Annotated in this window: 53 protein-coding genes (1 of these 53 cut by a window edge); 23 read left to right on the top strand and 30 right to left on the bottom strand. The window is 69.2% G+C overall.

The genetic code is table 11. The features are described 5' to 3' along the window. Positions 1 to 528: the start of an aspartate kinase gene (locus BMW35_RS09060; protein ID WP_089669048.1), read on the bottom strand. Its footprint begins 657 nt before the window's first position; only the first 528 of its 1,185 coding nucleotides appear in the window; the start codon lies at positions 526 to 528; its stop codon lies beyond the left edge, outside the window. Between the two features lie 198 nt (positions 529 to 726). Here BMW35_RS09060 and BMW35_RS09055 point away from each other — a divergent pair, with 198 nt between their 5' ends. Next, on the top strand, positions 727 to 1,107 hold the full coding sequence (locus BMW35_RS09055; RefSeq protein WP_089669046.1) for a GNAT family N-acetyltransferase: 381 nt from the start codon (positions 727 to 729) through the stop codon (positions 1,105 to 1,107). 21 nt (positions 1,108 to 1,128) lie between these two features. Here the strand turns inward: BMW35_RS09055 and BMW35_RS09050 are convergent, their stop codons facing one another. The 5 genes from BMW35_RS09050 to BMW35_RS09030 all read right to left on the bottom strand — a co-directional run bounded on the left by BMW35_RS09050 (position 1,129) and on the right by BMW35_RS09030 (position 4,912). After that, positions 1,129 to 1,965: an ABC transporter permease gene (locus tag BMW35_RS09050; protein ID WP_089669044.1), complete on the bottom strand. Its 837-nt coding sequence runs from the start codon at positions 1,963 to 1,965 to the stop codon at positions 1,129 to 1,131. After that, positions 1,962 to 2,873 (bottom strand): ABC transporter ATP-binding protein, encoded by a 912-nt coding sequence (locus BMW35_RS09045; RefSeq protein WP_089669042.1) that lies wholly within the window; start codon positions 2,871 to 2,873, stop codon positions 1,962 to 1,964. The genes BMW35_RS09050 and BMW35_RS09045 overlap by 4 nt, the downstream gene beginning before the upstream one ends. A gap of 74 nt (positions 2,874 to 2,947) precedes the next feature. Next, positions 2,948 to 3,721: a hypothetical protein gene (locus BMW35_RS09040; protein ID WP_089669039.1), complete on the bottom strand. Its 774-nt coding sequence runs from the start codon at positions 3,719 to 3,721 to the stop codon at positions 2,948 to 2,950. Positions 3,722 to 3,818: 97 nt separating this feature from the next. After that, on the bottom strand, positions 3,819 to 4,073 hold the full coding sequence (locus tag BMW35_RS09035; protein ID WP_089670394.1) for a DUF7967 family protein: 255 nt from the start codon (positions 4,071 to 4,073) through the stop codon (positions 3,819 to 3,821). A gap of 149 nt (positions 4,074 to 4,222) precedes the next feature. Next, the gene (locus tag BMW35_RS09030) at positions 4,223 to 4,912 is read right to left on the bottom strand and encodes a DUF5518 domain-containing protein (RefSeq protein ID WP_089669037.1); all 690 of its coding nucleotides are present in this window, start codon (positions 4,910 to 4,912) and stop codon (positions 4,223 to 4,225) included. A gap of 109 nt (positions 4,913 to 5,021) precedes the next feature. On the opposite strand from BMW35_RS09030, the gene BMW35_RS09025 reads away from it, so the two are divergent. Further along, on the top strand, positions 5,022 to 6,887 hold the full coding sequence (locus tag BMW35_RS09025) for an excinuclease ABC subunit C (RefSeq protein WP_089669035.1): 1,866 nt from the start codon (positions 5,022 to 5,024) through the stop codon (positions 6,885 to 6,887). A 70-nt stretch (positions 6,888 to 6,957) separates the two neighbouring features. Further along, positions 6,958 to 7,134 carry a hypothetical protein gene (locus BMW35_RS15610; RefSeq protein WP_177170809.1) on the top strand — a complete coding sequence of 59 codons (177 nt, stop codon included), beginning with the start codon at positions 6,958 to 6,960 and terminating at the stop codon, positions 7,132 to 7,134. Positions 7,135 to 7,147: 13 nt separating this feature from the next. On the opposite strand, the gene BMW35_RS09020 is transcribed toward BMW35_RS15610, so the two are convergent. The 6 genes from BMW35_RS09020 to uvrB form a co-directional block, all read right to left on the bottom strand. After that, a complete protein-coding gene (locus BMW35_RS09020; RefSeq protein ID WP_089669033.1) occupies positions 7,148 to 7,582 on the bottom strand; it encodes a universal stress protein in 435 nt (144 codons plus the stop codon). Between the two features lies 1 nt (position 7,583). After that, positions 7,584 to 8,666, bottom strand: coding sequence for a sulfite exporter TauE/SafE family protein (locus tag BMW35_RS09015; protein ID WP_089669029.1), 1,083 nt, complete (start codon positions 8,664 to 8,666; stop codon positions 7,584 to 7,586). Positions 8,667 to 8,848: 182 nt separating this feature from the next. Beyond that, positions 8,849 to 9,697 (bottom strand): ABC transporter permease subunit, encoded by an 849-nt coding sequence (locus BMW35_RS09010; protein ID WP_089669027.1) that lies wholly within the window; start codon positions 9,695 to 9,697, stop codon positions 8,849 to 8,851. Further along, positions 9,694 to 10,662 carry an ABC transporter ATP-binding protein gene (locus BMW35_RS09005; RefSeq protein WP_089669025.1) on the bottom strand — a complete coding sequence of 323 codons (969 nt, stop codon included), beginning with the start codon at positions 10,660 to 10,662 and terminating at the stop codon, positions 9,694 to 9,696. The genes BMW35_RS09010 and BMW35_RS09005 overlap by 4 nt, the downstream gene beginning before the upstream one ends. A 128-nt stretch (positions 10,663 to 10,790) precedes the next feature. Then, the gene (locus BMW35_RS09000; protein WP_089669023.1) at positions 10,791 to 11,303 is read right to left on the bottom strand and encodes a hypothetical protein; all 513 of its coding nucleotides are present in this window, start codon (positions 11,301 to 11,303) and stop codon (positions 10,791 to 10,793) included. A 66-nt stretch (positions 11,304 to 11,369) separates the two neighbouring features. Beyond that, a complete protein-coding gene (uvrB, locus tag BMW35_RS08995; RefSeq protein ID WP_089669021.1) occupies positions 11,370 to 13,436 on the bottom strand; it encodes an excinuclease ABC subunit UvrB in 2,067 nt (688 codons plus the stop codon). A 102-nt stretch (positions 13,437 to 13,538) separates the two neighbouring features. On the opposite strand from uvrB, the gene BMW35_RS08990 reads away from it, so the two are divergent. Further along, positions 13,539 to 14,732: an outer membrane protein assembly factor BamB family protein gene (locus BMW35_RS08990; RefSeq protein ID WP_089669020.1), complete on the top strand. Its 1,194-nt coding sequence runs from the start codon at positions 13,539 to 13,541 to the stop codon at positions 14,730 to 14,732. A 33-nt stretch (positions 14,733 to 14,765) separates the two neighbouring features. Continuing rightward, on the top strand, positions 14,766 to 15,041 hold the full coding sequence (locus tag BMW35_RS08985; RefSeq protein ID WP_089669018.1) for a DUF7553 family protein: 276 nt from the start codon (positions 14,766 to 14,768) through the stop codon (positions 15,039 to 15,041). A gap of 233 nt (positions 15,042 to 15,274) precedes the next feature. On the opposite strand, the gene BMW35_RS08980 is transcribed toward BMW35_RS08985, so the two are convergent. The 3 genes from BMW35_RS08980 to BMW35_RS08970 form a co-directional block, all read right to left on the bottom strand. Continuing rightward, positions 15,275 to 16,072 carry a CAP domain-containing protein gene (locus tag BMW35_RS08980; RefSeq protein WP_089669015.1) on the bottom strand — a complete coding sequence of 266 codons (798 nt, stop codon included), beginning with the start codon at positions 16,070 to 16,072 and terminating at the stop codon, positions 15,275 to 15,277. A 155-nt stretch (positions 16,073 to 16,227) separates the two neighbouring features. Next, positions 16,228 to 16,860 carry a rubrerythrin family protein gene (locus tag BMW35_RS08975; RefSeq protein ID WP_089669013.1) on the bottom strand — a complete coding sequence of 211 codons (633 nt, stop codon included), beginning with the start codon at positions 16,858 to 16,860 and terminating at the stop codon, positions 16,228 to 16,230. A gap of 73 nt (positions 16,861 to 16,933) precedes the next feature. Next, positions 16,934 to 17,797 carry a sulfurtransferase gene (locus tag BMW35_RS08970; RefSeq protein WP_089669011.1) on the bottom strand — a complete coding sequence of 288 codons (864 nt, stop codon included), beginning with the start codon at positions 17,795 to 17,797 and terminating at the stop codon, positions 16,934 to 16,936. Positions 17,798 to 18,028: 231 nt separating this feature from the next. Between BMW35_RS08970 and BMW35_RS08965 the strand changes: the two genes are divergently transcribed. Beyond that, positions 18,029 to 18,805, top strand: coding sequence for a sulfurtransferase (locus BMW35_RS08965; RefSeq protein WP_089669009.1), 777 nt, complete (start codon positions 18,029 to 18,031; stop codon positions 18,803 to 18,805). 14 nt (positions 18,806 to 18,819) lie between these two features. Here BMW35_RS08965 and BMW35_RS08960 read toward each other — a convergent pair whose 3' ends face one another. Then, a complete protein-coding gene (locus BMW35_RS08960; RefSeq protein WP_177170808.1) occupies positions 18,820 to 19,959 on the bottom strand; it encodes an AI-2E family transporter in 1,140 nt (379 codons plus the stop codon). A gap of 87 nt (positions 19,960 to 20,046) precedes the next feature. Here BMW35_RS08960 and BMW35_RS08955 point away from each other — a divergent pair, with 87 nt between their 5' ends. From BMW35_RS08955 to BMW35_RS08945, 3 genes are read left to right on the top strand one after another with little or no spacing between them, the layout of a single operon-like run. Further along, a complete protein-coding gene (locus tag BMW35_RS08955) occupies positions 20,047 to 21,180 on the top strand; it encodes a thiamine ABC transporter substrate-binding protein (RefSeq protein ID WP_089669005.1) in 1,134 nt (377 codons plus the stop codon). Between the two features lie 23 nt (positions 21,181 to 21,203). Beyond that, complete coding sequence (locus BMW35_RS08950) at positions 21,204 to 23,018, top strand: ABC transporter permease (RefSeq protein ID WP_089670393.1); 1,815 nt, start codon at positions 21,204 to 21,206, stop codon at positions 23,016 to 23,018. After that, on the top strand, positions 23,015 to 24,043 hold the full coding sequence (locus BMW35_RS08945) for an ABC transporter ATP-binding protein (RefSeq protein WP_089669003.1): 1,029 nt from the start codon (positions 23,015 to 23,017) through the stop codon (positions 24,041 to 24,043). Before BMW35_RS08950 ends, BMW35_RS08945 begins: the two co-directional genes overlap by 4 nt. A gap of 7 nt (positions 24,044 to 24,050) precedes the next feature. Here the strand turns inward: BMW35_RS08945 and BMW35_RS08940 are convergent, their stop codons facing one another. Continuing rightward, the gene (locus BMW35_RS08940; protein WP_089669002.1) at positions 24,051 to 24,728 is read right to left on the bottom strand and encodes a class I SAM-dependent methyltransferase; all 678 of its coding nucleotides are present in this window, start codon (positions 24,726 to 24,728) and stop codon (positions 24,051 to 24,053) included. Positions 24,729 to 24,846: 118 nt separating this feature from the next. Between BMW35_RS08940 and BMW35_RS08935 the strand changes: the two genes are divergently transcribed. Together BMW35_RS08935 and BMW35_RS08930 are read left to right on the top strand one after the other, a co-directional pair. Beyond that, the gene (locus BMW35_RS08935) at positions 24,847 to 25,284 is read left to right on the top strand and encodes a DUF2391 family protein (RefSeq protein ID WP_089669001.1); all 438 of its coding nucleotides are present in this window, start codon (positions 24,847 to 24,849) and stop codon (positions 25,282 to 25,284) included. A gap of 84 nt (positions 25,285 to 25,368) precedes the next feature. Then, positions 25,369 to 25,950: a DUF7090 family protein gene (locus BMW35_RS08930; RefSeq protein ID WP_089669000.1), complete on the top strand. Its 582-nt coding sequence runs from the start codon at positions 25,369 to 25,371 to the stop codon at positions 25,948 to 25,950. Positions 25,951 to 25,973: 23 nt separating this feature from the next. Here the strand turns inward: BMW35_RS08930 and BMW35_RS08925 are convergent, their stop codons facing one another. The 5 genes from BMW35_RS08925 to BMW35_RS08905 all read right to left on the bottom strand — a co-directional run bounded on the left by BMW35_RS08925 (position 25,974) and on the right by BMW35_RS08905 (position 30,494). Next, positions 25,974 to 26,750 carry a DUF7089 family protein gene (locus BMW35_RS08925; protein WP_089668999.1) on the bottom strand — a complete coding sequence of 259 codons (777 nt, stop codon included), beginning with the start codon at positions 26,748 to 26,750 and terminating at the stop codon, positions 25,974 to 25,976. Positions 26,751 to 26,915: 165 nt separating this feature from the next. Then, positions 26,916 to 28,490: an MATE family efflux transporter gene (locus tag BMW35_RS08920; protein WP_089668998.1), complete on the bottom strand. Its 1,575-nt coding sequence runs from the start codon at positions 28,488 to 28,490 to the stop codon at positions 26,916 to 26,918. A 154-nt stretch (positions 28,491 to 28,644) separates the two neighbouring features. Next, complete coding sequence (locus BMW35_RS08915; RefSeq protein ID WP_089668997.1) at positions 28,645 to 29,451, bottom strand: OapC/ArvC family zinc-ribbon domain-containing protein; 807 nt, start codon at positions 29,449 to 29,451, stop codon at positions 28,645 to 28,647. Continuing rightward, positions 29,452 to 29,844 carry a DUF2073 domain-containing protein gene (locus BMW35_RS08910; protein WP_089670392.1) on the bottom strand — a complete coding sequence of 131 codons (393 nt, stop codon included), beginning with the start codon at positions 29,842 to 29,844 and terminating at the stop codon, positions 29,452 to 29,454. 5 nt (positions 29,845 to 29,849) lie between these two features. Next, positions 29,850 to 30,494 (bottom strand): Era-like GTP-binding protein, encoded by a 645-nt coding sequence (locus BMW35_RS08905; protein ID WP_089668996.1) that lies wholly within the window; start codon positions 30,492 to 30,494, stop codon positions 29,850 to 29,852. Positions 30,495 to 31,674: 1,180 nt separating this feature from the next. Between BMW35_RS08905 and BMW35_RS08900 the strand changes: the two genes are divergently transcribed. Next, entirely contained in the window at positions 31,675 to 33,228 is a 1,554-nt protein-coding gene (locus BMW35_RS08900; protein WP_089668995.1) for an AAA family ATPase, read from the top strand. Between the two features lie 366 nt (positions 33,229 to 33,594). Here BMW35_RS08900 and BMW35_RS08895 read toward each other — a convergent pair whose 3' ends face one another. Continuing rightward, on the bottom strand, positions 33,595 to 33,873 hold the full coding sequence (locus BMW35_RS08895; RefSeq protein WP_089668994.1) for a hypothetical protein: 279 nt from the start codon (positions 33,871 to 33,873) through the stop codon (positions 33,595 to 33,597). 13 nt (positions 33,874 to 33,886) lie between these two features. Beyond that, on the bottom strand, positions 33,887 to 34,405 hold the full coding sequence (locus BMW35_RS08890) for a DoxX family membrane protein (RefSeq protein ID WP_089668993.1): 519 nt from the start codon (positions 34,403 to 34,405) through the stop codon (positions 33,887 to 33,889). Between the two features lie 169 nt (positions 34,406 to 34,574). On the opposite strand from BMW35_RS08890, the gene BMW35_RS08885 reads away from it, so the two are divergent. Next, entirely contained in the window at positions 34,575 to 34,949 is a 375-nt protein-coding gene (locus tag BMW35_RS08885) for a helix-turn-helix domain-containing protein (RefSeq protein WP_089668992.1), read from the top strand. Further along, a complete protein-coding gene (locus BMW35_RS08880) occupies positions 34,946 to 35,215 on the top strand; it encodes a DUF7521 family protein (protein WP_089668991.1) in 270 nt (89 codons plus the stop codon). Before BMW35_RS08885 ends, BMW35_RS08880 begins: the two co-directional genes overlap by 4 nt. 52 nt (positions 35,216 to 35,267) lie before the next feature. Here BMW35_RS08880 and BMW35_RS08875 read toward each other — a convergent pair whose 3' ends face one another. Beyond that, positions 35,268 to 36,029, bottom strand: a complete 762-nt coding sequence (locus tag BMW35_RS08875; protein WP_089668990.1) for a S24/S26 family peptidase — start codon at positions 36,027 to 36,029, stop codon at positions 35,268 to 35,270. Between the two features lie 111 nt (positions 36,030 to 36,140). Here BMW35_RS08875 and BMW35_RS08870 point away from each other — a divergent pair, with 111 nt between their 5' ends. Together BMW35_RS08870 and BMW35_RS08865 are read left to right on the top strand one after the other, a co-directional pair. After that, the gene (locus tag BMW35_RS08870; RefSeq protein WP_089668989.1) at positions 36,141 to 37,778 is read left to right on the top strand and encodes a DNA-directed DNA polymerase II small subunit; all 1,638 of its coding nucleotides are present in this window, start codon (positions 36,141 to 36,143) and stop codon (positions 37,776 to 37,778) included. A 386-nt stretch (positions 37,779 to 38,164) separates the two neighbouring features. Next, the gene (locus BMW35_RS08865; RefSeq protein WP_089668988.1) at positions 38,165 to 38,359 is read left to right on the top strand and encodes a cold-shock protein; all 195 of its coding nucleotides are present in this window, start codon (positions 38,165 to 38,167) and stop codon (positions 38,357 to 38,359) included. Positions 38,360 to 38,458: 99 nt separating this feature from the next. Here the strand turns inward: BMW35_RS08865 and ligA are convergent, their stop codons facing one another. After that, positions 38,459 to 40,645, bottom strand: a complete 2,187-nt coding sequence (gene ligA / locus BMW35_RS08860) for an NAD-dependent DNA ligase LigA (RefSeq protein WP_089668987.1) — start codon at positions 40,643 to 40,645, stop codon at positions 38,459 to 38,461. A gap of 114 nt (positions 40,646 to 40,759) precedes the next feature. Here ligA and BMW35_RS08855 point away from each other — a divergent pair, with 114 nt between their 5' ends. Continuing rightward, complete coding sequence (locus tag BMW35_RS08855) at positions 40,760 to 41,932, top strand: pyridoxal-phosphate-dependent aminotransferase family protein (RefSeq protein WP_089668986.1); 1,173 nt, start codon at positions 40,760 to 40,762, stop codon at positions 41,930 to 41,932. 18 nt (positions 41,933 to 41,950) lie between these two features. On the opposite strand, the gene BMW35_RS08850 is transcribed toward BMW35_RS08855, so the two are convergent. Next, positions 41,951 to 43,102, bottom strand: a complete 1,152-nt coding sequence (locus BMW35_RS08850) for an MFS transporter (RefSeq protein ID WP_089668985.1) — start codon at positions 43,100 to 43,102, stop codon at positions 41,951 to 41,953. A 153-nt stretch (positions 43,103 to 43,255) separates the two neighbouring features. On the opposite strand from BMW35_RS08850, the gene BMW35_RS08845 reads away from it, so the two are divergent. From BMW35_RS08845 to BMW35_RS08825, 5 genes are all read left to right on the top strand, one after another. Next, the gene (locus BMW35_RS08845; protein ID WP_089668984.1) at positions 43,256 to 44,539 is read left to right on the top strand and encodes an O-acetylhomoserine aminocarboxypropyltransferase/cysteine synthase family protein; all 1,284 of its coding nucleotides are present in this window, start codon (positions 43,256 to 43,258) and stop codon (positions 44,537 to 44,539) included. Then, positions 44,539 to 45,720 (top strand): homoserine O-acetyltransferase MetX, encoded by a 1,182-nt coding sequence (gene metX, locus BMW35_RS08840; protein ID WP_089668983.1) that lies wholly within the window; start codon positions 44,539 to 44,541, stop codon positions 45,718 to 45,720. The genes BMW35_RS08845 and metX overlap by 1 nt, the downstream gene beginning before the upstream one ends. Positions 45,721 to 45,830: 110 nt before the next feature. Beyond that, positions 45,831 to 47,132, top strand: a complete 1,302-nt coding sequence (locus BMW35_RS08835; protein WP_089668982.1) for an O-acetylhomoserine aminocarboxypropyltransferase/cysteine synthase family protein — start codon at positions 45,831 to 45,833, stop codon at positions 47,130 to 47,132. Between the two features lie 110 nt (positions 47,133 to 47,242). After that, positions 47,243 to 48,952: an L-lactate permease gene (locus BMW35_RS08830; protein WP_089668981.1), complete on the top strand. Its 1,710-nt coding sequence runs from the start codon at positions 47,243 to 47,245 to the stop codon at positions 48,950 to 48,952. A 60-nt stretch (positions 48,953 to 49,012) separates the two neighbouring features. Further along, a complete protein-coding gene (locus BMW35_RS08825) occupies positions 49,013 to 52,075 on the top strand; it encodes an FAD-binding and (Fe-S)-binding domain-containing protein (protein WP_089668980.1) in 3,063 nt (1,020 codons plus the stop codon). A gap of 12 nt (positions 52,076 to 52,087) precedes the next feature. On the opposite strand, the gene BMW35_RS08820 is transcribed toward BMW35_RS08825, so the two are convergent. After that, the gene (locus tag BMW35_RS08820; RefSeq protein ID WP_089668979.1) at positions 52,088 to 54,298 is read right to left on the bottom strand and encodes an LUD domain-containing protein; all 2,211 of its coding nucleotides are present in this window, start codon (positions 54,296 to 54,298) and stop codon (positions 52,088 to 52,090) included. After that, positions 54,295 to 54,810, bottom strand: coding sequence for an LUD domain-containing protein (locus BMW35_RS08815; protein WP_089668978.1), 516 nt, complete (start codon positions 54,808 to 54,810; stop codon positions 54,295 to 54,297). Before BMW35_RS08815 ends, BMW35_RS08820 begins: the two co-directional genes overlap by 4 nt. Positions 54,811 to 54,912: 102 nt before the next feature. Between BMW35_RS08815 and BMW35_RS08810 the strand changes: the two genes are divergently transcribed. Continuing rightward, a complete protein-coding gene (locus BMW35_RS08810) occupies positions 54,913 to 55,752 on the top strand; it encodes a hypothetical protein (protein ID WP_089668977.1) in 840 nt (279 codons plus the stop codon). Here the strand turns inward: BMW35_RS08810 and BMW35_RS08805 are convergent, their stop codons facing one another. Beyond that, complete coding sequence (locus tag BMW35_RS08805) at positions 55,753 to 56,304, bottom strand: DUF7344 domain-containing protein (protein WP_177170807.1); 552 nt, start codon at positions 56,302 to 56,304, stop codon at positions 55,753 to 55,755. Positions 56,305 to 56,366: the final 62 nt, after the last annotated feature.

Here is a 56,366-nt window from a genome sequence, read left to right as displayed (position 1 = left end):
GATGCCCTCGACGTCGGTGACGATGACGACCTCGTCGGCGTCGAGGTAGCGCCCGAGCATCACGGCCGTCGTGTCGCTGCCGCCGCGACCCAGCGTGGTGACGTTGCCTTCGTCGTCCTCGGCGAGGAACCCCGTGACGACGGGGACGGTGTCGTCGAGGTGGCCGGCGAGGGACTCGACGCGGTCGGCCGTGACGTCGGCGTCGACCTCCCCGCGGTCGTTCGTGACGACCGGCCAGTCCTCGTGGCCGGGTTCGAGGAAGTCGGCGTCGACGCCGCGGGCGGCCAGCGCCGCCTTCAGCATCCGCACCGACGTGCGTTCGCCCATCGAGACGATTTCGGCGCGGTCGGTCTCGTCGGCGTCGAACGTGATGTCTTCGAGCAGGTCGTCTGTCGTGTTCCCCATCGCCGACGCGACCACGACGATTTCGTGGCCGGCGTCGACGGCGGCGGCGATCGAGTCGGCGGCTCGCTCGACGCGGTCGCCGCTGCCGAGACTCGTGCCCCCGAACTTCGCGACTACGCGCACCGGCGCTCACCGGTACGGCGTACCGTGTTCATTGCCGGCGGCTAGGGTGGCCAGCCTAGATAACTGCTTGCATGGGTGAGAAGGTTGCCGCGCGGGCCGGAGACATTCCGCAGACGCCCAGCGAGCCCGGACTGGGCACCCCGAGTCGGGGTTGCGGGCCGCGCGGGCTTCAAGGGGTTCGGTAGCGTACGTGGTGGTATGCACGTCCGGGACGCGACAGCCGAGGACGCCGACGCGGTGACGCGCCTTGCGTCCACAGACGTCGACGCAGACCGCCTCGTCCGGGACCGCAGCGTCCGGGTGGCGTGTGTCGACGAGGAAGTGGTGGGCTTTCTCGCCTACGACACGTGGCGGGGTGCGGTCCACGTCACGCGGTTCGGCGGCGACGAGGACACCGTCGACGACTTGCTGGGAGCACCCCGGCAGTTCGCCAACCGGGAGTCGCTGCCGCTGGAGATAGTGGTGCCGGAGAGCGAGGACGGGGTCGCGGAACTGCTCGAAGCGGAGGGCTTCGAGGAGACGGGCGACGGTCCGCTGTTCGACGGCGAGCACACACGGCGGTTCCGGTGGACGCCGTAACAGAGCGGGAGGCGGAGCGGCCTACAGGTCGGCCGCCTGGAAGCGCCAGTAGCCGATAGCGGGGACGGCGACGAGCCACGCGAGGAGGATAACGAGCGCCGCCCACTCGGAGAGGAAGAACGGGGCGGAGTCCGGGAAGTAGCTCGCCATGACGCCGTAGTCACCGGGCAGCAGCCGATAGACAGCGGTGGTGAACGCCGACGACGGTGGGATGCGGTTCAGGAGGAGGTACCAGTCCGGGGGCGTTCCCATCGGGAAGAACGAGCCGTTCAGGAGGTAGTGGATGCCCATGGAGACGACGCCCCAGATGACCTCGAAGACGATGTAGAACCCGGCGGCGAGAATCGTCGCTCGGCCGGTGTCTTTGGTCATCGCGGAGAGCCCGACACCGATAGCGGTGAACACGGCCGCGAGCAGCAGCGACAGCACCGAGAAGCCGAGGTACGCCATCGCGTCGAAGGCGTCGTAGAGCCCGAGCACGACGATGGCCGCGACGACGAGGCCGACGAGTACCGCGACACCCATGACGGCGCTGCGGCCGACGACCTTCCCGACGACGGTGTCCCGCCGAGTGTGGGGCAGCGACAGCAGGAACTTCGCGGAGCCGGACTCGACCTCGCTGGCGACGGCTTTGTGCGCCATGACGAGGGCAGTGAGGGGAATGAGCAGCGTCACCGGACCGATGAGGAATGACAGCAGCCTGACGGTGTCCAGTTCGCCGGCCCCAGCGTCGCCGACGAGCGTGAACACGTAGGCCATCCCGGCCATGAACAGGACGAACAGCGCAGTGAGCGCCCAGAGGGCCTTCGACCGGCTGGCGTCCTGGAAGTCCTTGCGCGCGATTGCGGTCCAACTCATGCCGACACCCCCTCGGTGTAGGCGGCGAAGACATCGTCCAGCGACGCCTGCTCGGTGGAGAAGTCGCGGACATCTGCGCCGGTCGCTTCGACGGCGTCAAGCACGTCGGTCTTCGAGCCGCTGTCGGCGCGCACGACGAGGCTGTCGCCGTCGACGGACACCTCGGCGACACCGGGGACGTCGCGGGCGGCGTCGACGGCGGCGTCTGTGGCGGCGTCGAGCGTGACGGTCAGCGTAGTCGAGGTGTCGGCGGCGGCCCGCAGCGCCTCGATGGAGTCCTCGGCGACCAGTTCGCCGGCCTTCAGGATGCCGACGCGGTCACAGACGGCTTCGACCTGTTCGAGGATGTGACTGGAGAAGAACACGGTCGCGCCGCGGTCGGCCTCCTCCGTGATGATGGCGCGCATCTCGCGAGCGCCGTTCGGGTCGAGGCCCGTCGACGGCTCGTCGAGGATGAGCAGGTCGGGTTCGCCGACGAGCGCGATGGCGAGCGCGAGTCGCTGCTGCATCCCCTTCGAGAAGCCGCCGGCCTTGCGGTCGATGGCGTCCGGGATGCCGACGCGCTCCAGGAGCGCCTCCGGTTCGTTGTCGGCGTTCTTCGACTGGATAGCGAACTCGAGGTGCTGGCGGGCGGTCAGGCGCTTGTAGACCTGGAAGCCTTCTGGCAGTACGCCGATGCGCTGACGGATGGCCTGCGAGTCGGCCTGTGCGTCCATGCCGAGGACGCCGGCCCGGCCGCTGGTCGGCCGGACGAAGTCCAAGAGGATGTCGATAGTCGTGGACTTCCCCGCGCCGTTCGGGCCGAGGAAGCCGTATATCTCCCCGTCCTTGACTTCGAGGTCGAGGTCGCGGAGGGCGGTGACGTCACCGTACCGCTTGGTGACGCCGTTCAGTTCGATGGCTGGCATACGTCGGAACGTCTGTATCCGTTTATAAATTGGTTGTGGTGGTTCTCATCGCTAGCGACCCCCGAATCGACGGTTCAGAGTTCGAGGCCGTCGAATCTCTCGGCGGCGACCGCCGTGCCACCGACCGTCCACGCCGCGAGCACGGCGGCACCGACCCACCACGGGAGCGTGCCCGCCAGCGGCGTGACGCTCACGCCACCGGCCGAGAGCGTGAGCGCCGCCGCCTGCACCGGGCTGAGCGCGACGGCCGCGGTCGTGGCAGCGGACGGAGACGACACCCCCGCGACGCTGGCTGCGACGGCGACGACGGCCGGCCAGACGAGCGCGCCGCCGTAGAGTGCGGCGGTGACGCCCGCGGCGAGCGTCGACGACCGGAGGGTCGCGGTGGCGGCGAGCGGCCCGCCGACGAACGCGCCCGCGAGTCCGACACCGGTCAGTGTGACGAGTGCGACCAGTCCCGCGTCGGTGACAGCGCCGGCGAGAACGGCGACGCCGGTCGCCGCGGCGACGGCGACCGCGAGCGAGCCGACAGCGACACCGAACACGCCCGCGGCGGTACCGAGGACGTACGCGCGTCGGGTGTAGGGCAGCGACAGCGTCAGGCGAGCGCGGCCGGTCGTCCGCCGCGTCGGCAGGCTGTCGTGGGCGAGCAGGGCGGCCGTCAGCGGTGCCGCGCCGAGCGAGAGGACGGCGACGGCGGCCGCGAGCACAGTGCTGCCGGAGGCGTCTCCGGCGGCAGCGAAGCCGGCTGCGAGGCCGCCGATGGCGAAGAGCGCGCCGAAGTTCCGGAGCGTGCCGTCGGCGAGGTAGGCTCGGAGGTCGCGGGCGGCGACGGTCCGCCACGTCACGCCACCGCCACCTCCGTGGCTGGACGAGCGAGAGACATGCGTGTTCCTGCGTGAACGGCGCAGAAAAGTCAAGGGTGGCGTTCGCGCGCCCTGCGAGTCAGACCGTGTCGTCGGGGTCGTGTTCCTCGCGCATCCGGGAGGCCTCGTCGCCGTACCGCTCGACGTCCTCGGGGTCGTCGACCGGGTCGAGGTCGTCGGGTTCGACGTTGACGGCGGCCGTCGGGTCGCCGGCGTTCAGCGAGCGCTGCTTGTGGTGGACGTGTTCGCCGTCCGGCGTCGCGTACGTCAGGCTCAGCAGGCCTTTGTCGGTGTACTCGCGGAAGACCAGCCAGACGCGCTCGGTGTCGCTCATGCGTAGGCGTTCGCCGAGCGCGTCCTTCAAGCGTTCGTCGTGTCGGCCGTGTGTGAGGTCCACCCGTGCTCGCGAGGACGGGTCGGCAAGCGCGAGCGACGCGCAAAAGCACGGCAGCGGTGGTTTGCGGTTCGGACGAGACGGCCGGGCTACGAGAGGAAGCCGCCGACCAGTCCGCCGACGGTCGCTAGAAACACGTGGGTGGCGAGGTAGATGAGGACCGAGAAGACGACCAGGAGGCCGATGGAACCGAAGCCGGCGCTAATGCCACCGACGAACACGGCCGCCCAGAGGAGGTACGCGGGCGCGCCGAACACCACGCCGGCGAGCGCGCCGTCGGCGATGGCGCTGCGGTCGGAGAGGTAGCCGGCGACGCCGCCGCCGAGCACCTGCGCGAACGGCACGAACACCAGCGCGGTCGCGAGCAGGCCACCGAACAGCGGCGCGTGCCAGCGCGGGGCCTGGCGGCCGTCGGCCAGTCGCTCGCGGACGCTGCCGCGGTACCGGTAGAACAGGACGGCGACGGCGACGGTGGCGACGCCGGTGAGCACGAATCCCCAGCCCGCCCACGTGAAAGCCGCGTAGACGGCGTCGGCGAATTCGGCCTCCGTGAACGGGAACTCGGCCGTCGACACCTCGGGGTCCGAGAAGAACTCCGCGGCGAAGTCGTCGGCGACCGTCTGGTCGACGCCGTTGGTCAGCGCCCAGCCGAGCCAGGCCCCCAACAGCCCCTCTATCGTGAGCAGGGCGACCACGAGGTAGTCCAGCCAGGTGTCGTAGAACACCGACGAGGGGTCCACACCGCCGGTGTCGTCGGGTGCGTCTGCGGTTGCAGCCATGTGGCGGAACGTGTCGTGACGGACTCGTAAGGGTGTCGACGGTTCGCAGCGCCAGCGACGGCAGCGGCGACCGCGTGGTTGAAAGCCGCGAATCCCCTACTCGGGAGCGATGGACGCCGACGAGGTCAGAGAACGCGCGAGCGACCTGCCGGCGGAGCCCGGCGTCTACCAGTTCGTGGAACGGCCGGCGACTGGCGTCGACGAGCGCGCGAGCGATGCGCGCAGCGCCGACGAACACGAGGGCGACTCTGACGGCGAACGGGACCTTCGGGGCGGCGACGGCACCGTCCTCTACGTCGGGAAGGCGGTAGACGTGCGGGACCGCGTGCGGTCGTACGCGGACCCGAGGAGCGGGCGCATCGCGCGGATGGTCGAGCGCGCGGACGACCTGGCGTTCGCGGTGACGGACACGGAGACGCAGGCGCTGTTGCTGGAGGCGAACCTCGTGAAGCGCCACCAGCCGCGGTACAACGTCCGACTGAAAGACGACAAGTCCTACCCGCTCGTGCAGTTCACGGCCCACGACGCGCCCCGCATCGAGGTCACTCGCGACCCGGACCCGGGCGCTGCGGCGTTCGGACCGTACACGGACAAGGGCCGCGTTGAGACGGTCGTGAAGGCGATTCGGGAGGTGTACGGCCTCCGCGGGTGTTCCGAGCACAAGTACCGGAACCGCGAGCGCCCCTGTCTCGACTACGAGATGGGGCTGTGTACCGCTCCCTGCACGGGCGAAATCAGCGAGGCCGACTACCGGGCGGACGTGGAGTCGGCCCGCCGGTTCTTCGAGGGGGAGACGGGCGCGCTCGCCGACCCGATTCGCCGCGAGATGGAGCGAGCCGCCCAGGACCAGCAGTTCGAGCGCGCGGCGAACCTCCGGGACCGCCTCGACGTCGTCGAGGGGTTCCACGACGGCGCGGGCGCGGCGGTCGCGGCTGGCGGCGACGACAGCGCCGCGACGACGGACGTGCTCGGCGTCGCAGTCGAGGGCGACGCGGCGACGGTGGCGCGGCTGCACGCGGAACACGGCCAGCTCGTGGAGCGCGACCAGCACAGACTGGACGCGCCCGAAGACACCGAGCACAGAGTGGGTGCCGTGCTCGCGGCGTTCCTCGCGCAGTACTACGCCGAGCGCGAGCTCCCGGACCGCATCCTGCTGCCGGAGCCCCACGGCGACGACGAGGTAGCGGCGTGGCTGGCGGCCGCGGGCGTCGAGGTGACGGTGCCGGGAGCGGGCCGCGACGCGACGCTGGTGGACCTCGCGCTGAAGAACGCCCACCGGCGGTCTGGGAGCGGCGACGAACTCGGCGCGCTCGCGGACGCGCTGGGCGTCTCGCGACCCGAGCGCATCGAGGGATTCGACGTGAGCCACGCCCAGGGGAAAGCAGTCGTCGGCAGCGACGTCTGTTTCGTCGGCGGGAGCGCGGAGACGGCCGACTACCGCCGGAAGAAACTCGACGACGAGAACGACGACTACGCGAACATGCGGCGGCTACTGCGGTGGCGCGCCGAGCGCGCCGTCGAGGCCGAACGTGCCAGCGGGCACGCGGGCGACGACCGGCCGGACCCCGACCTCCTCCTGATAGACGGCGGCCGCGGCCAGTTAGACGCCGCGCTGGACGCCGTCGACGACGTTGGCTGGGACGGGCCGGAGGCGGTGGTCGCGCTCGCGAAGGACGAGGAGGTCGTGGTGACGGCGAACCGCACCTACGACTGGGACAGCGACGCGCCCCAGTTGCACGTCCTCCAGCGGGTTCGCGACGAAGCCCACCGGTTCGCGGTCGCGTACCACCAGTCGCTGCGGGACGAGGTGTCGACGGCGCTGGACGGCGTCGAGGGCGTCGGGCCGGCGCTCCGGAAGCGGCTGCTGCGGCGGTTCGGGAGCGTCGAGGGCGTCCGGCAGGCGTCGGTCGACGACCTCCGGACGGTGGAGGGCGTCGGGGAGGCGACGGCGGAGACCATCGCCAGCCGACTCTGAGGAGGGTCCCGCCCGCGGCGTGGGAACGACCATGATATTTATTGGCAGGGGTGGCGTATGCTCCGGCGTAATGAGCTTCGGCGACGGGTCTCGCGGCCGCATCAACGGCGACGGCGGACGGGCCGACGAGAGCCTCGGCTGGCGTCTCGCGCGCCCGCTCTCCCGTGTCGTCGCTCGCCTGCAGCGCCACACCCGCGAGTGGCCGGGCCGCTACGTCGACCAGCAGGCGGAACTGTACGAGAAGTAGCGCCGACGGCTCCTCAGTCGTCCAGTCCCACCGTCAACACCGGGACGGGCGACGTCCGGACGACCTTCTCCGCGACGCTGCCGACCAGATAGTGGTCCAGCCCGGTGCGGCCGTGGGTCCCCATCACGACCACGTCGACGCCCGCCGATTCGGCGTACTCGACGATGGCCTCGTGCGGAATGCCGTCGACGACGGCGGTCTCGACGGACACCTCGTCGGGGAGCGCAGCCGCCGTCTCGCGGGTCGTCGCCTCGGCGCGCTCGCGCTCCCGTTCGTCCCACGCCTCGCCGGCGAGCCCGGCGCTCGGCGACTCGAAGCGGTTGCGTTCGTCGGCCACCGAGACGACGTGGACGGTCGCGTCGAACTGCGCTGCAATCGTGCCGGCGTGTTCGGCCGCCGCGGCCGTCCCTTCGCTGCCGTCGGTCGGGAGCAGAATCGTCTCGTACACGTCAGACACCCCCCGAAGCCATCAGGAACAGCGCCACGGAGATGACGGCGAACAGCGCGCCGACGCCCTGTTTGATTGTCTCCGTGTCCAGCGCGGCGGAGACGTACGGCGCAATCTGGCCGCCGGTGACCGTCGCCGGCACCGTCCAGACGACCATGTTCCACGGCGTCGTCGCGAGGTCCATCGAGTGCCCGCCGACCAGCCCGCCGCCGAAGACGTGGACGAGCGACGCGATGATGGCGGTGCTCGCGACGACGATGTGGTTCGTGCCGATGGCGACCCGGACGGGAATCTTCGAGGACAGCATCGAGATGATACCGAGTTCGCCGATGCCGAACCCGGCCAGCCCCTGGAAGGTGCCGCCGACGCTGTAGTTCGCGAACCGCTTGAGGTAGCCGCTGCGGTCGTACTCGTAGGTGTCGCCGTCGCGAGCGACTCGGGTGACGACGCCGTCGTCGACCCGCACGCCGGCCGGCCCGAGCTTCCCGGGGTCGTCGGGGAGGTTCGAGCCGCCGTCGGCCGCCGCCGGCCGGTCGTCGTCGCTGTCGGCCGTGTCGCCGTGCCCGAGGTCGGCCTTGAACAGGAGGTAGGAGGCCGCGAGCAGGGCGAGCCCGAGCAGCGCGTGGAACACGGGCTCGGGAATGACGAAGGACAGCAGCGCGCCGCCGACGACGAACGGCAGCCCGCCGGCCACCAGCGACAGCGCGAGCCTGCGGTCGACGAGCCCGTACTGGACGAACGCGATGGCGGAACTGGACAGGCCGAAGGACTCGCTGATGAGCCCGATTTTCACGAGCGTCTCGGCCTCCAGCGGCTCCGCGAACAGCGGGAACACGAAGATGAGGAACGGCACGAACAGCGCCGACCCGCTGATGCCGACGGTGTTGACGATGGTCGCGCCCGTGATGAAGACGGGGAACAGCCACCAGTAGTTCGTCCAGTAGCCGGGTGCCGGGTCGCTGGGTGCCAGCGGCCCGAAGAAGACGAACGCCACGAACAGCACGGGTGCGAGGAAGACGAAGACGTGCTGGTACTTCAGAAAGAGCTTCGTGGCTCGCTGCCGGCCGGAGGGCGCGTCGGTCACGCCGCGGACCCCTCCGCTGTGGGCGGCTGAATCGGGTGTCCGGGGTAGCGACGCTCGCTCGCGGTTGCACTCGTCATCGTAGTGCCGGCGGCTATCTGTCCGGCCGCGGAAAAGAGTTGGTTTCTCTGCCGCCGATAGCGGCGAAGACTACTGGTTGCCGGCGTCAGCGGGCCGGTATCGAGTCAGCCGAGCTCCGACCGGCGGAAGGAGGCGTAGCCGACGACCATCGAAATGACCCCCCATCCGAGCATCACGAGGGCGTTGAACCAGACTTTCGCGTAGATTTTGGTGCTCTGCCCGGAGAAGGTCTGTGCGATGCGTTCGTGGCCGGAGACAACCCCCGTGTAGATGATTTCGGTGCTGCGGAGGTACGCTGTCGCGGGCGACAGAGCCTGAATCAGCGACTGGGTGTCCTGCGAGAGGGTGACACCGAGTACGTCGGTAATCGACCCGAGGAGGTCGAGGAGGCTGACGACCGGCAGGAACCCGAACCAGAACGGGACCAGCACGAAGTACGCGACGAACGCGCCGAGCATCGCCCGGGACCGGCTGTCGGTCAGCGCGGACACGCCGACGTAGATGCCCACCCACGAGAACGCGAACAGCAGCGTGACCGCCGCGAACTCCGCGAAGCGGACTACTTCCGGGGCGTTCGAGTAGGTGACGAGTGCGATGGCGAAGCCGGCGACGGTCCCGATGACGACGGCCGCCAGCCCGACGCTCAGCCGGGAGAGCAGCTTCCCGAAGACGTACTGGGACCGCGTGTTCGGCAACCCCATCACGTACTTGATTGCGCCGCCGTCGAGGTCACCCGCAATGGCGAGGTACGTCAGCGGCGCGAGGATGATGGGCAACAGGAGGAACACGAGGAAGGAGACGTCGAACAGCGTCCGGAACGCGAACTGGTGGTTGCTGCTGTTGGCAGCGAAGAGCAGCGCAACGAGTACGGAGAAGACGCCGACGACGCCGAGCACGGCGTACGACCGGCGGGCGTTCGTGAAGTCGTCGCGGGCGACGGTGAGCGTGCTCACGCGTCATCACCCCCGTCGGCGACGGCGGCCGCCTGCGTCGTCTCGTCGCCGGTCGCGCCAGCGTCGGCGTCGCCGGTGTACCGCTCGAACAGCGATTCGAGGGAGGCGTCCTCGATGGCGATGTCGGTCACCTCGGTCTCGGCGTCGAGCGCGCGCAGCGCCGGCATCTTCGCGGCCGGCCTGTCGACCGTGATTTCGAGCGTGGTGTCGGTGACTGTGACGGAGTCGACGCCCTCGACGCGAGCCACAGCATCCGTGTCCGGCACGGACGCGACGTCCACCTCCACGACGGACTCGGTGGCGGTCTGGTCGCGGAGCGCGTCGATGGTGTCGACGGCCACCATCTCGCCCTTGTTCATGATGCCGACGCGGTCACAGACCTGCTCGACCTGCCCGAGGATGTGACTGGAGAAGAACACGGTCGCGCCGCGGTCGGCCTCCTCGCGGACGATCTCCCGGAGGAGTTTCGCGCCCTTCGGGTCGAGGCCCGACGACGGCTCGTCGAGGATGAGCAGGTCGGGCTCGCCGACGAGTGCGACGGCGAGCGTGAGCCGCTGGGTCATGCCCTTCGAGTAGCCGCCGGCGCGGCGGCGAGCGGCCTCGGGCTCGAGGCCGACGCGCTCGATGAGGTGGTCGGGGTCGTCGTCGGCTCCCTTCGTCTCGATAGCGGAGACGACGTGCTCGCGGCCGGTGAGGTTCTCGTACAGCTCGAACCCCTCGGGGAGCAGACCGGTGCGTTGACGGACCGCGCGGGACTGCCGGGTCGCGTCGTTGCCGAGCACCGTCGCCGACCCCTCGGTCGGCTTGAGGAAGCCCAGCAGCATGTTGATCGTCGTGGACTTGCCAGCGCCGTTCGGGCCGAGGAACCCGAACACCTCGCCGTCCTGTACGGTCAAATCCAGGTCGTCGACGGCGGTGAAGTCGCCGAAGCGCCTCGTCAGGCCGTCAGTTTCGATTGCAGGCATGTGTCACCGGATATCGGAACTGCGCGTAAGAAACTACCCACTAGTCTCTTGACCTGCAACAGAAGTGTGTGAGAGATGGTTACACAGGGGTTCGGTGAGGAGGTGGTCCGTCACCTCACGGTGGCCACTCAGGGCTCACGGACGGTGAACGCGAAGCCGAGGGCGGCGACCGGGAGGCTGGCTGCGAGGTGAATGCCGACGAACTCCGGGAGAGACCAGCTTCCGTTGACCACCGCGGCGACGACTGCGGTGACGAGCGCCGTGGCGACGAGCGCACGGGTGAGACTCGATTCCTGTCGCTTCAGCGCAGCGCCGGCGGCGGCGGGCAGTGCGCCGAGTCCGAAGACGAAGTAGACCGCGCTCTGGGAGTCCCAGGTGTAGTCGAACGTCGGTGCCGTCGCCACCACCGCGGCGAGTGCGATGGCAGTGGTCGCCGAGACAGTAGTCGGACGCAGACGGCCCGTGACGGCGACGTGGCCGGCGGTAGCGAGTGCGACCGCAGCGAGAACGGTGACGGGGTACGGCCAGATGTCCGGGACGGCCCCCGGCGGCGATTGCGCCCGGGCTGCGACGAGAATCGCGGCTGCGGCGACGACCACGACCGCGGCTGCGACGAGCCGACGCCCGCGGCGGTGCTGCACGCTCGGGCGGTTCCAGCGAACCCGGCATAAGTCTTGTCGCTAAGATGAACGGTTGCTCCTGTCGGGCTACCAGTCCTCGGCCTCTGGCGCGACGCCGCCGGGGTCCTCGGGCGTGTCGCCAGCGAGGTCGAACTCCTCGCGGAGTTCGCGCATCCGGTCGCGAATGTCGGCTGCGAGTTCGAATTCGAGATTGTTCGCGGCCTCGTTCATGCGTTCTTCGAGTTCCTCGACGAGCATCGCGGCCTCCTGCTCGTCCTCGGGGCCGTCGCCGGTGACCTCGGTGGTGTCGGTCTCAGCGCCCGGGAGGTTCATGTCGCCGACGGCCTTGTCGATGGTGGTCGGCGTGGTGCCGTGCTTCTCGTTGAACGCCCGCTGGATGCGGCGACGGCGGCGGGTCTCGTCGATGGCGTCCTGCATCGCGTCGGTGGTCTCGTCGGCGTACAGCACGACCTCGCCGTTGACGTTCCGGGCCGCCCGCCCCATCGTCTGTACGAGGCTGGTCTCCGACCGCAGGAACCCCTGCTGGTCGGCGTCGAGGATGGCCACGAGGCTGACCTCGGGGATGTCCAAGCCCTCCCGGAGGAGATTGATGCCGACGAGCACGTCGTACTCGCCGAGTCGGAGCCCGCGGACGAGCTCGTGGCGCTCCAGCGTGTCCGTCTCGTCGTGCATGTACTCGACGGCGACCCCGGCCTCCTCGAGGTACTCGGTGAGGTCCTCGGCCATGCGTTTGGTGAGCGTCGTGACGAGCACGCGCTCGTCGCGCTCGACGCGCTCGTCGATGCGGTCCATGAGGTCCTCGACCTGCCCCGTGGCGTCGGCAATCGAGATTTCGGGGTCGACGAGGTGCGTCGGGCGGACAATCTGCTCGACGACGTTCGCGGACTGCTCGCGCTCGTAGTCACTCGGTGTGGCGGAGACGTACAGCGTGCGGTCGGTCTTCTCCTCGAACTCCTCGAAGGTCAGCGGCCGGTTGTCGTAGGCCGTCGGCAGCCGGAAGCCGTTCTCCACCAGACTGTCTTTCCGGGACTTGTCGCCCTCGTACTGGCCCTTGATTTGTGGAACTGTCCGGTGGGACTCGTCGATGACGGTGAGGAAGTCGTCCGGGAAGTAGTCCAGCAGCGTGTAGGGGGCGTCCCCGACCTCGCGGTCCGAGAGGTACACCGAGTAGTTCTCGATGCCCGAACAGTAGCCGGCCTCGGCCATCATCTCCAGGTCGAACGTGGTGCGTTCCTCGATGCGCTGGGCGGCCACCATGTCGCCGGCGCGCTCGAAGTGCCGGACGCGCTCGTGCATGTCCGTCCGGATCTGCTCGATGGCCTGCTCCATCTCGTCCTCGGGCACCGAGTAGTGCTCCGCCGGGTGGAACAGGACCGCCGGCTCCTCGCTCTCGACGGTGCCCTCCAGCGGGTCGAGTTTCGCCATGCGGTCGACCTCGTCGCCCCAGAACTCCACCCTGACCGGGTACCGGCCGTACATCGGGTACACCTCGACGGTGTCGCCCCGAACCCGGAACGTGCCCTGCGTGAAGTCGACGTCGTTGCGCTCGTAGTTCAGGTCCACGAGCTTCGACAGTAGCTGCTCGCGCTCGATGGTCTGGCCGCGCTCGACGCGCAGGCTCATGCCCTCGTAGTTCCGCGGGTCACCGAGCCCGTAGATGGCCGACACGGACGCGACGACGATGACATCGTCCCGCGTCAGCAGCGAGCGCGTCGCGGAGTGCCGTAGCCGGTCGATTTCGTCGTTGATTGAGGCGTCCTTCTCGATGTACTTGTCCGTCTGCTCGACGTACGCCTCCGGCTGGTAGTAGTCGTAGTAGGAGACGAAGTACTCCACGGCGTTGTCCGGGAACAGCGTCCGGAACTCCTCGTAGAGCTGTGCGGCGAGCGTCTTGTTGTGCGCGATGACGAGCGTCGGCTGCTGGAGTTCCTCGACGGTCCAGGAGACGGTGTTGGTCTTCCCGGAGCCGGTCACGCCGAGCAGCGTCTGCTTCTGTGCCCCGTTTTCGTACCCCTCGACCAGCTCCCGGATGGCGTCGGGCTGGTCGCCCGCGGGGTCGAACGGTGCCTCGACGCGGAACGGCACGTCGGCCTCCGGTCGGTCCGGCTGCAGGGGACCGCTGGCGTCACTCATTGGCAATCTGTAGGGGCGGGACGTACTTCAGGAGCGTGCCCGAGCGACGCGGACCGCACCGTGCCGCCAGACACTTGCCGGGTCGCTTCGAACCCCGGCGCGATGCCCTCCAGACGCGACCTCCTGAAAGCCGGCGGCGGCGCGCTCGCTGTCGCCGCTGCGGGCGTCGGCGCGCGCTGGGGCGCGTGGACGCCGGCCGTTCACTCCCCGGCCGAGAACACGTGGCCTCAGCACAGGTACGGGCCCGGGAACACGGGCTACAGCCCCGACGCCAGCCCGCCCGGGTCGAACCCCGTAGCCGTCCAGCGGTACGACACCGGCGAGTCGGCGAACACCGTGGTCGTCGACGAGGACCGGATGTACGTCGGCACCGAACACTCGGTGTGGGCGTTCGAGCGCGGCGACGACCGCCACTCCGAGTGGGACGAGCCCGGCAACGGCTGGTGGCTGGCGGTCGGGAGCGACGCCGTCGTCGCGGCGGGCCGCGGTCGGGTCACTGGCTTCGACCCGACGACCGGTGAGGTGCTGTGGGAACGCCGGCCGGAAGCGTCCGCGTACGGCGTCTTGGTCGGCGAGCGGACGGCCTACGTGGGGTTCCGCGGCCGGCTGGTGGCGTACCACCTCGAATCCGGGGAGCGTCAGTGGGTGCTGGACGCCGACGGCGAGGTGTTCCCGGGAGTCAGTGACGGCCGCCTGGTCGTCGGGGGTGACGGGCTCCGCGCGTTCGAGCCGCGGGGACCGCTGCGTGGCGTGCTGGCCGACGCCCCTCGGAAGGTCTGGGAGACAGACGAACCGTTCGGGGGGACGCACCCCGTCGACACCGGTGACCACACGCTCGTCGGAACCCAGACCGGCCTACAGACGCTGACCTGCGGGCTGGCGGCCGTCGGCTCCGACGGCGGAATCGACTGGCAGGTCGAACTCGGGAACAACGCGGGTCGCGTGGCGTTCGACGGCGAGCGCGCGTACGCCGTCTCGATGCGGTACGACGACGGCGAGAGCGGCGTACACTACAGCGACGACACGACGCTGCACGCGCTCGACCCGGCGACCGGCGACGAACTGTGGTCGTTCCAGCGCGGCGGCTGGTTCTCCTCGCCGGTCGTCGCGGACGGCACCGTCTACGTCGGTGAGGCCGGCAGTCCGAACGGGAACGGGAACCTCCACGCGCTCGACGCCGAGACGGGCGACCTGCTGTGGACGTTCGACCGAGCCGAGGGCGTGAACGCGCTCGCCGCGGTCGGGGACGTGCTGTACGTCGCGACCGACGGCGGTCGCGTGCTCGCGCTCGCGTAGCTATTTGGGGGTCGCGGCCGGACTTCCCGGTGTATGCCCAGCGACTACCTCGCCACCGCAGCCGAACTACTCGACGACGCCGCCGAGGACGCGGCCGGCGACGCAAGCGACCGGCTCCGGGAACAGGCCGACGCCGTGGCGGCGCTGGCCGCCCGCGACCGCGGCCCGGACCACGGCCGGCTCGCCCGCATCGAACACGTGCTCACAGACGTGAGCGAAGGCCTCGGCGACGACGACGCCGCGGCCGACGCGGTCGACCGCGCGCTCGCGGAGCTTCGCGAGTACCGGTCGGGCGTCGACGGCGTGTAGGTCGCTGTGGGAGTGGACAGTAGCTGTTCTCTTGTGGGAAGTCGACCTGCGTCGCGGCCGTATCGAGCATCGACGACGATGGTGGCATCGGAGTTCGGGGTGACTACCGATAGCGAATCTCTCGATGTTCCCGAACAAGGGGATCCGAACTCACAGAATAACCCGCTACCGTCTCGCCCCGTGGAGCCACCGGGTGTGGGCAAATCGACAGAGCGGGGATGCCGGCTGTGGAGTCACTCGGAAGTCGAGTTCTCGAACGGGGCGTCTGGGTCCTGACTTTTCGGACCACACACGTTCATCCCAATGAAAACCCACGCTTGGCTGTTATTGTACTGCCTCACAGTCGCTCCGACGCCCATGTACTCGTAGTTCTCGTCGGATAACATGAGTTCACGGTGCGATTGACTGTTTTTCCACAGCTTAATGCTTTCATTGGCGATTGACTGGTTCGAATTCATATACGGGTTCGCGTTGGAGTGATATCCCCGGAGTTGAACCACGACTAGGTTTTCACCGAAGTCGTTAACGCAGATACTCGGCTCCATCTCAGCCCAACGCTCCCAAGAGTGCTGTCCATCACCGTTCACGTGGCTTATATTCCTGTTCTCAACCATCCACTGTGAGTGTGCCCGCACATTACTTCCTAGACGGTAACTCGGTTGCCACTGGTGGAGGTCGTGTTCTGCCCGCACTTCGTTGATTTTCTGGAACACGAGCGACTCGATACGGGATGTGTTCACCGTGGCATTCCAGGTCTCGTTGTCACTAGGGACAAACCGGTAGTTTCGAATCGTGAGATTTCGGGTACCCGGGTCTTCTGGGTGGTACTCGGAGCGGTTAATCCCATCATCGAGTGTCGTCGTTGCTGTACCGCCAGTAGTCGTTGCCGTACCGGCAGTAGTGGACGCTGGAGTTGCCCCAGCTGAATTAGGGTCGTCAGGTGTCTGCTGCCCACCAACGCCGAGCAGTGCACCCGCCGCGCCTCCGACGAGCACTGCGACGAGAACAACGACGAACATCCGCCGATTCATACCGGCGACAGTGTACCCCTCTACTTGACACTTACTGTGGTACAGTGGTTTTCATGAGACGTTGGCCACGTGTTTGTGTCGAAATAGGCAGGCGCTCCGCGGTGTTCGATGTCTGGCTGTTTTGGTTTACAATCCGGCTTGGAAACGAGGGGCCGTCAGCAGACCGGCTTGGGGTTGACGCCCATCGCTTCGAGCTGTTCGGTGTACTCGTCGTAGGCCGTCTGGACAGCGGCGTCCGCGGCGTCGCTGGCGGTCTGCCAGTCGTCGTCGGTCTCGCAGACGGAATCGAGGAGGTCGAGGGTGCGCTCCAGTTGGTCGTCGAGGTCGCCTTTCAGGTCGCGGAACAGCTGGGCGGTCTGGGGGTCGGCCTGCCCGACGAAGAAGCCCGTGAGCTGTTCTTTGGACTTCTCCGTGGCGAGAATACGACCGAGGAGGCCGCCGGCGCGCTCGACGGTCGAGTCGAGGCCGCGGAGCGACTGCTGCATCGCGCTCGGGTCGGCCTGACCGGGGTCGTGGTCGTCCAGTTCGCCGAGGACGGCGTCGTAGTGGTCGCGCTCCTCGGCGGCAGTCGCCTCGAAAGCGTCCGCTGCGTCCGCGTCGGCCTCGCTGTCGGTCCACGCCGCGAAGGTCTCGGCGGCGGCGTGTTCGGCGTCGGCGGCCGATTCGAGGACCGGCCCGGCCTCCATCTCGCCGCCCGTCGCGGCGTACAGGGACTTCGAAGACCCCAGCCGTGAGAGCGCGGTGTCGTTGTCCTCGCGGACCGAGTCGTGGAGTTCGCTGGCGTCCATACGACGAGTGTGGGGCGCTGGCGGCTTGTATGCTGGCGTCGCCGAAGAAACGAGTCGGTGGCCGGGGCGGTCGTCAGTCGTCGCCGCTACCGGTCTCGACCGGTGCGCCGACGAGGTTCCCCCACTCGGTCCACGAGCCGTCGTAGTTGACGGTGTTGTCGTAGCCGAGCAGTTCGTGGAGCGCGAACCACGCAATCGAGGAGCGTTCGCCGATGCGGCAGTACGCGACGGTGGTCTCGTCGCCGTCGATGCCCTCGGTGCCGTAGAGCTCTTCGAGTTCGTCGGCGGACTTGAACGTCCCGTCGCTGTTGACCGTGGCCGCCCACGAGATGTTGCTCGCGCCCGGGATGTGGCCGCCGCGCTGGGCGGTCTCCTGGAGGCCCGGTGGCGCGAGAATCTCGCCGCTGAACTCCTCGGGCGAGCGCACGTCGACGAGCGGCAGGCCCTTGTCGACGGCGTGCTCGACGTCGTCGCGGTAGGCGCGGATGCCCTCGAAGGGACCGCGAGCCTCGTAGTCGACGGCGGAGAACTCGGGCACTTCGTCGGTGGTCGGGTAGTCGTTGTCGACCCAGTAGTCGCGGCCGCCGTCGAGGAGCTTCACGTTCTCGTGGCCGTAGTACTTGAACTGCCAGTAGGTGTAGGCCGCGAACCAGTTCGAGTTGTCGCCGTAGAGGACGACCGTGGAGTCCTCGCTGATGCCGTGGCTGCCCAGCAGGTCCTCGAAGTCGGCCTTGTCGAGGATGTCGCGGCGGGTCTGGTCCTGGAGCTGGGTCTCCCAGTTGAAGCCGACGGCACCGGGTGCGTGGGCGTCGTCGTAGGCTTCGGTGTCGACGTCGACTTCGACGAGTCGGTAGTCGGCGTCGTCGCTCTGGAACTGGTCGAGGTGGTCCTCAACCCAGTCGGCGGTGACGAGTACGTCGTTGGCGTAGTCTGCCATACACGTGTCCTCGGCACCCAGGCACATAACTCTCGGTCCCCTGGCGAGTTCCCCCGTTCGTGTCGGCTCCCGGCACCGTTCGCCGCGGGCGGTGACCTGTCCGGACCCGAAGCAGACACTGGCACCCCTGAGTGAGCAGATGTTGCCGCTATCTCGGTTGAGGCCGGGGCGAGTGTGGCAGCGCGTTCCGATGGCCGGAGTGCTAAGGGCGGCGAGCGCGAACCCCCGACAATGACCGACGACTGGGTGGTGTCTGCGGACTGGCTCGCCGCGCACCTCGACTCGGTGCGAGTCGTGGACGTCCGGGACGCCTGGGAGTACGACGGCATCGGGCACGTACCGGACGCCGTGAGCGTCCCGTTCGACTCGTTCCGTCAGGAGGGCGGCCCCGAGGGAATGATGCCGACTCGCGAGGACTGGGAGGCGACGCTCTCCGAGGCGGGCATCGAATCGGGGGACACCGTCGTCGCGTACGACGACACGCACGGCGTGTTCGCCGCACGATTCCTCGTGACGGCGCTGTACTACGGCCACGACGATGTCCGGCTGCTTGACGGCGACTACAGCGCGTGGATTCGGGACCACGGAGCCAGCAGCGAGCCGCCGGACGTGACGCCGACTGACTACGAGGCGGGCGACCCGGACAGTGGCGTGTTCGTGGACGCCGACGACGTGGCGGCGGCCGCCGAAGACGACGACGCCGTCGTCGTTGACACCCGGGAACCCTGGGAGTTCGAGGAGGGCCACATCCCCGGCGCGGTGAACCTCGACTGGAAGGAGGTCGTCGACGACGACACGCGCGGACTCAAACCGCGCGACGCCGTCGAGGAACTGCTCGCGTCCCGCGGCGTCACCCGAGAGAAGCGCGTCGTGCTGTACTGCAACACCGCCCGCCGAATCAGCCACACGTTCGCCGTGCTGGGCTGGCTGGGGTTCCCAGACGTGGCGTTCTACGAGGGGAGTCTCACCGAGTGGGAGGCAGACGGCCGCCCCATCGAGTCGAACTGACTGCGTCTGGAGTATCAGGAGGGGTCGCCGGTGCGGTCGGAGCCGTCCTCAGTCGGGTCGCTCGCGGCGTCGTCCAGCGACCCGTCAGCGGAGACCGAAGCGTCGGTCGGACTCGGGTCGTCCCCGTCGGCCCGGCAGGCCTCGTAGTCCCCGTTCGTGAGCGTGGTCTGGACGCCGCCGCGCTCCTCGGCGAGCAGCGACGCCGCCTCGACCGTGAGGGCGACGACCAGCGGCCCCGCGATGACGCCGACGGGGCCGACGGTGAGCAGGCCGCCCGTGAACCCGATGAAGTAGAGGCTGCCGGGGAGGTCGGCGGTCTCCCGGGAGAGACGGGGGCGCACGAGCACGTCCGGGAGCCACGCGACGAGCACGCCCGCGACGAACAGGAAGACGAGCGCCGTGTTCGCGGCACCGGTCGCCGTCCAGTAGAGCGCGACGCCGGCGACGACGATAGAGGGACCGACGATAGGGACGAACTGGAGGACGCCCGCGGCCACGGAGAGCGTGAGCGGGTAGGGGACGCCGAAGATGTAGAAGACCGGGACCGCGAGGACGGTGGTCGCGACGGCGGTGGCGGCCTGCAGGACGTAGATGGCGTACAGCGTGGAACGAGCGCGGTGGCCGAGCGCGGCGGCGACATCCCGATAGGTCGGCGGGACGACCGCCAGCAGCGCGCGCTCGGCGTCCTGGTGGGCGACGAGCAGGCCGAAGACGAGCACGCCGAACAGCGTGAGCTTCAGCGCGAGCACGGGGAGTTCGCCCGCGAGGTCGACGGCGAAGTCGGTGCCGTACGTCGTGACGGTGTCGATGGCGAGGCCGACGTCGAAGACGTACTCGTAGCCGTACGCGCTGACGGGGTACATCTCGGGGAGTGCTTCGAGGGCGTCGATGGCCTCCGCGATGCGGCCGCTGGCCGCCGAGGCGGCGAGGGCGAGCGGGACGACGGCGACGAGCGAGACGACGACGGCGGTGAGCGCGCTGGCGGCCCAGCGAGAGATGCCGAGGCGCTCGACGCGCCCGGTGGCGGGGATGAGGAGGTACGCGACGGTGCCGGCGAAGAAGACGGTGCCGACGACGGCACCGAGGACGAGCGTCGAGAGCACGGCGAGGGCGACGAGGAGCACGGCGAGACCGGTTGTTCGAGCGGGTGGCACTGCCGGCAGTACCGACGGCAGGGTGAAAAGGGTTCGCTCACCGGGGGAGCGACGGGCTTATCCAAAACCCACTGATACGACCGAGTAATGAAACGCCGCGACTACCTCCGGACGGTGGGCGTCGGAGTGACGGGCGTCGCCGCCGCGGGCTGCCTCCAAGTCGAGGACACCGGCGACGGCGACGCGACCACGTCTACCACCGAGGCCGGGACGGCGACCCAGTCCGAGACGACCACGAACACAACCAGCGCCGACACGGGGCCGCTGCGGGTCGCGACCTACGACTCGTTCTTCGGCGACGACGGCACCGCCGGTCAGTGGCTGAAAGACGCCTGGGAGGCCGACCACGACACGGCCGTCGAGTTCAGTGCGCCGAGCAACGGCGTCAACGAGTTCATCGAGCGCAAGCGCGGGGGCGCGAGCATCGACGCCGACCTCTTCGTCGGCATCAACACGGGCGAACTCGTGCGCGTCGACGAGGCGCTGGACGGCACCGCGCTGTTCGACGAACTGGCCGGCGAGATTGACGGCAGCGACGCCATCAAAGACGACCTCCGCATCGACCCCCGGAACCGCGCGCTCCCCTACGACACGGGCTACATCTCGCTCGTCTACGACAGCACGACCGTCGACAACCCCGAGACGTTCGAGGCGCTGGCCAGCGACGAGTACGAGGGCACGCTGCTCGCACAGAACGCCCAGTCCAGCGACCCCGGACGGGCGTTCCTGCTGTGGACCATCCACGAGTACGGCCCCGAGAACTACCTCGACTACTGGGAGCGCCTCGTCGAGAACGACGTGCGCGTCCTCGACGACTGGCGGCCGTCCTACGACGCGTTCCTGAACGGCGAGCGGCCGATGGTGGTCTCGTACTCCACCGACCAGGTGTACTACAACGACGAGGACCAGCTCCCCCGCCACCAGGTCGGCTTCCTGAACGACCAGGGGTACGCGAACCCCGAGGCCGTCGCGCGGTTCGCCGACGCCGACAACCCCGACCTCGCCGCGGAGTTCGTGGAGTTCATGCTCACCGACGCGGCTCAGCGGAACATCGCCGTGAACAACGTCCAGTTCCCCGCGACGACGACCGCGGAACTCCCCGAGGAGTACGCGCAGTACGCCTACGAGCCGCCGGAGCCCGTGACGTTCACGTACGAAGAACTCGCGGGCAACGTCGACGCGTGGACTGAAGCGTGGGCCCGACAGGTCGCGACGAACTAGTGGCGGGGAACCGGACCGCTGCCGTGACCGACCGCCTCACGGACGCCGTCGACCGGTTCGCGCTCCCGCTGGCGGGCGCTGGCACGCTCGCCGTCCTGCTGGCGGTGTTCTACTACCCCGTCGGCACCGTGTTCGTGGAAGCTCTGGGCCCAGAGAACCCCGTCTGGGGGATTCTCACCTCGGAGTTCTACATGGGGGCCGCCCACGGCGTCTTCGCGCACCCCCTGCGTGTACCGGGGGACGTCGCAGCGTGGCTCGCCGACGTGCGAATCGCGGCGGGCTGGACAGGGCTGCTGCCCGACCTCTACGTCGTCCACCCGGGGTTCCGGAAGGGACTGTTCGGGTTCACGGCCTATCAGGCCGCGCTGTCGACGCTGGTGAGCGTCGCGCTCGGGCTGCCGGGCGCGTACGTGCTCGCCCGCTTCGAGTTCCCCGGCCGGCGCACGCTCCAGTCGCTGACCATCCTCCCGTTCGTGTTGCCCTCCATCATGGTGGTCGTCGGGTTCGTCGCGACGTTCGGTCAGTTCGGCACCGTCAACGACCTGCTGGCGAGTCTGGGTCTCGGACGCGTGCAGTTCCTCTACACGCTGGAGGTCGTCGTGCTCGCGCACGCCTTCTACAACGCCCCGCTCGTCACGCGCATGGTGACGACCGCCTGGGAGAACGTCGACGCCAGCGCCGTCGAGACCGCTCGGTCACTGGGTGCGAGTCCGCTGCGGGCGTTCCGGGACGTCGTCGCGCCCCAGTTGCTGCCCGCGCTGGCGGCGAGCGCGATGCTCACGTTCGTGTTCACGTTCATGTCGTTCCCAATCGTGCTCGCGCTGGGCGGCCTCCAGCTCGCCACCGTCGAGGTGTGGCTGTTCGCCCGCATCAACCAGCTCGACTACGCCACCGCCGCCGGGCTCGCGACTCTGGAAACCATCATCTCACTGGCGCTCACGTACGCCTACCTCCGGTACGAGGGCAGCCAGTCGGCCGAAGGCACCGCCAATCCGCTCGACCGGCACCGCCTGTTCGACCCGACCGGGCTCCGGGAGTGGCTCGTCCGGTCGGGCATCGTCGTCTACGGCCTGCTGGTCGCCGTCGTCTTCGTCGCGCCGCTGGCGTCGATGGTGCTGGCGAGCGTCGGCGGCCTCGAAGACCCGACGCTGCGGTGGTGGCGGTTCCTCGCCGAACGGCAGGCCAGCGGCCGCACGCAGCCCGCGACGGCCGTCCGCTACTCCATCCAGTTCGGCATCGCCGCGCTCGTCGTCGCGCTCCCGATGGGGGTGGTCGTGGGGGCGTTCTCCGCGAGAAGCGGGCGCGGCCGGAAGGTCGTCGACGCCGTGCTGATGGCACCAATCGCTGTCTCGGGTATCGTCGTCGGGTTCGGGCTGCTGCGCTCGCTCGTGTTCGGCGTGGACGTCGGGAGCTACCGGGTGAGTCTGGTCGGCCCGCTCGTGGTCGTGTTCGCGCACGCCGTCGCCGGCTACCCGTTCGTCGTGCGGAACGTCGCGCCGATGCTGTCGGCGGTCGACAGCCGGCTCGTGGAGTCCGCTCGCGCGCTCGGCGCGAGTCGCGGTCGCGCGCTCTGGGACATCGAACTCCCGCTCGTGTGGCCGGGCGTGCTGGCGGGCGCGGCGTTCGCGTTCGCCATCAGCATCGGCGAGTTCGATTCGACGGTCATCCTCGCCGACGGGAACGTCTACACGATGCCGGTCGCGCTCAAACGATTCCTCGTCGACCGCGCCGCCGGTCCGAGCACGGGCCCGGCGGCCGCGATGGGGACGGTGCTGCTGGCGGTGACAGCCGCCAGCTTCGTGGTCATCGACCGCGTCGGGGGGCGGTACAAACCATGACCAGCGTCGACCTGGACGGACTCGTCCGCGAGTTCGGCCCGACGAGAGCCGTCGACGACGTGTCCGTGACCGTCGCGGACGGCGAGTTCTTCACGCTCGTCGGACCGTCGGGCTGCGGGAAGACGACGACGCTCCGCCTCGTCGCGGGGTTCGAGGAGCCCGACGCGGGCGACGTCCGCTTCGGCGGCGAGTCGGTGGCGGGCGTTCCGCCCGAGGACCGCGACGTGGGCATCGTGTTCCAGAGCTACGCGCTGTTCCCGCACATGACCGTCGGCGAGAACGTCGCCTACGGGCTGCGCTTCCGGGACCCGCCCGGCGGCGTCTCGACCGAGGAGCGCGTGACCGAACTCCTGGAGCTGGTCGACCTCCCGGGGATGGCGGACCGGGACCCGACGGCGCTCTCCGGCGGCCAGCAGCAGCGCGTCGCGCTGGCTCGCGCGCTCGCGCCGGGCCCGAGCGTGCTGTTGCTGGACGAGCCGATGAGCGCGCTGGACGCGCGGCTCCGCGAGCGCCTGCGCGGGACGGTCAAGGAGATTCAGCGCGAACTCGACATCACGACCGTCTACGTCACGCACGACCAGGAGGAGGCGCTCTCCATCTCGGACCGCGTCGCCGTGATGAATTCCGGCCGCGTCGAGCAGGTCGGGACGCCCGAGGAAGTCTACCGAGAGCCGGCGTCGCGGTTCGTCGCGGAGTTCGTCGGCGACAACAACGTCCTCGACGGGACCGCGTCTCCACTCGAAACGAAGGGGTCTTCCGTATCGGTCGGTCCGGCGTCGTTCGAGGTGGCAGATTCGGCCACCGGTACCGTCGCCATCGGTCTGCGCCCGGAGTCGCTGTCCTTCGGTTCGGGTGGAAACGAACTCGACGTCACCGTCGGACGCGCGGAGTTCCTCGGGGACGCCTACAAGGTGTACTGCGACTGGCACGGCACCCAGTTGCTGGTCAAGACCACCGACGCGCCCGACCCCGGACCCGCGACAGTGTCGTTCGAGCCGAGCGACGCCGACGTGCTGCCGGAGTAGCGTCCGTTCAGGGCGCGACGCCGACCGTCAGCAGCGTGCCGTAGGTCCGGTAGCGCTCGACCATGTCCTCCCGCGTCTCGAAGCCCTCGTGGGGGAACTCGCTCGCGGCCGGAATCTCCGTCTCTCGGTCCGGGATGTTGTCCTGCTCGGCGACGTGCAGGCCCGCGTCACGGAACGCCGCCCGGTACTCGCTGCGGCCCCAGCGCGTCATCTCGACGCTGATGTTGTCCTGCCAGCCGTGGCTGTGGACGTTCTCCTCGTAGTAGTTCACCGCGCAGTAGAACGTCCCGCCCGGCTTCAGGACGCGGCGGACCTCTTCGAGCGTGTGATGCGGGTCACTGGCGTAGTAGAACGCCTCCATCGAGAAGACGTGGTCGACCGAGTCGTCCGCGAACGGGAGACTCCCGAAGTCCCCGACGACGTACCCCACGTCGTCGTCCTCGGTGTAGCTCCGGGCGTTCCGTGCCATCTCGGGCGCGCCGTCGAGCCCGTAGCCGCGGGCGACGCCGCGCTCTCGGAGCGCGCGCAGCGCGTACCCGCTGCCCGTCCCGAGGTCGAGGACGAAGTCGTCGTCCTCGACGGGCATCCGCGCGAGCACGTGTTTCGCGGTGTGCCAGTGGCGGTCCTCCATCCCCTTGTCGCGGCCCGACGCCGCCCACTCGTCGAACTCCTCGCGGACGCTCATGGCCGACCCGTCGACCGCAGCCGGCAAAACGCCACCGGAGTCCCGCGGCAGCGGCGGCGCTCAGGCCGGGCAGCGGAAGCCGGCAGGACTTAACCGAGCCGCCACAGACACCACGAGCATGGCCAGAGGCGGGAAGCGGTACGCGTACGCCGACACCGCCCAGCAGGTCGTCGGCGGGTTCGTGCTCGCGGGGCCGTTCGTCGTCACGGAAGAGGTGTGGCTGCTCGCCAGCCGGATGCAGTGGTACCACGCCGCCGCGACAGTGCTGATGGTCGCAATCATCGGGTACGGCGCGCTGTACAAGGCCGACGACGACCGGGACCCGGACCGGGAGGCCGAGGTCGCGGGGGTCCCGGTGCGGTTCATCTCCCTGATGGGCGTCTCGTTCGGGTCGGTGTTCGTGCTCTCGCTGGCGCTCACCGCGCCCGTGACGTTCGCCACCCAGCTCGACCTCGGGACGGAGATGGCGGTGGTCGCACCCCTGACTGCGAAGGCGGCCTCGGTCGGTGCCATCTTCAGCGTCGTCGGCGCGGCGACCGCCGACAGCCTGCTCTGACCGCCGGACGTGAAATACCCCGGAACACCGGGCGTTCACGCGGTCACCCGCAGGGTTAAGACGACGGGTGCGCTTCGCCCGGGTATGGACTACGACCTCGCCATCGAGAGTGCGCCCGACTCCGTGCCGGGTGGCACCGTCGTCCTCCTCGTACACCCCTCCACGGGGGAGACCGACCGCATGGACACCGACTTCCTGAAGACGGACACCGACCACTTCCTGGTCGTCTCCACGCGCACCACCGCCCGCGAGGTCACGCAGAAACTGGAGTACTACGACGTCGACGAGGAGCGCGCCGAGATTCTGGACACGCTCTCCGTCGAACGCGGCTACTCCCGACGGGGTGCCAGCCACATCCACTACGTCTCACGACCCGAGGACGTCGACGGCATCCTCTCTGCCGTCGACCAGTTCCTCACCGACAACCCCGGGAAGCGCCGCGTCAGCTTCGACTCGCTGACCGAACTCGCGTACTACGCCGACGAGGACCAGGCGCTGGACGCCCTCCAGCGACTCAAGGGACTGCTCGACCGCCACGACGCCGTCGCGCTCGTCCACGTCTCGGAGGAGGTCCACGACGAGGACGCACTCGCTGGGTACCGGGACGCCAGCGACATCGTCATCGAACTCGGCGAGGACGGCGGCGTCGCCGTCACCGACGACTGAGAAGCAGGTCTCTACTGCTCTGCTTACTCCGCGTCGAACACTTTCTGCGCCCACGTGACGGCGTACGTCGCGCCGTGGCGGCGGAACGCCGGCGAGTCCAGCGCGGCGAACGGCGCTGGGACATCTCCCTCGTGCTTGACGGCGCTACAGGCGAGTTCGGCGGCGTCGGAGAACGACGTCTCGCCGTGCGCGAGTTCGCCCGCCAGCCCGTCCAGCCGGGGTTCGACGCGTTCACCTGCGTCTATCCAGGCGTCGTAGAGCCGCGGGAAGTCGGCATCCCACGTCTCGAACTCGGCTCGCGTGTGGAGTCCGCGGAACGCCGTCGCGACGGCGGCACCGAGCTGGTAGGCGGCCGCGGGGCCGCCGTCGACGGCCGCCGCGAACTCGGGGTACTCGGCCTCGAAGAACCCGAGGAACTGCTCGGGGAGCCCGAGACCCGCCTCGACGAGCGCCTCGGCGACGAGGAAGTCCGCGAAGTCCGCCGGCGTCCCCTCGATACGGGCTTTCACGAACACGAGCGGCGGGTCGGTCTGCGTGGTCCACGCGACTGCGCCGTCGCCCGGCATCCCGACGACGAAGTCGGTGCTGGCGAGCTGCCGGAGCAGCTCCGGGCTGTCCTCGGGCAGCCAGGCGTCGTCGTACTCGTGGGGCGTCAGGTCGTCGACGAGCAACAGGAGGTCTTCGCGGTGCTCCGGGGACAGCGTCTCGAAGTCGCGCTCGCAGTCGAGGACGACCGCGCCGGGCGCGTACGCGTCCCGGACCGCCGCGAGCTCGCCGTCGAGCGCGCGCTCGGAGAACATCACCCGACCTGAACGATCACGGCGACCGACAGTACGGCGGCGATGGCGACCGTCGCGGCGACGAGTTTCGTGGACGTGCTCATGTGCGAGGATTCGCCTCGCGTCCCTTAAATCCGTGGCGTTCGCCGCGAGCGAGACGGTTCGGCGGTCGCGACGCACCGCGGCTCAGTCGGCGGTCGTCGGTCGGCCGTACGCCCGCCACGCGCCCGACCGGAAGCGCACGAGGTTGACGGCGGCGCGCGTGTACATATCGCCGAGGATGGCCACGAAGATGGCTGCCAGCCCCCAGCCCATGCCGGGCGCGAACGACACGCCCGGAATCGTGAACACGCCCAGCGCGACGGTCGGGACGGTCACCGGACCGAGGGAGAACGACTGGAGCGTGAGGTCGACGGCCCACGGGCCGGCAGCGATGACCTGCCCGACCGGCAGCGCGAGGAACGCCAGCGGCAGCCGCACCACGTACGTCCCGAGGAGGCCGCCGTACAGCGGCCAGCGGGTGTCCCCCGCGCCCCGGAGCCCGCCGCGGAGGGTGCGCGCGACCGAGAAGCCGGCGACGCTCAGCCCGAACACGCGAATGAACGTCACGGTGAGGTCGAGGTTGCCGGCGTCGAACGCCCGCGCGACCGGGGTCGCCGCGACGAACAGCGCGGCCCCGATGAGGAGCTGCGTGACGAGCGCGATGCGCAGCGTCTGCCAGCCGTACTCGGCGGCCTCGTCGGGGTCGTCGGCACCGAGCCGCTGGCCGACGAGCGTCGACGACGCGGTCGAGTACCCCCAGGCCGGCATCAGCGCGAGCAGCATCACGCGCCGGCCGATGGCGTACGCGGCGACCACGGCGGGCCCGAACAGCCCCAGCACGAACAGGAACGGAAACCGGCCGAACGTCCGCGAGAGCCGCGTGCCGGCCAGCGGGAGCGCGACCCGGACGATTTCGGACGCGACCCCCCAGTCCCACTGCTTCCCGCCGAGTTCGAGGGTGACGTCCCACCGGCCGGAGACGAGGATGGCGAAGAAGACGACGCCCGCGACCGTGTTCGCGATGGCCGTCCCCCACGCCGCGCCGACGACGCCGAGTTCAGGGAACACCCACAGCCCGAAGATGAGTACCGCGTTGAGGGCGATGTTCGTCGGGAGCGTGACCAGCCGAACGTACATCGGCGTGCGGGTGTCGCCGGCCCCCGCGAGCGCCCGCGCGGCGGTCATGCTCCAGAACCGGAACACGACCGACAGCATCACGACGCGGAGGTAGTCAGCGCCCAGCCGGGTGGTCTCGGCGTCGCTCGCGAGCAGCCCGACGAGCACGTCCGCGTACTCCCAGGTGCCGACCGTGATGGGCACCGAGACGAGCAGAGAGAGCCACAGCGACTGCTTGATGGCGAAGTTCGCGTCGGCGTGGTCCCCAGCGCCCTTGAACCGGGAGACGACGCTGATGGTCCCGGAGGTGAGCGCGAGCGCCAGCCCGAACGGGATGAAGTAGTACTGGAACCCGAACTCGAGGGCGGCGACCGCAGTCGACCCGGCGGCGATGCTCACCATCAGGAAGTCCGCAGTCCGGAGCAGCGTCCGCAGACCGCCGGTGACCATCGCCGGGACGGCGAGGTCGAACGCCTCCTCGCCCTTGGAGCGGTCGACGAGGCCCAGACGCGCCAGCAGCGCGGGGAACAGCGCCAGCAGCGCCTGCACGCGGTTGCGGAAGAGGGCCAGCGCGGCCTGCACGCGATCGCGGGAGGAGGGCATCTATCCGTGTGGGCGTGCCACAGCGGAAAACACCTTCGGCAGCCGGCAAGCGAGCACGGAGACTAGGCCGACGCGTGGTGTCGGCCGCGTCGACCGAGCGGATGCAAAGTGGGACTGTTCGCGCGTGCTCGGTCGCTCGCGGACCGCGGCTGTGTTACTCGGCGTCCGTCGGGTCGGGTGCCTCCCAGGCGTCCGGCACCTCGATGACGTACTGGCCGTCCTCCTGGAGCGCGATGATGTACTCCTGACGGTCGTACAACTCCATGAGGTTGAGTTCGTACTGGCCGGGCGCGACGATGCGGATGGACTCGAACTGGTCGTTGAGCTCCTGCCGGAGGTCTTCGAGGTCCGGCCGGTCCTCGGAGTCGTCGGGCTCTTTCACGACGCGGCCGTCCTCGGCGCGGTCCGGGAGGTCCGCCATGTCGACGACCCCGCTGCGTGCCTCGGCCTGCGCGCTGTCCTCGGAGTCTGCCGTCGACGCCTTCACGCCGGGCTCGGCGTCCGCGTCGACGGCCGGATTCGGGTCGACCGCGGCGTCCGCTGTCTGTCCGTCCCCCGTTTCGGGTGCGTCGGTCGCGTCGGTCACGGCGTCGGTCGCCACATCGTCGGTCACGGCGTCCTCGACAGGCTCGGCAGCGGGCTCCGGCGGGGCGTCGGCAGACTGAGTGGTCACGTCTCCGTCGGCGGACTCGATGACAGACGCGTCGGCCGCATCGTCGTCGCCACTTGGGCCGCTGGAGACGGCGTCGCGCACGCGGTTCGCGGCGCGACCGACCGCACCTGAAACGGAGCCGCCCTCCGGTTCGGGCGGCTCCGCGTCGTCCGCTCGCTCAGACGACTCCTCGGGGACCTCGCCCGGGTGGTACTGGAACTTGTTCCCGCCGCAGTCCGGGCAGCCCGACAGCATCTCCTTGGAGCCGTCCTCGAAGACGTGCCCGCAGTTCGTGCACTGGTGTGGCATTTACTTGCGGGAGATGAGCGCGCTGATGAGCGTCTCGTCCTTGTGCAGGGACTGAATCTGGTTGGCCGGCCCGATGACGGTGAGCTTCGAGGTCTCCTGTTTGCCCATCAGGCGTCCGAGTAGGCTCGTGTCAGAGGCCTCCGACTGCGGGAAGCTCTCGATCTCGATGCCCGAGAAGCCGTCCGGATTGATCTCGCTCATCGTCACCTCGATGAGCTTCGACTCCTCGTCCGGCGTCAGCCCGGACTCCAACACGACGATGTTGCCGTCCCGGACGCCGTCGAGAATGAGCCGGATCTTCTCCATGGACGTCTTGCCGGCCATCCGCTCGCCGCTGATGAGGTCGATCTGGACGCCCTCGGCGGGCCCGTCGTCACTAGTGGTCTCTGGCATTCTGGTCACCCGAAGTACTTCGCGATCTTCTCGTAGACCTCGTCCATGTTCTCGCCCTCCAGGGCGGACAGCGGGATGGTCTCGTGCTGGGGGAACGCGTTCGACACGCGCTGGATGTTGGCGTCATCGAGGTCCGTCTTGTTCGCGAGGATGAGGACGGGCAGCTCTCGGCTCTCGATGATACCGATGAGCATCGTGTTCACTTGCGTGAACGGGTCCTCCGTGGCGTCGAGGACGTAGATGACGCCGTCGACGTCCTCGCGCAGCCAGTGCATCGCCTCCGCGACGCCCTCGGTGGCCTCGCGGGAGCGGCGCACGGCCTCGTCTTTCTCCATGTCGTGGTCGAGGAACTCCGAGTAGTCGACTTTCGTCGTCACGCCCGGCGTGTCGACGATGTCGATGTTGACGGTCTTCCCGTTGCGTTCGATTTCCACGTCCTCCTTGCGGCGGGCGCGCCGCGTTTCGTGGGGGATGTGGCTCTCGGGGCCGACGGCGTCACCGGTCCAGTCCCGCGCGATGCGGTTCGCGAGTGTCGTCTTCCCCGCGTTAGGCGGACCGTAAATCCCGATGCGTTTCGGCTCCGAGTCGTCGGCGAAGAGGCTCGCCGTGACTCGGGATACACTGTCTCTGAGCTCTGCGAACAGTCCCATCTTTGAACACCATTCGCACCCCGACCTTTGTATGTTTGACGCAGGGGTGGTCGTAGTACGTCGAGACTACCGGCGAGACAACTTAAACCTACGGCAGACGGGAGATACGGGAATTGGAGAGAGCGGCGTGATCGCGTGTGCCTCGACCGGTGATCCGGGTCGAAATCGAACGCGGGAGCCAGCGCGCGGCCGACGGGGAGGGTTTCGAGTGGAACCGGGCGGCGAGGTCGTGAGTGTCGGCCGTCCAGCGAGACCACCGGCCGGTGTGTCGAGCGGGTGGAGGGGAAACGGAGGGTCGCGGGCGTGCGCGAAGAAATTAATGCTAAGAGAGTTAGGGAGGTGTGCTAGTCCGCCGGGAGCGCGCCTAGCGTGTGAGTGCTTGGCTAGGCGAGCGTGAGTGGGAGTTGAGAGGGACACGAGAAGTTGAGCCCCCACCCCTTCGTTTCGAGTGGAGGACGAGGATGGACCGGGAGGGGTCGCGAACGAGACGGGACTGAGCGGTCAGACTCCACTAGAACTAGACCACTCCACATCCACAGTTCCAGTCAGCTACTGGTTTGCGGATACTGTTTTAGCAGTAGTGACTTAGTGCTTTCCCATCTAGAGAATCGATTCCGGTACCCCCCACCCACCCTTTCTCGCTGTTCCACCCGAAACGAAGGGGTGGGGGGCTGCCCCCCGTCCGACATTCCCACCCCACCGTTTCCACTGGAACCTCTCTCCACCGAGCCAAATCCAGTCTTGGACGGCCGGCTGGCACTCCCGATCCCGTTCCACTGGAACTGTGGTCGTCGCCGATCCCGAATCGGCGACAGCCTGCTCGACTCGAAACGTCGGCCCCGAGGTGTCGTCGCCGCGGCGGACCGAACCGGTCGTGGCCGTCATCATCAACTCGGAGCAGGGAACGCAGACTCTCGACTGGTCGCTCTAGCCCGCTCCCAAGCGAATCGGAGCCGAGGCCTACCGCTCCGACGGCCGTCCGAACCGGAACTCGACTGTCCCGGTGCGGTCAGAGTCTCGCCCATCGAAACTTATTAGTCGTCCTCGCTTCCACTGTTTCATCTGCATCAACTGGAGCGCCAGCCGGTCTGCAATCGACTAATATCGGTGTAGCGCCGCTCTCTGTGCGCTCTACAGCCGCGTTCAGTTTCCACACGAAACGAAGGGGTTGGATCGAGACATGTCAGACGAAACGCCGACAGACGGACGACGCACGGCAGACCGGGACTTCGAGGTCGACCTCGACGACGTCCTCGACGACGAGGACGGCGACGAGGGGCTGTTCGACGACCTCCTGAGCGGCGAGCCCATCTTCGAGAACAAGGAGGTACTCCGTCCCTCCTACACTCCCCACGAGCTCCCGCACCGGAAAGACCAGATCAACAACATGGCGACCATCCTGGTCGCGGCGCTCCGCGGTGAGACGCCGTCGAACATCCTCATCTACGGGAAGACGGGGACGGGGAAGACTGCCAGCGCGAAGTTCGTCAGCCAGGAACTGGAGAAGACCTCCCAGAAGTACGACGTTCCGTGTGAGGTAGAGTACATCAACTGCGAGGTGACCGACACCCAGTACCGGGTGCTCGCGCAGCTCGCGAACACGTTCATCGAGCAGAACCGGGCGTTCGTCGACGCGCGAGTCGAGGAACTCGAGGCGCTCCGGGACGAGGCGGAGTCCGACCCGGCTGCACTCGAAACCGGGGGGTCGGACGACGTGTTCGCCGAGCCGGACGAACCAGACGACAGCGCCGACCCGGACGGCGAATTCGAAGAGCTCCGGAAGCGTTTCGACTCCGTCGCGGATATCGAGGAGCGCATCGAGACACTCCACGAGGAGAAGGCGGAGATGGAGCAGGTCCCGATGACGGGGTGGCCGACCGACCGCGTGTACGCGACGTTCTTCGACGCCGTCGACTACGTCGAACGGGTCGCGGTCATCATGCTGGACGAGATCGACAAGCTCGTCGAGAAGTCCGGCGACGACACGCTGTACAACCTCTCCCGGATGAACTCCGAACTGGACAACTCCCGGGTGTCCATCATCGGCATCAGCAACGACCTGAAGTTCACCGACTTCCTCGACCCCCGGGTGAAGTCGAGTCTCGGCGAGGAGGAGATCGTGTTCCCGCCGTACGACGCGAACCAGCTCCGGGACATCCTCCAGCACCGCTCCGAGGTTGCGTTCAAGGCGAACGCGCTCTCCGAGGATGTGCTCCCGCTGTGCGCGGCGTTCGCCGCTCAGGAGCACGGCGACGCGCGGCGCGCGCTCGACCTGCTGCGGACCGCGGGCGAACTCGCCGAACGCGACCAGTCTGAGTCCGTCAGCGAGGAGCACGTCCGACGGGCCCAGGACAAGATCGAACTCGACCGCGTGGTCGAAGTCGTCCGCACCCTTCCGACGCAGTCCAAGCTCGTCCTCTACGCCATCCTCCTCCTGGAGGACAACGGCGTCCACAACGTGAACACGGGCGAAGTCTACAACATCTACAAGACGCTCTGCGACGAGCTGGACGCCGACGTCCTCACGCAGCGCCGGGTCACCGACCTCATCAGCGAACTCGACATGCTCGGCATCGTGAACGCCGTCGTCGTCTCGAAGGGACGCTACGGGCGCACGAAGGAAATCTCGCTGTCCGTTCCAGTCGAAGAGACGGAGGCCGTCCTCGAAGCGGACTCCCGGCTCAGCGACATCGAGAACGTCACGCCGTTCGTGCAGGCGCGCTTCGACAACTAGACCCGACGAACCGTTCGTTTTCCCCGAACGACCCCGGCAAAGAGCAGGCGACCCGTCCGCTCGACGCCGGGGTCGTCGACTCGACTCGACAGGTTCGGTTCGCTGGCTGTGCGTCTCGCTGCCTCCGCTCCGCTGCTGCCTCCACCGAGACCGCACTGCATCCGCGTGCCTCCGTCGCGACCGCAGTCTCCACCGTTGTCACCTGCGGCCGTCGCCTCCACAGCCTCCGCTCCAGTGTCGCGTCGCTGCGGCGTCCGGAGTCACACACCGCAGCCGGATGTGGGGACCCATCACTCGCGCGTAGCGACCTCGCCTGCGTGGGCCGAGAAGTCGGCGTTCGCTGGCAGGCAGCCAGCGAGCCGGTGTTCAGTCACTCGTCGACGCCGTCGCCGTGGCTCCCGTCTCCTCCTCGATGGGGGTCACGAGCTTGTAGATGGCGTACAGCAGCAGCACCAGCAGCGCCGCCACGACGAGCGCAGTCCGGATGTTCGGCGCGAACACTGCTGCGTCGAGGATTTCACCCTCGTTGTTCACTGGCGAATACGGCTGTCCCGCGAGCGTCTCGATCAGTCCGGTGACGACGACGCCGAGCAGCAGCAGGCCGCCGCTCAGGTACATCGCCACTTTGTCGATTGTGTCAGTCATTGGAATCACCTGGTCAGCCGAGGATGTATCTCAGCTTGGGGTTGTTCTGGACGACGCTCAGCTTCTCGACGAACGCGTCGAGGCCGTAGTACCGGCCGGCGGCGAACACGATCATGGTGACGAACAGCAGCAGTCCCATGAAGTCGCTGTTCACGAGGCCGTGGCCAAATCTGCCGTTGCCGACCCAGAACAGCGACATGAACACCACGCCGCCGAACGAGGCCAGCCGGGTGAGCAGGCCGGCGATGAGCGCGAGCCCGATGAGCGTCTCGAATATTGGCACCATCGCGCCGATGAGGTCCGGGTAGTCAGCGAGGAACGTGGCCACCGGGCCGAGGGTCGTGCCGCTCATGCCCTGCAGGTAGCCGGCTGCGTCGAAGTTCAGTCCGCTGTCGAGGAGCTTCGTGAACCCGGAGTGGAAGAACCACCAGCCGACGAGCACGCGCACCATCGCCACCCAGTAGGCACCCCAGGTGTCGGACACCTGAAAGCTGAACCCCGTGTCGGTCGCCGTCCGCGTGTTGTGTGACATTGGTCCCACCTCGTTTGAACATATTCGAGACCACCTATTAAAGCGAGAGACCGATTCTCGCCGGACGGCTCGCGTTCCCACGCTCTGGGAACGTGCGGGCCGTCTGGCGGTGAGGCGGAGCGGATATGAAACGAGTTATACGACGGGATTCACGTAGTCGCAAACGTCGATGCGTGCTCCGTTCGAATCGGACGCGGCTCCAGACCTCCAGGACGTTCTGGACGCGCTGGAAGACGAGGGCTGTCGAGCCATCATCGAGGCGCTCGACGAGCCCCTCACAGCCAAGGAGATATCCGAGAAGAGCGGCGTCCCGATGTCCACGACCTACCGGAAACTGGACCTCCTGACGGACGCCGCGCTCCTCGAGGAGCGCGCGGTCCTCCAGCAGGACGGCCACCACACTACCGAGTACGAGGTGGCGTTCGAGGAGGTCGTCATCCAGCTGGACGAGGACCGAACTCTCGACGTCGGCATCCAGCGACCGCCGGCGTCGAAAGACGAACGGCTCGAGACGCTCTGGGCCGAGGTGAGCAAGGAAACATGACACACTACATCGTCGTCGCGCTGAAGACAGTCACCCTGGTGCTCGGCGGCGCGGTCACGTACTTCGCGGCGAAGGCGTGGCTCCGCACGAGCTCCCCCGCACTGCGGTCGCTGGCGATCGGGTTCGGATTCGTCACGCTCGGGGCGCTGCTCGCGGGCGGCGTCGACGTCCTTCTGAACGTCGAACGCGACTTCGCGGTGCTGACGGAGAGCGCACTGACCGCCATCGGGTTCGCCGTCATCGTCTACTCGCTGTACGCCGACTGACTGTCGGACGCACTCGTCGCTCGCACGCCACTCCGACTAGGCCACAGACCGGTCAGCCGGCGGAGAACACTGCACTGGTGTTCGCTGCGCTGGTGTTCTGGCTCGCGGCTGGCGTCGTCACGGCTGGTGACGCGGTGTCCGCACTGGCCGTCGCACCGGAGACGGTGAGCCGCACCCAGCCGAGGTAGGGGATGCGGTACTCGGCAGTCCCGCGAATCCACTCGGGTTTCACTGGACTGGAGATGCCGCGGGCCTGGTCGTAGTAGTCGTTGGTCGCGTCGTTGTCGCCTTTCGTGATGAAGCCGGCGTGGGGTGCCGGGCAGTTCCGGAGTTCGTCGCAGTTGTCCGCCTCGACGATGGAGGGGTCGGCGCGGTCGTACCAGTTCTCGCCGTCGTCCACCCAGAATCGCGCGCGGTGGATGACGGGCGTCGTTCTGTCGTTGCCGAACGGCTCGTAGACGACGACGTCTCCGGTCCCGCCGAACTTCCGGTAGTTGTTCCCGCTCGCACGCGCGCTCGCGAGCGTGACAACACCTGTGTCGTCCGTCGCGAAGTCGGGGCTGAGTCGGTGTTCCTCCATGACGAACACGAGGTCACCTTTCTCCATGTTGGGCTGCATACTGCCCGATTCGACGGCGACCAGCGGCGGCCAGACGCCGCTGACCGAGAACAGCAACAGCCCGACCATGCCGACCGCGAGCGCGCTGGAGGCCGCCTCGCGGACGAACAGCACGCCCGTCCGGTCGGTCGTGTAGAACCACCGGAGGGCGGCGCGGGGACCGTCCCTCGGGTCGGGGGCGTCGTCACCGGTCATTGCACGAGGGTTCGGCGCAGTCGCGTTTCAACGTTCCCCTCTCGCGACACGGTCCTGCCCGGGAGCGCCGCGACCGCCACGTTTTTGCTGGACTCGCGCCTCCGGCTGGGTGTGCCACGAGCCCCACCCGTGCGCGTCGTCCGCGAGCTCACGAGCCGGGGCTACAACGCCGACCGCGAGGCGGTGACGCTGCTGGCGGGTGCCGACGACCCCGTGGACGCCGTCGACCGCGTCGTCGAGGCAGCCCCCGAGGACGCTGCGACGCTCTCCGTCGAGGACGTCAGGGACCTCCTCGACGGCGACAGCGCGCCCGACCCGGCGGCGGCAGCCGACACGTCCGAGTCACCGTCCTCGTCAGCAACCCAGTCGTCCCCCGACCAGACCTCTACTTCGACTGGACGAGCTGCGGCGGCAGAAGCAGTCACTGAATCGACCACTCCAGACGAAACGAGGGGGGTCGACACTGGGGTGGCTGACGAGTCGACGCAGCGCGAGGCGACCGACAGCGGCCGGGGTGCGGGCGGCCGCGCCGCGAACGCCGACCTGCGGAGCGTCGACGTCGACGGAGACATCACGGGCGAGTCCACCGGGACCGGCGAGTACAAGAACTTCGTGTCGGTGTTCCGGGACCGCTACGACCGGCTCTCGAAACAGCTCCGGGGCCGCGTGAACCACCGGCCGACGAGCGCACTGGAGTCGATGCCGGGCGGTAGCGACGCCGCGGTCGTCGGCATGGTCAACGACGTTCGGTCGACCGCCAGCGGCCACTGGCTGGTCGAACTGGAGGACACGAACGGCGTGTTCCCCGCGCTCGTGATGAAAGACCGCGACATCGCCAGCCTCGTCGACGACCTCCTGCTGGACGAAGTCATCGCCGTCGAGGGGACGCTCGCCGACGACGGCGGCATCATCTTCGTCGACGACCTCCACTTCCCGGAGGTCCCCCGGACCTACGACCCGAACACGGCCGACCGCCACGTGCAGGCCGCGCTCATCTCTGACGTCCACGTCGGCAGCCAGGAGTTCGCCGCCGACGCCTGGCAGTCGTTCGCGGACTGGCTCCACACGCCCGAAGCCGAGTCGGTCGAGTACCTCCTCGTCGCGGGCGACATGGTGGAGGGCGTCGGCGTCTACCCCGGTCAGGACGAGGAACTCGACGTCGTCGACATCTACGAGCAGTACGAGGCGTTCGCTGAACACCTCAAGGACGTCCCCGGAGACATGGAGATTGTCATGATTCCGGGGAACCACGACGCCGTCCGCCTCGCGGAGCCGCAGCCCGCCTTCGACGAGGAACTGCGCTCCATCATGAGCGCCCACGACGCCCAGTTCACGGGGAACCCGTCCACAGTCACCGTCGAGGGGGTCGACATCCTCATGTACCACGGCGTCTCCCTCGACGAGGTCATCGCCGAACACCCCAGCGACGAGGTGTCCTACGACAACCCCCACAGGGCGATGGAACTCCTCCTGAAGAAGCGCCACGTCGCTCCGAAGTTCGGTGGGCGCAACCGCATCGCGCCCGAGGAGCGAGACTACCTCGCCATCGACACCGTCCCGGACGTCTTCCACACCGGCCACGTCCACAAGCTCGGCGTCGGCGCACACCACAACGTCCGCCTCGTGAACTCGGGCTGCTGGCAGCACCAGACCTCGTTCCAGGAGTCGGTCAACATCGACCCCGACGTCGCCACCGCCCCCATCCTCGATCTGGACACGCTGGACATCACGGTGCGGAAGTTCGCGTAAGGACCTTTTGCGCTGTGCTCGGGCGGCCTCGCCGCCCTCGCTCGGCAAAAGCTACGCTAAAAGCACTCCTCCTTCACGTCGCGCTGACGCGTGGTTCGAGAGACGCCGTCGGCGTCTCTCGTCATCACGAGAGAGCTCCGCTCTCTCGAACGACTCCGTTCAGTCGTCGGCCGCCGCTCCCTCCGGTCGCGGCGTGAATCGCGGCGCTCGGGGCCTTCGGACCGCTCACGACGCGAATACCGGCCCAGACCGGCTGGCCAATCGCCGCGAACTGCCACGGATTCCGATATATCTCGACGTAGATTTTAGTCGGGCTCGGGCGAGAAAACCGTGCTAGCGCTACTCTCGGAACCCTTATGTCCGAGTCGGTCCTACATTTGTTTGCAATGGCAGAAGGTAAGGTTGACTTCTTCAACCAGACTGGCGGTTACGGTTTCATTTCCACCGAGGACGCAGACGACGACGTATTCTTCCACATGGAGGATATCGGCGGCGAGGACCTCACGGAGGGGACGGAACTCGAGTTCAGCATCGAAGACGCACCGAAGGGTCCGCGCGCGACTGACGTCGTTCGCGTCTAATCTCGGACTTCTGAATCAGTAGCGGTTCTTCCGCTTTCCACACCACGCAGCGACGGCGACGACTGTTCTCCGGCGATACATTCCAACCGCAGCGACGAGCTACGACTCGACGTCCACGCCGCGTTCGGCCAGCAGCGCGACGAACTCCCCGGGGTCGACCTGCGGGACGTCGTTGTCGTCGGCCGCATCGCGCTTGGACCGGCCGGGGTTCTCTCCGACGACGAGGTAGTCCGTGTTCCCGGACACCGACCCGGTGGCGTTGGCACCGTGGCGCTCCACGAGCGCCTGGAGCTCCGAGCGCGTCCAGCCCTCGACGCTCCCCGTGAACACGAACGTGAGTCCCGCCAGTTCGTCCCCACCGTCGTCGGCGTCCACGGCCTCCGGCTCGCCGAGCCGTGACTCGTCGCGGAGGCGCTCGACGACTGCTCGGTTCCGGTCGTTCGCGAGGAACTCCGCGAGGTGTTCGGCGACGACGCTCCCGACGCCGTCGACGCGCTCGAAGTCGGTCTCGTCGGCGTCGAGGACGGCGTCCAGCGTGCCGAACTCGCGGGCCACGTCGTCGGCGACGGTCGGCCCGACCTCCGGAATCCCGAGCGCCGCCAGGAACTCCCCGAGCGGCGGGTGGCGGGCCGACTCCAGTTCGTCGACCAGATTCTGTGCGCTCGTCTCCCCCCAGCCCTCTAGGTCGGCGAACGCCTCGGCCGGGGTGTCGTAGAGGTCTGCGACCGACTCCTCGACGACGCCCGCCGTGACGAACTGCTCGGCGGCCTCCTCGCCGACGCCCTCGACGTCCAGTACGTCCGTGAAGTACTCGACCGACCGAATCAGCTGAGCGGGACACGTCAGGCCACCGGTGCAGAACGCGTTCGGGCCGTCGAACTCCACGTCGCTCCCGCAGCGCGGGCACTGCTCGGGGAACGCGAAGTGCCCCTCGCTGCGCTGCTCGGTCACTTCCGCGACGTACGGGATGACGTCGCCGGCGCGCTGCACCCTGACCTCGTCGCCGACGCCGACCCCCATCGCCGCAATCTCGTCGCGGTTGTGCAGACTCGCCCGCGACACCGTCACCCCGCCGACGTCGACTGGGTCGAGCAGCGCGACGGGGGTCAGTCGTCCGGTCCGGCCGACCTGCACGACCACGTCCTCGATGGTGGTCACCTCGTCGCGCGCGGGGAACTTGTACGCGTACGCCCAGCGGTAGTGGCGGGCCGTCGTCCCGAGGTCGAGACACGTCCGCCGGTCGTTGACTTTCACGACGACGCCGTCGATCTCGTAGTTCAGGTCCTCGCGGCGCTCCCCGAGCCGATTCCGGTAGTCGATGGCGGCGTCGATGTCCGCGACGCGCTCGGCCTCCCGGTCGACTTTGAGCCCCCACTCGGGGAGCTGTTCGTGTTCCGCCCAGTGGGAGTTCAGGCCGACGTCGAGACCGTCGCGGGACGCCTCGACGTCCTCGTCTGATTCGTCTCCCGCTGCGAGAACGCCGGCGGACTCGTCCTCGGTGCCCTCGCCGACGTTCCGTGCGGCGAGGATGTCGTAGAAGAAGCAGTCCAGCGGTCGTTCGGCGGTCACGCTCGGGTCGAGTTGGCGGAGCGACCCGGCGGCGGCGTTCCGGGGGTTCGCGAACGGGTCGTCGCCGCGTTCGACGCGCTCGCGGTTGTGCGCAGTGAACGCGTCCCGCGGCATGTACACTTCGCCGCGGACGACGAGGAAGTCGGGAGGGTCTCCCCGCAGTTTGAGCGGGACGCTGTCGATGGTGCGGACGTTCTCCGTGACGTCCTCGCCGGTCTCGCCGTCGCCCCGCGTGGCGGCCTGCTGGAGGCGGCCGTCGACGTACGTCACCGCGACGGAGAGCCCGTCGAACTTCGGCTCGCAGACGAACTCGACCTCGCCGGCCTCGCGGGCGACGCGGTCGGCGAACGCCCGGACGTCGTCGGCGTCGCCGCTGGAGTCCAGCGAGAGCAGCGGCGCGACGTGCTCGACCGACTCCAGTTCGTCCAGTGGCTCGGCACCGACGCGCTGCGTGGGGCTGTGCTCGGTCGCCAGGCCGAACTCGGCTTCCAGCGTCTGGAGCCGGCTGAACAGCCGGTCGTACGCGCGGTCGCCGATTTCGGGGTCGTTCTCGACGTAGTAGCGGTGGTCGTGGTACCGGATGGCCGCCCGCAGGTCGTCGACCTGTTCGCGGGCGGCGGCCTCGTCGAGGGCGTCGACGGGCGCGAAGTCGGTGTCCGGGTCGCGGACGTAGGGGTTGTCCGCGAGCGCGTCGCTCCCGGTGTCGGCCTCGGGCATGCTCCCGGCTAGGCCTCCCTGCGTGTAAAGCGTGGGGACCGGCCGCCAAGCCGGGGGTCCGGCGAACGTTGCACGACCCGCCGTGTTTATCCTCGCGCGCGCCGACGGTCCGGTATGCGAGAGGACTTCCTCCTGCTGAATCCGGGGCCGGTGCCCGTCGCTCGCGAGGTACGAGAAGCCATGAGCGAGCCGATGGTCTCCCACCGCTCCGCCGAGTTCGAGGCCGTCTACGAGCGCGCCCAGGACCACCTCGACTACGTGTTCGAGCACTCGACGCCGTCCGGTGACTCGACGTCCAGCGGGGGAACCAGCCTGATGCTGAACGGCACGGCGACGATGGGGATGGAGGCCGCCGTCGCGAACCTCGTCGGTGACGGCGGCGAGGTCGTCTCGGTCGTGAACGGGAAGTTCGGCCGGCGGTTCGCGCGCATCGCCGACCGGTACGCCGACACCACCCGCGTCGAGTTCGACTGGGGCGAGCCGGTCGACGTGGACGCCGTCGCGGACGCCGTCGGCCCGGAGACGGACGTGGTGACGATGGTCCACAACGAGACGAGTACGGGGCTCCTGAACCCCGTCGAGGACGTGGGTGAGGTGGCGGGAGACGCCGACGCGCGGTACGTCGTGGACGGCGTGACGAGCATCGGCGGCGACGAGCTCCGCATCGACGACTGGGGCGTCGACGTCGCCATCACTGACGCACAGAAGGCGCTCGCTGCGCCGCCCGGACTCTCCGCGATGTACGTCACGGACGACGTGAAACCCGACCTCGACGGGGAAGCCGCGCCGTTCTACGAGGACCTCGACTGGCACCTCCGGAAGGCCGATAGCCACCAGACGCCGTTCACGAGCGCGGTCCCGCTGTTCCGTGCGCTCGCCGAGGCCGCGGCGCGAATCCGCGAGGAGGGGATGCCGGACCGCATCGCCCGCCACCGCGAGCAGTCCGCGGCGTTCCGCGCGGGCTTCCACGAGATGGGTCTGGAGTCGTTCCCCGAACTGAACGAGACCGCCGAGTACTCGAACACCCTCACCGCCATCCGCCTGCCGGCGGGCGCTCGCGGCGACGACGCGGCCGCGTTCATGGACGCCGTGAACGCCCGCGGCGTCTCCATCAGCGGCGGGCAGGCCCACCTCGGCGGCGACATCTTCCGCGTGTCGAACATGGGCCAGCTCACGAGCCAGCAGGTGCTGCGCGGCATCCGGACGGTCGGCGAGGCGTTCCGCGAGGTCGGTGTCGACGTTGACGTGCAGGCCGGCGTCGCGGCGGCCCGAGACGAACTGCGGTAGGACTGCGGCCGCTTCGTTTTACCTGTTCAGCCGCAGGAGCGCGGGCAGCGCGAGCGCGGCGAACAGGAGTTCGGTGCCGCCGGCGAGGAGGAACGCCTCCCCGTAGCCGTAGCGTTCTGCGACCCAGCCGCCGCCGACGATGCCCGCGAGGAAGCCCAGCGAGCCGGCGACGTTGAACCCGGCCATGTGGACGCCGCGCTCGTCGTCGGCGGCGATGTCCGTGACGAGCGCCATCGTCGCGGGCGACATCAGCGCGCCGAGCACGCCGACAGCGACCATGCCGGCCTGCGCGAGCCGGAGGCCCGGCGCGAAGCCGACGGCGACGACCGCGACGCCGTACAGCGCGGAGCCGGCGGCGATGGGGAGCGTGCGGCCGACGCGGTCGGAGAGCCGGCCGAAGGGGTACTGGAGGAGCGCGAACGGCGCGAAGAACAGCGCGAGCGTGAGCCCCGTCGCGCCCGCGCCGAGGCCGAAGGTCTCCCGGAAGTACAGCGTCCCGACGAGCGCGAAGAAGCCGGCGGTGAAGCGGTCGATGAAGCCGAACGCGTACGGGACGGCGACGGCCGGCTTGCTGGTGAGCGCGTCCAGCGTGGCGGCCAGCGAGTCGCCGTGGCCCGAGGGCGCGCGGTCGGGGACGCGCGTGGCGAGGACGCCGGCGAGCGCGAGCACGCCCGCGCCGGCGACCAGCGGGGCCCGGGGCGCGAGTTCGGTGAGTTGGCCGCCGACGGGCGCGCCGAGCGCGGTGCCGAGACCGATGGCGATGCCGGCAGCGCCCATGTCAGCGCCGTGGTCGTCCGAGAGGTCCATCAGCATCGTCATCGCGAGGGAGAACGCGCCGATGGTGACCGCGCCCTGGAGCGCGCGGAGCGCGAGCGCGCCGGCAAGTCCCACCGGAGCGGCGGCGAGCGCGGCGTAGCCGACGCCGCCGCCGACAGCGCCGGCGACGATGAAGGGGACGCGGCGGCCGACGCGGTCGCTGGCGACCCCCCAGACGCCGGCGAACGCGACGAACGAGCCGAACTCGGCGGCGAGGAACCACCGGCTGGCTGTCTCGGGGTCGGCGGCTCCGTAGGCGGCGACGAGGTCGCTGGCTCCGGGGTACAGCAGCACCTGCGCGAAGAGGACGGCGAAGACGACGGCGGCGAGGGCGGCGCGCTCGCGGCGGACCATCCAGCGGGGCTTGGTACCGGGGAGTCAAGAGGGCGGCGACACCTCGGGGTGCGGTCAGCCGCGAGACCGACAGCACACTCGTCCGTCGCCGACCCCGGCGACAGTTGCCGTAACTACCACGCATAACCTTCGGTAGATATATTACTACTGTCAATGACCGACGCGAGCCGCGGGCGCACCACTCGCAGCGTCCACGCGGGCCACGACCCCGACGAGACGGGTGCCCGCGCGCCACCCATCCACCAGACCACGTCGTACGTCTTCCCGGACGCCGACGACGCCGCGGCGCGCTACGCCCTCGACTCGGAGGCCGACGTCTACTCGCGCATCTCGAACCCCACCGTCTCGGTGCTCGAAGATCGCCTCGCCGCGCTCCACGGCGGCACCGACGCCGTCGCGACGAACACGGGCATGGCCGCCATCGACGCCGTCACAACGACGCTCGCCGAGGCGGGCCGGAACGTCGTCGCGGGCGCGGAGATGTACGGCGGCACCGCGACGTACTTCGACACCATCGCGCGCAAGCGCGGTGTCGACGTCCACACCGTCGACGCACTCGACCCCGACGCCGTCGCGGCCGCCGTCGACGACGACACCGCGTTCGTCCACGTCGAGACCGTCGCGAACCCCTCGCTCGTGACGCCGGACCTCGCCGCGCTCGCCGCGGTCGCGCACGACCACGCCGTCCCGCTGGTCGTCGACAACACGTTCGCCACGCCCGAACTCTGCCGGCCCGTCGAGCACGGCGCGGACGTCGTCTGGGCGTCCACGACGAAGTGGCTGCACGGAGCCGGCACCACGCTCGGCGGCGTCGTCGTCGACGGCGGGGCGTTCCCGTGGAGCCACCCGGACGCCGACTTCCCGGAGCTCTCCGGTCCCAGTCCCGCCTTCGACGTGGACTTCTCGGAGCGCTTCGGGGACCGCGCGCTCGCGGCGGCCGTCCGGCAGCGCGCCGTCCGGAACTGCGGCACCGGGCAGACCGCCTTCGACGCCTGGCAGACGCTCCAGGGCGTCGAGACGCTCCCGCTGCGAATCGCCCGGCACTGCGAGAACGCCGCGGCGCTCGCCGACTTCCTCGCCGACCACCCCGACGTGGCATGGGTCTCGTACCCCGGCCGCGAGGACCACCCGACGCACGACGCGGCCAGCGAGTACCTGGAATCGGGGTTCGGCGGCGTGCTCACGTTCGGTCCCGAGGGCGGCTTCGAGGCGGCGAAGGCCGTCTGCGAGGGCGTCGAACTCGCGTCGTTCCTCGCGAACCTCGGAGACGCGAAGACGCTCGTCGTCCACCCGGCCAGCACCACGCACGCCCAGTTGGACGAGGCCGAACAGCGCGAGGCGGGCGTCGCGCCCGACATGGTTCGGGTGTCGGTCGGTATCGAGGACGCCGACGACGTGCTCGCGGACTTCAACCGGGCGCTCCGGGGGGCGCACTGATGCCGACCGAGACGATTCCCGATTTCGAGTTCGCTGCCGGGCAGACCGTCGACGAACTCACCGTCGCCTACGAGACGTACGGCGAGTTCACGGGCGAGAACGCTGTGCTCGTCTGTCACGCCCTGACCGGGAGCCAGCACGTCGCCGACAGCCCCGACGGGACCGCCGGACAGGGCCACGGCTGGTGGCGCGACGTGGTCGGTCCCGGGAAGGCCATCGACACGACCGAGTACTTCGTCGTCTGCGCGAACGTCCCCGGGTCGTGTTACGGCACGGACGGCCCGCCCGCGGAGGGGCCAGACGGCGAACGCTGGGGGACCGAGTTCCCGCCCGTCACCGTCGGCGACTGGACGCGCAGCCAGCGCCGACTGCTCGACGAACTCGGCGTGGGTCGCCTCCACGCCGTCGTCGGCGGGAGCGTCGGCGGCATGAACGCCCTCGACTGGGCGCACCGGTACCCCGACGACGTCCGCCGGGTCGCGGCCGTCGCGACCGCGGCCCGCCTCGACGCCCAGTGCCTCGGGATGAACGCCGTCGCCCGGCGCGCTATCAGGGGCGACCCGAACTGGAACGGCGGCGACTACTACGGCGGGGAACACCCGACACGGGGCCTCGCGCTCGCCCGCCAGCTCGGCCACCTGATGTACCTCTCGAAGGACTCGATGGCGGACAAGTTCGGCCGCCGGACCGCCGGCCGGGAGGCGGGCGGGGACGCCTTCCCGACCGACCCGGCGGGCGCGTTCTTCCCGTACCGGGACGTGGAGTCGTACCTCGACTATCAGGCGGACAAATTCGTCGAGCGCTTCGACGCCAACAGCTACCTCTACCTCGTGCGGGCGATGGACGACTACGACCTCGCCGCGGGCTACGACTCGGACGCCGACGCGCTCGCCGCGTTCCCGGGCGAGGCGCTCGCGCTGTCGTTCACGGGCGACTGGCACTTCACGGTCGAGCAGAGCGAGGCACTCGCCGACGCCCTGCGGGACGGCGCTGCGGACGTCGCCCACCACGTCGTCGAGTCCGACCACGGCCACGACGCCTTCCTCGTCGAACCGGAGTCCGTCGGCCCGCCGCTGGCGGACTTCCTCGCCGACGGCGTCGACGGGCGCTCGGTCACGGACACCCGCGACGACGCACGCGACGACTATGCGCCCGTCCACAACAGCCTGTTCTCCGGGTAGCCCGACGGCGGGCGGCGCGGGGGCGTCGGCCGCCGTGCGGGTCGTTTCGAAGACCGGCAGGTCCTGCAGGTGTCGGCGCGGTTTACCCGTCGAGGTGTCTCTGTCTCTCTATGGCAGACGACCACGGCTTCCACACGAACAGCGTCCACGCGGGTCAGGACGTCGGCGAGACTGGCTCGCGGGCTCCGCCCATCTACCAGACCACCTCGTACGTCTTCGAGGACAGCGAGGACGCCGCCGGCCAGTTCGCGCTGGAGACGGAGGGCTACATCTACTCGCGGCTGATGAACCCGACCGTCGCGACGCTCCAGGAGCGACTCGCCAGCCTCGAAGGCGGCGTCGGTGCCGTCGCCACCGCCTCGGGGATGGCGGCGCTCGACCTCGCGACGTTCGTCCTCGCGAGCGCCGGCGACAACGTCGTCGCGGCGAGCGACCTCTACGGCGGCACTGTCACGTACCTCACGCACAGCGCCGAGCGGCGCGGCGTCGAGACGACGTTCGTCGACACCCTCGACTACGAGGCCTACGCGGACGCCATCGACGAGGACACCGCCTACGTGCTCGTCGAGACGGTCGGCAACCCCAGTCTCGTCACGCCCGACCTCGAACGCATTGCGGACATCGCCCACGACCACGGCGTCCCGCTGATGGTGGACAACACGTTCGCGACCCCGTACCTCTCGAACCCCATCGAGCACGGTGCCGACATCGTCTGGCACTCCACCACGAAGTGGATTCACGGTGCCGGCACGACGGTCGGCGGCGCGCTCGTCGACGCCGGCAGCTTCGACTGGAGCGCCCACGCCGACGACTACCCCGAAATCGCGCAGGAGAACCCCGCCTACCACGGCGTGAACTTCGCCGAGCGATTCGGTGACGCCGCGTTCACGTACGCCGCCATCGCTCGCGGGCTCCGGGACCTCGGGAACCAGCAGTCGCCGTTCGACGCGTGGCAGACCCTCCAGAAGCTCGAATCGCTCCCGCTGCGCATGGAGAAGCACTCCGAGAACGCCCAGCTCGTCGCCGAACACCTCCGAGAGCACCCGGACGTCGAGTGGGTGAACTACCCCGGCCTGGAGGACCACGAGACCCACGAGGAGGCCAGCGAGTACCTCGACGGTGGGTACGGCGGAATGCTCACGTTCGGCGTCGACGGCGGCTACGAGGCCGCGCAGGCCACCACCGAGGAGACCGAACTGGCGAGCCTGCTGGCGAACGTCGGGGACGCGAAGACCCTCGTCATCCACCCCGCGTCGACCACCCACCAGCAGCTCACCGAGGACGAGCAGCGCGCGGGCGGCGTCCTCCCCGAGATGGTGCGGGTGTCGGTCGGCATCGAGGACCCCGCCGACGTGGTCGCGGACCTCGAAGCCGCAATCGAGGCGGCGACCGCGGCCGCTGGCGACGACTGACGCGCGGAACGGAGACGGACCGTCCGGCTATCGACGGCAACAGAGAGAATTTTTCTCCACTGGGAACACGCCGATTCATTATCCGGTTTTGGTGGGATGTCCGAACTGACATGGTAGACACGTTCACGCTCGCGGTTCTCGCGGCCGTTCCAATCGCCGTCGCGTTCGGGCTGCTGGTCGGCCTCCGGTGGTCGGCAGCGCGCGCGATGGGAGTCGGCTGGCTCATCGCGACCGCCCTCGGCATCGGCATCTGGGGGATGGAGGCCCAGTGGTGGGCGGCCGCCGCCGTCTACGGCGCGTTGCAGGCGTTCAGCATCGTGCTCATCGTCTTCGGGGCCATCCTCCTGATGAACTACCTCGACGGCAGCGGCGCAATCGCGACCATCCGCTGGTACTTCCGGCAGATCGAGGAGGATCGGCGCGTGCAGGTGCTGCTCGTCGGCCTCGGCTTCATGACCATCATCGAGGGTGCCGCCGGGTTCGGCACGCCCGGCGCGCTCGCCGCGCCGCTGTTCATCGGCCTCGGCTTCCCGCCGCTGGCCGCGGCCGTCTTCGGCCTCTACTTCAACGCCCCGAACCCGCCGTTCGGCGCGGCCGGCACGCCCGTCATCGGCGGCGTCGGAGCCGTCGTCGAGGGGTCGCTCCCCGAGAGCATGCCGGTGCTGGAGTTTCTCGACCTCGTATCGGCGTGGACGGGCGTCGTTACCGGGCTGACGTACGTCTTCTGGGGGCTGCTCGGCGTCTACCTGATGAGCTACTGGTTCGGCAGCGAGGACGAGCGCTCGCTGACCGGCGCTCTCGGCCCCGCGCTCGAAATTGCCCCGTTCGCGCTGCTGCTCGGCGCGCTCACGGGCGTGACGCAGTGGCTGGTCGCGTGGTTCATCGGGCCGGCGCTGCCCGACATCGCCGCGGGGTTCGTCACGCTCGGAGCCGGCCTCGTGCTCGCGAACCGCGGTATCCTCGTGCCTGAATCCACGTGGGACTTCCCGGACCGCGAGTCGTGGACGGACACGTGGCGGGGTGGCCTCGCCCTCGACGAACTCGACAACGACGAACCGAGCAAGGAGATGTCGGTGCTGCTGGCGTGGACGCCGTACCTCCTCGTCGCGGCCGTCCTCCTCGTGACGCGGTGGCCGACGCTCCAACTCGGCGGCGAGCAGATCGTCTCCGTCGTGCAGTCGTACGCGGTCGGCTTCGACGTGCTCGGCTACGAGGACCTGAACTGGTCGCTGCGGTACCTCTACCTGCCGGGGACGATGCCGTTCGTCCCGGTCGCCATCCTCACCGGCTGGCTGCACGGCATGGACGGCTCCGAGATGGCCGAGGCGTGGCGGGAGTCGTTCCGTCAGATTGCGCCCGCGGCGCTCACGCTCGTCGTCGCCGTCTCCATGACCCAGGTGATGATTCAGTCCGCGACCAACCCCGGCGACGTCGTCGGGATGATGACCGCGTTGTCCCAGATTGTCGCTGACGGCGCTGGCGCGGCGCTCCCGCTGGTGTCGCCGTGGATCGGCACCCTCGGGTCGTTCATGACGGGCTCGAACACGTCTTCCGACATCCTGTTCAGCGTCCTCCAGCTTGAGGCCGCCTCTCAGGTGGGCGCGTCCCGCGCCATCGTCGTCGCGCTCCAGAACACGGGCGGCGGCATCGGGAACATGGTCTCGGTGCTGAACGTCGCCGCCATCTGCGGCGTCGTCGGCATCACCGGCCGCGAGGGCGACATGCTCCGGAAGACTCTCGTGCCGACGGTCGTGTTCGCGCTGTTCGCGGGCGTGCTCGGGCTGCTGTTCAGCGCCGTGCTGTTCCCGGGCGTGTTCTGAGCCCGCGACCGTCGCCGCGACCACCACACAATAACAAGACAGACTCCCAACGCTACGCCAATGGCCACACACGACATCCCCCCGGACGACCCGGCAGCCGACTCGGACGCCGACTACGACTACGTCAGCGACAGCGTCGAGCGCCCCGCCCTGCTCGCGGACCTGCGAGCGCGCGTCGACGGCGACGTGCGCTTCGACAGCTACACGCGCCAGCTGTACGCGACCGACGCCAGCATCTACGAGGTGCTGCCCGTCGGCGTCGTCTTCCCGACCTCGACCGCGGACGTGGCGGCCGTCGTCGAGTACTGCGCCGACGAGGGCATCCCCGTGCTCCCGCGGGGCGGCGGCACGAGCCTCGCGGGCCAGACGGTCAACGAGGCCGTCGTCCTCGACTTCAAGCACGACATGGACGGTTTCGTCGGCGTCGACCCCGAGTCCGAGACCGCCCGCGCGCAGCCCGGCATCACGCTCGCGGAGCTGAACGACGAACTCGCAGAGCACGGCCTGAAGTACGCGCCGGACCCGGCGTGGGGCGACAAGAGCGTGCTCGGGGGCGCTATCGGGAACAACTCCACGGGCGCGCACTCGCTGGTCTACGAGAAGGCCGACGGCTACCTCGAATCCGCGGAGGTCGTGCTCGCCGACGGCACCGTCACCACCTTCGGCTGGGTGGACACCGACGACCTCGACGACCTCGCGGACCCCGACGGCGACCTGGAGGCCCGCATCTACGCGGAGGTCCAGCGCGTCCTCGACGAGGAGGCCGACGAGATTCGCGAGCGCTTCCCCGACCTCAAGCGGAACGTCTCCGGGTTCAACTACGACCGCCTGCTCGCGGACGCCGAGGAACACGGCGCGGTGAACGTCGCGCGACTGCTCGCCGGCAGCGAGGGCACCCTCGGCATCGTCACGAAGGCCGAGGTGTCCCTGGAGCCCGTACCTGAAGAAACGGCGGTCGCGATGCTCACGTACGACGACGTGGTGGACGCGATGCGGGACGTCGCGCCAATCCTCGAACACGACCCGTCGGCGGTCGAGGTGATGGACGACGTGTTCCTCGACCTGGCGCGGGACACCGACGAGTTCCGGGACGTGGTCGACCTCCTCCCCGAGGGCACGGACTCGACGCTGCTCGTGGAGTTCTACGCCGACAGCGAGACCGAGGCCCGCCAGCGGGTCGCGAACCTCGTCGCCGACCGCCTGCCGACCGCGACGCCCGCCGGTGACCCCGCCGCGGACGCCGGGAGCGTCACCGACGACCCCGTCCACGCCGTCGACGTGCTGGAGGCCTACGACGACGACCGGCAGGCCCACTTCTGGAAGATGCGGAAGGCCGGCCTCCCCATTCTGCTGTCGCGGACGAGCGACGACAAGCACTGGCCGTACATCGAGGACACCGCCATCCCCGCCGAACACCTCCCCGAGTTCGTCGCCGACTTCCAGGCCATCCTCGACGACCTCGACACGTTCGCCTCGTACTACGCGCACGCCGGCCCCGGCGTCCTCCACGTCCGCCCGCTCGTGAACCTCAAGGAGGAGGAGGGCGTCGCGAAGATGGAGGAGATCGCCGACCGCGTCACCGACCTCGTCGTGGAGTACGGCGGGTCGGTGTCCGGCGAGCACGGCGACGGCCGCGCCCGCACCCAGTGGAACAGGAAGTTCTACGGCGACGACCTCTGGGCGTCGTTCCGGGAGACGAAGTCGACGTTCGACCCCGAGTGGATTCTGAACCCCGGACAGGTGTGTGGGGACGAGGCCGGCGAGTCGGACATGACCGACAATCTGCGCTTCGACCCGAACTACGAGTTCGACGCCGGCTTCGACCCCGCGCTGAACTGGGACACCGAGAACGGCTTCCGGGGGATGACGGAGCTCTGCCACGGCTGTGCGGGTTGTACGGGCTACCAGGAGACGACCGGCGGCGTGATGTGTCCGACCTACCGCGCCGCCGACGAGGAGGTCCTCAGCACCCGGGGTCGCGCGAACATGCTGCGGTCGGCGATGAACGGGAACCTCCCCGACGACCCCCTCGACGACGAGTTCCTCCACGAGGTGATGGACCTCTGTGTCGGCTGCAAGGGCTGCAAGCTGGACTGCCCGAGCGGCGTCGACATGGCGAAGCTCAAGACCGAGGTCAAGCACGCCGACCACCAAGAGAACGGCGTCAGCCTCATCGACCGCGTGTTCGGCCACACGGAGGAACTGCTCGAACTCGGGTCGCTGTTCGCGCCGCTCTCGAACTGGGCGACCAGCCTCCCGGGCGCGGACGCGCTCGCCGAGAAGACCGTCGGCATCGCGGCCGAGCGCGACCTCCCCGAGTTCCAGCGGGAGACGCTCCGCAAGTGGTTCGACCGCCGGGGCGGCAGCCGGATTCCCGAGTCGGCTGCCGACCGCAAGGTCCTGCTGCTGCCCGACCCGTACACGAACTACAGCAAGGTCGACGTGGGGAAGGCGGCGGTGCGCGTCCTCGAAGCCGCGGGCGTCCACGTCGAGATGCCCGACGGCGTCGGGGACAGCGGCCGGCCGGCGTACTCCCGCGGCCTCGTCGACCGCACCCGCGAGACGGCCCGCGAGAACGTCGACGCGCTCGCTCCCCGGGTCCGCGACGGCTGGGACCTCGCCTACGTCGAACCGTCTGACGCCGTGATGCTCCAGAGCGACTACCTCGATGTCCTCCTTCCCGACCCGGGCGTCGCCGACGCCGACATCGAGGCCGTCGCCGCGAACACGTACGGTGTCTGCGAGTACCTCGACAGCTTCCGGCTGGACGAGGGCGCGGGGTTCGACGCGAGCGGCGAGTCGCTGGCGTACCACGGCCACTGCCACCAGACGGCCGAGCAGCGCGACCACCACGCCGTCGGCGTCCTGCGGCGCGCGGGCTACGAGGTCGACCCGCTGGACTCCACGTGCTGTGGCATGGCCGGGAGCTTCGGCTACGAGGCCGAACACTACTCGATGAGTCAGGCAATCGGTGACATCCTCGTCGACCAGGTGAGCGAGAGCGACGCCGACACCGTCACTGCACCCGGGTCGTCGTGTCGCACCCAGCTCGGCGAGCGCGACGACGTGGACGTCGACGGCGAGCCGCCCCACCCCGTCGAGAAGCTCGCCGACGCGCTCTGAGACCGGTCCCGCCTACTCAGCGCGGGTGTGTGGCTGGGGTGCGACCAGTTCTATCGGGTGCGTGCTCGGCCGGTCGAGCAGGTCGTCGAGCTGGTCGAGACACGACGTGCCGCTGGCGACCACCTGCCGGTCGCCCGTCTCCTCGGTGGTGAACTGGTCGGCCAGTTCCTCGCCGACGGCGACGCTCACGTCGTAGTACTCCCGCTTGTACCCGAAGCTGCCGGCCATCCCGCAGCACTCCACGTCGGAGGTCGCCACGTCGAAGCCGAGGCGGTCCAGCACCGCGACGGTGTAGGTGTCGACGCCGAGGGTGCGCTGCTGGCAGTGGCCGTGGTACGCGACCTCGTGGCCGTCGCCGGCGGCGAGGCTGGTCTCGCTGGCACCGTTCTCCAGCAGCCCGTAGACGTACTCGAAGACCTCGTAGCTGTTCGCCGCCAGCGCCTCGTAGTCCTGCTCGTCCAGCAGGCGCTCGTACTCGCGCTGGAAGATGGCGTGGTCGCTTGGTTCGATGACGACCACGTCCTTCCCGTTCTCGACGTACGGGCGCAGGTCGGCGGCGACCCGCTGGGCCTTCTCGCGGGCGGTGGCGACCATCCCCTGCGAGAGCGGGGCGCGGCCGCTCGCGCACTCGTCGGCGACGGTCACGTCGACGCCCAGCGCCTCCAGCGCACGGACGGCGGCCTTCCCGCGGCCGACGTCCATGTAGTTCGTGTAGAGGTCGGGGAACAGCACGACCTCGCGGTCGGGGTTCCGGACGTCGGGCCGCCCCGCCGCCCAGTCCTTCAGCGTCTCGCGCTCGAAGGTCGGGAGGTCCCGGCGGTCGTCGATGCCGAGGACGCGCTCCATCGCCGCGCCCGCGACCGACGAGCCGGCGACCCGGTTCGAGAGCGGCGCGAACGCCGACCCGAGTTTCGCGAGCGTCTCGAAGTTCCCGAACACGCGCTTCTGGATGTCGACACCCCCGGGCTCCTCGTCGGTCGTCAGCCCCTCGACGAGCCAGTCGAGGTCGCCGCCCGGGTCGCTGCGGTTCGCGCGGTCGCGGACGACCGTGTTTATCCACGGGATGTCGATGCCGACCGGGCAGGCGTTCACGCACCGCGTGCAGCCCGTACAGAGGTCGTTGAACTCGGCGGCGGTGTCGAGGCCCTCGACGCCGGCCTCCCAGCCGGTGGCGATGCCGCCGGAGTACGTCTCCCCGCCGAACGCGTGGCCGCCGACCTGCTGGAAGTTCGCACACGAGTTCGAGCACGCCGAACACCGGATGCAGTACAGCGTCTCCCGGAGGTCGTCGTCCTCGCGCATCGCCATGCGGCCGTTGTCCACGAGCACGAGGTGGAACTCGCGGTCCTCGGGGCTCCCGGTCTCGTCGGTCTGGAAGTCCAGCGTCGGGGAGCCGACCGGCGGCGTCAGCAGCGAGAGGTAGGAGGTGATGTCCTGCCCGGTGCCCGACCGACCGATGAGTTCGACGAACGGCCGGAGGTCCTCGACGGACGGAATCACCTTCTCGACGCCCGCGACCGCGACGTGGGTGTCCGTCGCCGTCACCGTCTTCCGGGCGTTGCCCTCGCTGGTGACGAGCGCCATCGTCCCGGAGTCCGCGGTCACGAAGTTCGCGCCCGTCACGCCCACGTCGGCGTCGGCAATCTGCTCGCCGAGCTTCTCCCGCGCGAACATCGTGAGGTCTTCGGCCGTCTCCAGGTCGCGGTCCGGGTCGAAGCGCTCCCGGAACAGCGCCGCGATGCTCTCCCGGGACTTGTGGATGGCCGGCGCGACAATGTGGGAGGGCGCTTCGTCCGCGACCTGCAGCACCCACTCGCCGAGGTCGGTCTCCACGACGTCCACGCCGTCCTCGCCGAGGGCCTCGTTCAACTCCAGTTCCTCGCTGGTCATCGACTTCGACTTGACGACGCGCTCGCCGTCCGCGTCCGCCACCACCTCGCGGACGTACTCGTTGGCGTCCTCGGCGTCGTCGGCGAGGTAGAGCGTGCCGCCGTTGGCCTCGACGGCGTCCCGCAATTCCTCGATTAGCTCTGGGAGCCGCTCGATGGCGTCCGCCTTGATGGCCCGCGCCTCGTCTTTGAGCTCCTCGTAGTCCTCCAGGTCGGCGACGGAGTCGTACCGACCCCGATTGAACCCCTGCGTGTTCTCGGCGACGGCGTCGCCCTCGGTCGCCAGCACGCGGCGGATGTGCTCGGCCTTCGACGCGCGCTGCTTCGAACTCATCGCTCGACCACCACCGCGTGGACGGTCTTCGGGCCGTGTGCGCCCTGCACGAGCGCCCCCATGTCGGCGGTGGCGCTCGGGCCCGTCGCGAGGACGACGCTGTCGCCGTCGGCGCGGAACCGGTCGCCGAGTTCGGACAGCGCCTCGGGCATCCCCGGAACCACGTCCTCGGCGGCGACGACGGCGACGTGCTGGTCGCCGTAGAGGCTCACGGGCTCGACGCCGTCGGCGGTCGCGGGCAGCGCGAGACTGCCGTAGTCGGCGACCCCGAGGTCGGCCTGCGTGACGCCCGTCGCCGCCGCTTCCAGGTCACTGGGCGACGGGTCGGTCGCGACGCGGGCCGGTAGCTCACCCAGCCCCTCGGGCAGCGGGACGCCCACGGCAGGGTCGTCGGCGACGTCCGCGACGGCGTCTGCCACGCCGTCCGGCGTCGTCACAGTATGCGAGACGTCGAAGTCGGCGAGCCGGTCGAGGAAGCGGCCGACCGGCGGGTCGCCGGCGGTGGTGCTCATGGTCGGAGCGTCCCACACGACGCCCCTAAGCGTGTCGCTGATTGCCACAGCCCGGGACCGCCGCCCGTCACGCTCTTGTCACCTCCGCGTCAACAGACGGCCGTGTCACGGGAGCCGGCCGACGGCCTGCGGGCGTCCATCGCGGCCAACGCGAGCCCCGCCGACGCCGCCCTGCTGGCGGCGGTCCCCGTCGTCCTCGTCGCCGTCTTCGCGCTCCCCGAAGCGACCCGGGAAGCGTACGTCCTCGACTACCGCGAGCCCACTGCAGTCGCCGCGTACGCCTCGCACTTCGTCCACTTCGGGGCCGCCCACCTCGCCGGCAACGTCGCCGCGTACGCGCTCGCCGTGGTGCCCGCGTACTGCTACTGCGCCGCCGCGGACCGCCGCAGCGCCTTCCTCGCCGTCTTCGGCACCGTCATCGCCATCTTCCCGTACGCGCTCTCCGGACTGAACGCCGTGTTCGTGCGGCCGAGTGTCGGCTACGGCTTCTCCGGGCTCGCGATGGCGTTCCTCGGATTCCTCCCGGTGGCGCTGGCTGCGTACACCCGCGAGCGCCTGCTACCGACGGTCACGCTCGACCACGCGCCGCTGCTGTTCTTCGCGGGGGCCGGCATCGTCGCCGTCATCGCCGCGCTCGCCGCGCGGACCGCTCGCCTGCCGCTCGCGGCCGTCGGCATCGCGGCCGTCGGCGTCGCCGTCTACGGCTGGTCGCTGTGGCGGAGCGTGGACGCGGCGTCGCTCCGGACCGCCGCCGGACGGGCCGGCGACGCCGAGTTCGCCGGGGCCGGCGTCGTGCTCGTGCTCGCGGCACCGTTCGTCGCGTTCCCCCCGGACGCCGCCGGCAGCGGCTACGTGCTGAACGTCTACACGCACCTCCTCGGGTTCTGTCTCGGCTTCGTCGTCCCGTACGTCGCGCTCCGCGTGACCGACGGCGCGACGTGACTACCTCCGGAGCCGGTGGACGAGCGAACTCCGCTGGCTGTACGTCCGGTAGAGTCCGGACGCAGCGATGGCGGCGAACGCGACGACCGCCCACGCGGCCGGCGACACCGCCGACAGCAGCGGGACGCCCACCGTCGACGCGGCCACGAGCAGCGCGCCGAGCACGCCGAGCCCGGCGTGGAACTCCGCGAACGTGAGCCCGTAGCGCGGCACGACCTCCATGTAGACGCCGACCTCGGCGGCGTTGGCACCGGGCCGCACCTCCCGGTCGGCTTCGTCGTAGTCGATGACGTCCAGGTCGTCGAGCTTCGGCAGGTGCGTCTGCTGGAGCGAGATGTAGACGCTCCGCCTGACGTCCCGCGGCGGCGGGTCGCTCCCGGACTCGCGGGCCGCGATGGTCTCCGAGAGTTCCCGAGCGGTCACGGACGTGTCAGATTCCCCGAGCTGTTCGAGCACCATCCGCCGCCGGTCGTTCCGAAGCACGTCGTGGATGTCGGCCTCCCCGATACTGGCTACTTGCTCCCCCCTCGTCCGCCCTCGTGCGTGGCTCACGGTAAGTCTCCCTGACGGCACCCATACATGTTGTGTTTGTAAGGTTTGCCGTTGCTTTCGGT

It is taken from the genome of Halobacterium jilantaiense (assembly GCF_900110535.1).
Classification (GTDB): domain Archaea; phylum Halobacteriota; class Halobacteria; order Halobacteriales; family Halobacteriaceae; genus Halobacterium; species Halobacterium jilantaiense.
The sequence above is the reverse complement of the archived record's forward strand: the minus strand, read 5'-3'. Positions and strand labels throughout refer to the sequence as shown.

Coding starts and splice junctions, on each gene's coding strand:
- BMW35_RS09055 (WP_089669046.1), top strand. CDS start 727: ATGCACGTCCGGGACGCGACAGCCGAGGACGCCGACGCGGTGACGCGC.
- BMW35_RS09050 (WP_089669044.1), bottom strand. CDS start 1,965: ATGAGTTGGACCGCAATCGCGCGCAAGGACTTCCAGGACGCCAGCCGG.
- BMW35_RS09045 (WP_089669042.1), bottom strand. CDS start 2,873: ATGCCAGCCATCGAACTGAACGGCGTCACCAAGCGGTACGGTGACGTC.
- BMW35_RS09035 (WP_089670394.1), bottom strand. CDS start 4,073: ATGAGCGACACCGAGCGCGTCTGGCTGGTCTTCCGCGAGTACACCGAC.
- BMW35_RS09030 (WP_089669037.1), bottom strand. CDS start 4,912: ATGGCTGCAACCGCAGACGCACCCGACGACACCGGCGGTGTGGACCCC.
- BMW35_RS09025 (WP_089669035.1), top strand. CDS start 5,022: ATGGACGCCGACGAGGTCAGAGAACGCGCGAGCGACCTGCCGGCGGAG.
- BMW35_RS15610 (WP_177170809.1), top strand. CDS start 6,958: ATGAGCTTCGGCGACGGGTCTCGCGGCCGCATCAACGGCGACGGCGGA.
- BMW35_RS09005 (WP_089669025.1), bottom strand. CDS start 10,662: ATGCCTGCAATCGAAACTGACGGCCTGACGAGGCGCTTCGGCGACTTC.
- uvrB (WP_089669021.1), bottom strand. CDS start 13,436: ATGAGTGACGCCAGCGGTCCCCTGCAGCCGGACCGACCGGAGGCCGAC.
- BMW35_RS08990 (WP_089669020.1), top strand. CDS start 13,539: ATGCCCTCCAGACGCGACCTCCTGAAAGCCGGCGGCGGCGCGCTCGCT.
- BMW35_RS08985 (WP_089669018.1), top strand. CDS start 14,766: ATGCCCAGCGACTACCTCGCCACCGCAGCCGAACTACTCGACGACGCC.
- BMW35_RS08980 (WP_089669015.1), bottom strand. CDS start 16,072: ATGAATCGGCGGATGTTCGTCGTTGTTCTCGTCGCAGTGCTCGTCGGA.
- BMW35_RS08975 (WP_089669013.1), bottom strand. CDS start 16,860: ATGGACGCCAGCGAACTCCACGACTCGGTCCGCGAGGACAACGACACC.
- BMW35_RS08970 (WP_089669011.1), bottom strand. CDS start 17,797: ATGGCAGACTACGCCAACGACGTACTCGTCACCGCCGACTGGGTTGAG.
- BMW35_RS08965 (WP_089669009.1), top strand. CDS start 18,029: ATGACCGACGACTGGGTGGTGTCTGCGGACTGGCTCGCCGCGCACCTC.
- BMW35_RS08955 (WP_089669005.1), top strand. CDS start 20,047: ATGAAACGCCGCGACTACCTCCGGACGGTGGGCGTCGGAGTGACGGGC.
- BMW35_RS08945 (WP_089669003.1), top strand. CDS start 23,015: ATGACCAGCGTCGACCTGGACGGACTCGTCCGCGAGTTCGGCCCGACG.
- BMW35_RS08940 (WP_089669002.1), bottom strand. CDS start 24,728: ATGAGCGTCCGCGAGGAGTTCGACGAGTGGGCGGCGTCGGGCCGCGAC.
- BMW35_RS08935 (WP_089669001.1), top strand. CDS start 24,847: ATGGCCAGAGGCGGGAAGCGGTACGCGTACGCCGACACCGCCCAGCAG.
- BMW35_RS08930 (WP_089669000.1), top strand. CDS start 25,369: ATGGACTACGACCTCGCCATCGAGAGTGCGCCCGACTCCGTGCCGGGT.
- BMW35_RS08925 (WP_089668999.1), bottom strand. CDS start 26,750: ATGTTCTCCGAGCGCGCGCTCGACGGCGAGCTCGCGGCGGTCCGGGAC.
- BMW35_RS08920 (WP_089668998.1), bottom strand. CDS start 28,490: ATGCCCTCCTCCCGCGATCGCGTGCAGGCCGCGCTGGCCCTCTTCCGC.
- BMW35_RS08915 (WP_089668997.1), bottom strand. CDS start 29,451: ATGCCACACCAGTGCACGAACTGCGGGCACGTCTTCGAGGACGGCTCC.
- BMW35_RS08910 (WP_089670392.1), bottom strand. CDS start 29,844: ATGCCAGAGACCACTAGTGACGACGGGCCCGCCGAGGGCGTCCAGATC.
- BMW35_RS08905 (WP_089668996.1), bottom strand. CDS start 30,494: ATGGGACTGTTCGCAGAGCTCAGAGACAGTGTATCCCGAGTCACGGCG.
- BMW35_RS08900 (WP_089668995.1), top strand. CDS start 31,675: ATGTCAGACGAAACGCCGACAGACGGACGACGCACGGCAGACCGGGAC.
- BMW35_RS08895 (WP_089668994.1), bottom strand. CDS start 33,873: ATGACTGACACAATCGACAAAGTGGCGATGTACCTGAGCGGCGGCCTG.
- BMW35_RS08890 (WP_089668993.1), bottom strand. CDS start 34,405: ATGTCACACAACACGCGGACGGCGACCGACACGGGGTTCAGCTTTCAG.
- BMW35_RS08885 (WP_089668992.1), top strand. CDS start 34,575: ATGCGTGCTCCGTTCGAATCGGACGCGGCTCCAGACCTCCAGGACGTT.
- BMW35_RS08880 (WP_089668991.1), top strand. CDS start 34,946: ATGACACACTACATCGTCGTCGCGCTGAAGACAGTCACCCTGGTGCTC.
- BMW35_RS08875 (WP_089668990.1), bottom strand. CDS start 36,029: ATGACCGGTGACGACGCCCCCGACCCGAGGGACGGTCCCCGCGCCGCC.
- BMW35_RS08865 (WP_089668988.1), top strand. CDS start 38,165: ATGGCAGAAGGTAAGGTTGACTTCTTCAACCAGACTGGCGGTTACGGT.
- ligA (WP_089668987.1), bottom strand. CDS start 40,645: ATGCCCGAGGCCGACACCGGGAGCGACGCGCTCGCGGACAACCCCTAC.
- BMW35_RS08855 (WP_089668986.1), top strand. CDS start 40,760: ATGCGAGAGGACTTCCTCCTGCTGAATCCGGGGCCGGTGCCCGTCGCT.
- BMW35_RS08850 (WP_089668985.1), bottom strand. CDS start 43,102: ATGGTCCGCCGCGAGCGCGCCGCCCTCGCCGCCGTCGTCTTCGCCGTC.
- BMW35_RS08845 (WP_089668984.1), top strand. CDS start 43,256: ATGACCGACGCGAGCCGCGGGCGCACCACTCGCAGCGTCCACGCGGGC.
- metX (WP_089668983.1), top strand. CDS start 44,539: ATGCCGACCGAGACGATTCCCGATTTCGAGTTCGCTGCCGGGCAGACC.
- BMW35_RS08835 (WP_089668982.1), top strand. CDS start 45,831: ATGGCAGACGACCACGGCTTCCACACGAACAGCGTCCACGCGGGTCAG.
- BMW35_RS08830 (WP_089668981.1), top strand. CDS start 47,243: ATGGTAGACACGTTCACGCTCGCGGTTCTCGCGGCCGTTCCAATCGCC.
- BMW35_RS08825 (WP_089668980.1), top strand. CDS start 49,013: ATGGCCACACACGACATCCCCCCGGACGACCCGGCAGCCGACTCGGAC.
- BMW35_RS08820 (WP_089668979.1), bottom strand. CDS start 54,298: ATGAGTTCGAAGCAGCGCGCGTCGAAGGCCGAGCACATCCGCCGCGTG.
- BMW35_RS08815 (WP_089668978.1), bottom strand. CDS start 54,810: ATGAGCACCACCGCCGGCGACCCGCCGGTCGGCCGCTTCCTCGACCGG.